Genomic DNA, 44792 nt, shown 5'->3' with positions numbered 1-44792 from the left:
CCGCCGCACCGCCGCCGCCACCGCCGCCGAGCACGCCCGCGCCGCGCTCGCCAAGGCCGACACCGCCGAGCGTGCGGCGATCGCCGGCCGCGACGCTGCGGAGAATGCCCGCGCCGTCGCCCGCGCCGATTCTGCCGCGATCGACAGCGAGGTTGCGGCGCTGACCCGCGCCACCGCGCGCAGCGGCCGCGACCGGCTGCTCGACCATGTCCACCCCGCCCCCGGCTATGAGCGCGCGCTTGCCGCCGCACTCGGCGACGATCTCGAAGCAGCGCTCGACGCCTGGCAGGGCGCCGCACCCGCCGCAGGCGATCCGCCGCCGCCGGCGGGTACCGCCAGCCTTGCCGATCATGTCGCGGCGCCAGCCAGCCTCGCCCGCCGCCTGCGGCAATCCTTTGTCGTCGACGAGGACGCCGGCCAGCCGCTCAGCGTTGGGCAGCGGCTCGTCACCCGCGCCGGGCTGCTGCGCCGCTGGGACGGGTTCGTCGCCACCGGCAGCGGCGCCGCCGCCGCGGAACGGCTCGAACGCCTCAACCGGCTGAAGGCGCTGCAGGCGGCGCGCCCTGCTGCCGCCGCCGCGGTCGAGACCGCTGACGCCGCCCGCACTGAGATCGACGCGCAGATCGCCGCCGCTCGCGCCGCCGCGCAGGCCACGCGCACCGGCCTGCAGCGCGCCGACCAGGACGGCCGCGACGCGCAGCGCAGCGAGGATCGCGCAATTGCCGCGCTCGAGCGCCTCGCCGGCCAGCGTGCCGATCTCGACGCCCGCGCCGCCCGGGTTGCTGCCGACATCGGGGATGCGGCCGCCGAGCTCGCCGCCGCGCGTGCCGCGCGCGACGCCCTCCCCGACAGTCGCGACAGCGCCGCCGCGGTCGCCCGCCTCGGCCATGATGCCGACCGGCGCCGCACCGCGGTAGCCCAGGCGCGCGGCGAGCGAGGCGCGCTCGACCGGGCGGTGCAGGCCAATCGCGAGCGGCTCGCTGCGGCGCAGGCGGACGGGCGCAGCTGGCGATCGCGCGCCGGCGAGGCCGCCAAGCGCATCGCCGACATGGACAAGCGCGACGCTGCACTCGCCGACGAGGCGGCGGCGATCGCCGACCGGCCAGCGGCGCTCGATACCACCATCGCCGCGCTGGAGAGCGAGCACGTCGCTGCCCGCACCGCCGCCGACACGCTTGCCGCCGCCGAACGCGATGCCGAGCTGGCGCTGCGCACCACCGAGGACGCGCATCGCCGCACCGGCGAGGCGCTCGCCCGGGCCCGCGAGACCCGCGCCGGCGCGGTCGCGCGACGCGAGAACCAGGAGCTGCGGCGGGTGGAGATGGGCCGCCTTGCCGGCGAGCGGTTCGAATGCCCGGCGCCAGTGCTGCCCGAGCGGCTCGGCTTTGCCAGCGACACCGTCCGCAGCCCCGCCGACGAAGCGGGCACGCACGAGCGGCTGGCGCTGGAGCGCGAGCGGATCGGCCCGGTCAACCTCGTCGCCGAACAGGAGCTGGCCGACCTCGAATCGGCCAGCCTCGGCAATGCTCATGAGCGCGACGAGCTCGGCCAGGCGGTCAACCGCCTGCGCGGTTCGATCGGGACGCTCAACCGCGAGGGCCGCCAGCGCCTGCTCGCCGCGTTCGAGGCGGTGGACGGCCATTTCCGTCGCCTGTTCACCACCTTATTCAACGGCGGCCAGGCGCATCTCGCGCTGATCGATTCGGACGATCCGCTCGAGGCGGGGCTCGAGATCATGGCCCAGCCGCCGGGCAAGCGGCTCCAGTCGCTCACCCTGCTGTCGGGCGGCGAGCAGGCGCTGACTGCGGTGGCGCTGATCTTCGCGCTGTTCCTGACCAATCCGGCGCCGATCTGCGTGCTCGACGAGGTCGATGCGCCGCTCGACGATGCCAATATCGAGCGGTTCTGCGACCTGCTCGACCGCATGGCGCGCGAGACCGACACCCGCTACCTCATCGTCACCCATAATGCGGTGACGATGAGCCGCATGCACCGGCTGTTCGGCGTGACGATGATCGAACAGGGCGTCAGCCGGCTGGTATCGGTCGATCTTGGCGGTGCGGAGAGCCTGATCGCCGCCGCGTGAGGCTAGGCGCGGTCTCCGGCTCCCGTGGCGGCCGGGCGGCGCACCCGCACCGCCTGCGGATCGGCGGCCAGCATCGATGCCACCACGTGCCGCTCGCTGTCAAAATGCGCGCGGAGCTTGGCCATGATCGCCACCGTTGCCGGCTTATATTCGTCCCAATGATCGGCGACCGGGGTGCCGCTCCACTTGCGGACATGCGCCTGGAACTGCGTGCCCATCGCCAGGCATGCGCGCTTCGCCTCGGCGGCGACCCTGGCCTGCTCGGCAGTGCCATGCGCGACCAGCGGATCGAACAATTCGTGATGCTTGAACAAGGTATAGGCGCCGATCGCGCGCGCCACTTCCCAGCGCAGCTTGGCCAGCGTCAGCGCGTCGCGCTGATGCGGATGGCGCAGACAGGCCTCGGCGCGCGCAAAGATCCCGCGCACCCCATTCTGATGCTCCACCAGCCGATCGAGCAGGGATCGCGCCTGCACGCCGTCAGACCGCGTGGACGGCCGGCGGTGTCACCGCGGCATCGCCCGCGCGCGGGATCAGCACCGCTTCCGCGGCGCGCAATTCATAGTCCATGTGCGTCGATACCTGCTCGATGAACGCCGCGACCGCCGGGCGATAGGCCGTCCAGCTTTCCTCCGCGCCCACCGCATTCCAGCGCGCGACATGCTGCCGCACCTCCTCGCCGAGGCTGATGCACTCGGCCTTCAACCGCCGGCCGATCCGCGCATTGTCGCTAGGGCCATCGGCGATCAGCCGGTCGAAGATCTCGTGATGCTTGAAATATTGATAGGCGGTCAGCATCCGGGCGAGATCGCCGCGCAGCCGCGCCAACGCACGGGGATCCTCGGGCTTCTCCTGCCCCAGCAGCCGCCGGGTAGCCTCGAAATTGGCCAGGATCGCCGCCTGATGCTCGCGCAGTCGCGCGATGGTTTTGTGTCCGTCCATGCCGTGAAGCGTACCGGCAACTCGTCACCAACATCTTACCAAAAATCGGGCTAAGCTCTTGAAACCTATCTATTGTATGCCGGATTCGTTGTAATCGAAACCGATCTGGTCGGGATCGTTGCACGGGTGGTGCTTGTATCCCCGTCTACGGGAACGTAGATGGAACAGATGGCCCAGCTCGATACCAAGCAGAAGCTCGAGATCCTGGCCGACGCGGCCAAATACGACGCCTCCTGCGCCTCGTCGGGCACCGCCAAGCGCAACAGCCGCGACGGCAAGGGGCTGGGCTCCACCGAGGGCATGGGCATCTGCCACGCCTATGCGCCGGACGGCCGCTGCATCAGCCTGCTCAAGATCCTGCTGACCAACAGCTGCATCTTCGACTGCCATTATTGCATCAACCGCAAGAGCAGCAACGTCCGCCGCGCGCGCTTCACCGCCGACGAGGTCGTCAAGCTGACGATCGCCTTCTACAAGCGCAACTACATCGAGGGGCTGTTCCTCTCGTCGGGGATCATCCGCTCGTCCAACTATACGATGGAGCAGATGGTGGAGGTGGCGCGTGCCTTGCGCGACGATCATCACTTCCGCGGCTACATCCACCTCAAGACCATCCCCGATGCCGATCCCGAGCTGGTTCACCAGGCGGGCCTGTATGCGGATCGCGTCTCGATCAACGTCGAGCTGCCGACGGTGAGCGGCCTCAAGCGGCTCGCGCCCGAGAAGGACGGGGTGCGGATCGAGACAGCGATGGCCGAGGTGAAGAGCTCGATTGCCGACGGCAAGGATGCGCAGAAGCATTACAAGTCGGCGCCGAAGTTCGCGCCGGCGGGGCAATCGACCCAGATGATCGTCGGCGCCGATGCCGCGACCGACGGTGATATCGTCACCCGCGCGTCGACGCTGTACGACCGCTTCGGGCTGCGCCGCGTCTATTATTCGGCGTTCAGCCCGATTCCCGATGCGAGCACGGTGCTGCCGCTCCAGCGCCCGCCGTTGATGCGCGAACACCGGCTCTACCAGTCCGACTGGTTGATGCGCTTCTACGATTTCCAGCCGCACGAGGTGGTCGCCGCCGCGGATGATGCCACCGGCATGCTGCCGCTCGACATCGATCCCAAGCTCGCCTGGGCGCTCAAGTTCCGCCAGCATTTCCCGGTCGACGTCAATCGGGCACCTCGCGAGCGGCTGCTGCGCGTGCCGGGCCTGGGCGTCAAATCGGTCGACCGGATCATCGCCAGCCGCCGCTGGCGCAAGCTTCGGCTCGACGATGTCGCGCGGCTGACGGTGTCGGTCACCAAGGTGCGGCCGTTCATTATTACCGAGGATTGGCGCCCCGTGATCCTGTCGGACAAGGCAGAGCTCAAATCGCTGGTCGCGCCCTTGTTGGCGCCCAAGAAGGAACAGCTGGAGCTGTTCGCGGCTTAACACCGCAATGCGCGTCGTTACCCTTGCCGAACCAGATGATTTTGATGCCTGGCGCGATGCAGCGCGCGGCCTGATCGCCGACGGCGTGCCGGCGGACCAGGTGGTCTGGCAGGTCGGCGACAAGGCCGCGGACCTGTTCGCGACCAACCCCGAACCGGCCACGCCGGCCGCCGCCGCTGCGCCCGGCTTCTCGGTGCCGCGCGCCTTCCTTGATCTTGCCCGCGATGTCATCCTCTCGGCCGAGCCCGAGCGCTTCGCCTTGCTCTACACCGTGCTGGCACGGCTGCGCCGCGAACCCAAGCTGGTCGAGGACCATGCCGATCCGCTGATCCGCCGGCTTGAGGTGATCGCCAAGCGGGTGCGCCAGGACATTCACAAGATGCGCGCCTTCCTGCGCTTTCGCGAGGTCGCCGACGACGACGGCACCAGCCGCTACGTCGCCTGGTTCGAGCCCGAGCATCATATCGTCCGCGCCAACGCGGCCTTTTTCGTCAACCGCTTCGCGAGCATGCGCTGGTCAATCCTGACGCCAGAGGTATCGCTGCACTGGGACGGCAAGGCGCTCGCCCAGGGCCCAGGCGCGACCAAGGCCGATGCACCCGACGGCGACCCCACCGAAGAGGTGTGGAAGACCTATTATGCGAGCATCTTCAATCCGGCGCGGGTCAAGATCGGCGCGATGCTGAAGGAGATGCCGCGCAAATATTGGAAGAACATGCCCGAGACCGCCTTGGTCGGACAGCTGATCGCAGGCGCGCAGGCGCGGGAGAGCGGAATGATCACCAAGGCACGCGCCGCACCCAATGACGGCGTCGGCGGCAATAGCAGACACGCCTGGGAGGCGCTGCGCGACGAGGCGATGAGCTGCACCCGCTGCCATCTCTACAAGCATGCGACGCAGACGGTGTTCGGCGAGGGACCGGTGGACGCGGCGATGATGTTCGTCGGCGAGCAGCCCGGCGACAATGAGGACCTCGCCGGCAAGCCGTTCATCGGCCCTGCAGGCCAAGTGTTTGACCGCGCGGTCGCGGCGGCCGACATCGATCGCTCGCGCGTCTACGTCACCAATGCGGTGAAGCATTTCAAGTTCGAGACCCGCGGCAAGCGCCGCATCCACGCCAAGCCCGGCGCCGGCGAGATCGAGGCGTGCCGCTGGTGGATCGAGCAGGAGCAGTTGCTGGTCAAGCCGCAGGTGACGGTGGCGCTCGGCGCAACCGCGGCGCGATCGTTGCTCGGTCGGGTGGTGACGATCAGCCGCGAACGCGGGCGGCCGGTGCCGCTGGCGGACGGCAGCAACGCGTGGATCACCGTGCATCCGAGCTACCTGCTGCGCCTGCCGGACCCGGCGCAGCGCGAGGACGAGTTCGCGAAGTTCGTGGAGGATCTGAAGCTCGCCAAGGCGGCGCTGGGCTAACCTCCTCCGTCATCCCTTGCGAACCGCTTGGATCTCATGCCGCAGGCGCGTCGCTTCATGACGACAAGACCTCAGCTTTCGCTGGGGTGACGCCATCGGTCAGAAGGTCAGCGGATCCGGCCCGATCCGCGCCTGGCGGTCCAGCCCGTCGATCGCGGCGAGTTCGTCTGCGCTGAGCTCCAGATCCAGCGCTGCGTAATTGTCGCTCATATGCTCGGGGTCGGCCGCCTTGGGGATCGGCGACAGGCCATGGGCGAGATGCCAGGCCAGCACGACCTGCGCGGCCGAGCGGCCGTGCGCCGCGGCGATGCGGCCGATCATATCGTCCTGGAGCAGCTCGCCGCCCTGGCCGAGCGGGCTCCAGCTCTGCGTCACGATGCCGTGCGCCTCATGATAGGCGCGCTCCTCGCGGCGCTGGTGGTGCGGGTGCAGCTCGATCTGGTTGACCGCCGGGGTCACGCCGGTCGCATCGATAATCGCGTCGAGATGCCCGGGCAGAAAGTTCGACACGCCGATCGAGCGCGCCTTGCCGGCGTCGCGCAGGCCGACCAGCGCCTTCCACGCGTCGACGAACAGCCCCTGCGCGGGCGACGGCCAGTGGATCAGGTACAGGTCCACCGCGTCGCGCCCGAGCAGCGCCAGGCTCTCGTCGAGCGCCGCGGCGGGATCGCCCTGGCGATCGTTCCACAATTTGGTGGTGACGAACGCGTCGCTCGCCTTGACGCCGTCGCCGACGCCGCGCTCATTATCGTAGATCGCGGCGGTGTCGATCAGCCGATAGCCAATGTCGAGCGCGCGCCGCACCACCATTGCCGCCTGCGGATCGGCGAGCTTGTAGGTGCCAAAGCCGAGCTGCGGAAGTCTGCGGCCGTCGTTGAGGGTGAGGTCTGTCATCCTACCCAAGCGCATGCGGCGCCCGCGCGGTTCCCCCTTCCCTTCCTGAAGACGATCGGCCAAGCCTCCGGCCCATGTTCGAAAAGATCCTGGGCGTCCTCGCCACCTTCACCATCTGGGTGATCTCCAGCGGCGGTTACGTCGGCATCGGCATCCTGATGGCGATCGAGAGCGCGTGCATTCCACTACCGTCCGAGATCATCATGCCGTTCGCCGGCTATCTGGTCTCGACCGGGCGGTTCGACCTGTATCTCGCCGCCACCGCCGGCGCGATCGGCTGCAACATCGGCTCGATCGTCGGCTATGAGATCGGCAAGCGCGGCGGCCGCCCGCTCGCCGAGCGCTGGGGCCGCTACCTGCTGATCGGCCCGGGCGAGCTCGACACCGCGGACCGGTTCTTCGCGCGCTGGGGCTCGATCGCGGTGCTGATCGGTCGGCTGCTGCCGGTGATCCGCTCGTTCATCGCCTTCCCCGCCGGCGTCGCGCGGATGCGGCTGGTGCCGTTCCACGCCTACACCTTCCTCGGCTCCTGGCCGTGGTGCTTCGGCCTCGCCTGGGTGGGCATGAAACTCGGCGACCAGTGGAACAGCGATCCCCGGATCAAGGCGGCGTTCCACCGCGCCGACCTGGCGATCGGCATCGTCGTGATCGCGCTGGTGGCCTTCTACATCTGGCATCGGGTGCGCGGGCTGAAGAAGCCGGCGGCCTGACCCAAGGCCCCTCCGTTCGCCCTGAGCTTGTCGAAGGACATGGGTCTCAACCGTGCTTCGACAGGCTCAGCACGAACGTGACAAGGGACTGGCCTGCGTCGCCGCGCGCACCAGCCAGCCGATCATCGCCGCCGCCAGCACCGCCCACAGCACGAAGCCATGCCATGGCGTCCATCCACCATATTCCGACGCGATCGTTCGCAGGTCGCCGACCGCGACATGCTGCTGATAGACGCCGCTCCACAGAGGGAAGCGGTACAGCGGCGGCACGAACACCTCCGCGGCGGCGACCATCGCGTTGATCGCGATCGACAGCGCCAGCAGCAGCAGCGCCGCACTCCGCGCGACGCGGCCGCCGACCGCCACCCAGGCCGGCGCCAGCCCGAGCGCGAGCAGCCCGCACAAGGGCATCGCCAGCCGCGGCCCGGTGGCGTTGCCGCCCTCCCAATAGACGTAAGCGGCGTTGACCAGCAGCACGACCAGCGTCACCCCGCCTGCGACCCAGGCGAGATCGCGGGTGCGCGGCCGATCCGCCCAGACCATCAGCCCGGGGATCGCCAGCAGCAACACCGGCGCCACCCAGAGCAGCCCGTGCTGTGTCCCGACGGTGATGCCGAGGAATGCCCCGAGCTGCGGCATGCCGAGCCCGAACAGGCCCTGGTGCATTCCCTCCCAGCCGACCACGCCCGAGTAAGCGACTCGGAACGGCGTCCCGAACGCGACGAGATTGTAGCCGAGCAGCGGCAGCAGGCCGAGCAGGCCCCCGGCGGGCACGGCGGCAATCAACCGCCACCGCGTCGCGGCGGCACGAGCGTGCCACAGCATCCACCCGGCGATCACCAGCCCCGCCAGCACCGCCTGATACTCGATCGTCACCGACCAGCCCAAGGCGACGCCAGCGACCACCGCCCACGGCAACGTGGCGCCCCGCACCGCCCGCCAGAACGTCGCCACCGCGATCACGTATAGCGCCGCCACCGGGGCGTGGCCCAGCAAGGTGGTGGACCAGCCCCAGGCCGGCGTGCCGAGCGCATAGCCGAGGGCGGCGAACAGTGCCGCGCCCGCGCTGCCCGTCAGCGCCAAGGCCAGATCGAACAACAGCACCGCAGCAATCCCCGTCAGCACCGCCGGCCCGCTCGCCACCGCCAGCCGGGTACGCAGCCGCAGGTAGCGAGTCATTTCCAGGCCGCCGAAGATCTTGGGCAGCGCCCCCGCCCGCTCGCCGGTGACGGCATCGGCCAGCGCCACTGCCGGCAGCGCCATCAGCGTCATGCCGGGCGCCTTGTCCGAATAAGCGTGGGCGCCGAACACCGCCTTGTCGATCGTCAGGTCGGCGAACTCGTCGATGGTGGCATCGCCATCCTCGACCAGGCTGATCGCGGCGAACAGCCGCACCGCATTGTTGGGATTCCATTCCCATGAGCCGAACCAGGCGCAATTGAACCAGACCAAGGCGAACAGCACGATCCGCATCCGCCGCAGCCCGCCCGGCGCGGGAATCACGGGACGCGGGCTTCGTCTGCCTTGCGCGCCTTGTTCTCGGCGCGGGCGGCGCTCGCCTGCTGGGCGAAGCAGCCGGTCTGGCCGCCGGCGCCGACCGTCGAGCAGCTGCCGATGCCATTGACGCCGACGCCGGTGTCGAGCGTGCCCTGCGCGCGTGCCGCCCAGCTCTCGTTCTGCGGCGTCACCTGGAACTCGCGCAGCTCCTTGGGCACGCGGAACTGCTCCTGCGCGTCGCGCCGCTCGCAGACCACGATCTCGCTGCCGTCATTGTTGGTCGGGCAGCGCTCGTTGCCGTAGAGCACCAGCACGCCGTTGATCGGTGCGCGCTTGGCGACTTCGCCGGGGCCGGCGTCCGCCTTGGGCTTGACCGCCCCGGGCAGCGCCGCCTGCTGGGCGACGGCAGGGCTGGCGAGCACCGCCAGCGCGATCAACAGCTTGACCATACGCTCTCCTCAGATCCTCTTGGCAGCCGCGATCGCGACCTTGCACCCCAGGCGGATGAGGCCGCTCAGCACCGGATAGCCGAACGTATCCTCGGCGCCATGGGCCAGCGCGTGATCGCGATGCTCGAGCTCCTCCGCCTGGAAATCGGCGATCGCGCCGGTCAGCTCGGGATCGCTGGTGCCGAGCGCGTCGAGCTGTTCCTGATAATGCTGGTCGATCTCGGTCTCGACCGCGGCGGTGCAGGCCATCGCCGCATTGGGCCCGATCGCCGCCGTCACCGCGCCGAGCGCGAAGCCTGCCACCGTCCAGAACGGCTGCAGCAGCGTCGGCCGCACCCGCCGCTCGGGGATCATCTTGTCGAAGAACGCCTGGTGGCGCTCCTCCTGGCTCGCCATGTGGTGGATCGCCCGTGCGGTGGGATGGCGATCGCCAAACACCGCGAGCTGCCCCGCATAGATCCGCGTCGCGCCATATTCGCCGGCCTGGTCGACGCGGATCATCGCCGCCGTCGGCTCGCGCCGGTCACCGGGCTTCCAGCTTCCCGTCATCGTGCTTTCCTCGTCAACGCCAGGATCACCAACGCGCCACCCAGCGACAGGATCGCGTTGAACCCCGCCAGCGAGATGCCGAACAGCGTCCATTGCGGCGTGTCGCAGCGGACGATCGGCGCGTGCATGATCGCGGCCAGCCGGTCGGCGCTGCTCAAGCCGCGCAGGTCCACCGTCTGGGTGCAGGCGGTGAATCCGTTCCACCAATGATATTCCACCCCGGCATGCGCGACGCCGATCGCGCCCGACAGCGCGATCAGCAGCGCCGCGACGATCACCAGCGTCTTGGCGAGCGCCGGCCGCGGCACGACGAACGCCAGGATCGCGACCACCACCGCGGCATAATGCGGCCAGCGCTGCCAATGGCACATCTCGCACGGGTAGAGATGGCCGATCAGCTGTGATCCCCAGGCGCCGGCGAGCAGCGCCAGCGGCAGCAGCAGCGCGATTGCCCGCGCCAGGCGTTGGCTCGCGGTCACTTGGACGGCACCGAGGGCTGCGTCCCTTGGGGCTTGGGCTTGGTCGCCGCGGCGACCTGGACCGGCCCGCCGAGCCGCGCCACCGTCTTCAGCGCATAATAGAGCTGGAAGTCGTCGATGCCCTGCTTCTTGAGCGCATCGGGCGTCTCGGTGAAGCGCGGATCGTCCTTGGTATCCTCCTCGAGGATGGCGTTATCGGCCTTCACCTCGTTGATCAGGTGGCGGCGCAGGTCCGCCTCGCGGAACACCGGGCGGGTCTTGAAATCGGGATCGCTGATCTGCGGCACCTTGATGTCGGGTTCGATCCCGCCCTCCTGCACGCTGCGCCCCGACGGCGTGTAATAGCGCGCGGTGGTCAGCCGCAGCGCGGTGCTTGGCCCGAGCTGGAGCAGCGTTTGCACCGATCCCTTGCCGAAGCTGCGCTCGCCCATGATCAGCGCGCGATGGTGATCCTGGAGCGCGCCGGCGACGATCTCCGAGGCGGAGGCGGTGCCCGGGTTGGTCAGCACCACCACCGGCAGGCCATGCGCGTCGTCGCCCGGCTTGGCATAATAGCGCTCGATGTCGCTCTTCTCGCGGCCGCGCTGCGAGACGATCTCGCCATGGTCGAGGAAGGCGTCGCTGACCGCGATCGCCTGGGTCAGCAGCCCGCCGCCATTGTCGCGCAGGTCGACCACATAGCCCAGCGGCCGGTGGCCCAGGCTCTTGTCGATCGCCATGATCGCGCCGCGGGTATCGGCGCCGGTGCTCTCGGAGAAGGTGTTGATGTTGATGTAGCCGACCTGGCCGCGCACTTCCCATTTCACCGGCTTCTGGATGATCACCTCGCGGGTCATCGTCACGTCGAGCGGCTTGTCGCGGCCGGGGCGGACCAGCGAAAGGCTGATCTTGGTGCCGGGCTTGCCGCGCATCATCCCGATCGATTCATCCAGCGTCTCGCCGTAGATCAGCTTGCCGTCGATATGGGTGATATAGTCGCCGGACTTGATCCCGGCGCGATAGGCGGGCGTATCCTCCTGCGGCGACACGACCTTGATCGCGCCATCCTCCATCTGCACCGTCAGGCCGAGGCCGCCGTAATTGCCTTCGGTCTGGATGCGAAGGTTGTCATAATCGAGCGCGTCGACATAGCTCGAGTGCGGATCGAGGCTGGCGAGCATCCCCGCGATCGCGCCCTTGATCAGCTTCTGGTCGTCGACCTTGTCGACATAATCGGCCTTGATCCGGTTGAACACGTCGAGGAACTGATCGAATTCGCGGTAGGTATCGGTATCGACCGCCGCCATCGCCTGGGTGGCGAGCGGGATGAGGGTCAACGAGCCGAGGATCGCAGTCGCGGTAAGCAGCGGACGGGCCATCGAAAATCCTGAAGGCGGAAATGCTGATCGAGTGTAGCGGGATTGCCGGGCAGGAGCAAAGCCAGATCAGAGCAGGACACGGCTGAACCGCGGCTGAGCGGCGGTCCCCTAGAGCAACGCGACGATATCCATCGGCCGCCCGCGGCGGCGGAGCTCCACCGTTACCGCCGCATCGTCGCCGACGCCGGCGCGGCCGAGCATCGCGCCTGCCGCCACCGCCTGCCCCGGTGTCACCGCCAGCCGGCCAAGGCCGGTGAGCAGCGAGGTCCAGCCATCGCCATGATCGATGATCACGATCATCCCGAAATTGCGGAACTGCCGCGCATAGCGCACCGTCCCGCCCGCCGGGGCCCGCACCGGCGCGCGCGGCTCGACCGCAAAGGTCAACCCGCGCGAGCGCACGCCCGCCGCCGACACCTCGTCGAGCCCGGTGACCAGCCGCCCGCCGACCGGCAGCCGGTACGCGCCGCTCGGCCGCGCCATCGCCGCTGCGGTCGCCACCGGTCGTGGCAACGGCCCGTCGAGCTGCGAGAGGTCCGCGGCGGTCGCCTGCGCGAGGTCGCGCGCCGAAAGCTGGTCGACCAGGTCGCGCGCCTGCTCGCCGAGCGCGAGCGCCCGATCGGATTCGCCGATCGCGTGGCGGCCGAGCGCCTGGCTGCGCTGGCGGTGCGCCGCCTCGAGCCGTGCGAGCGCCACCCGGTCGCTTTCGAGCTGCGCCCGGCTGTCGCGCAGCGCGCTCGCCGCCAGCGCGGCGCTGGCCTGGAGCCGCCGGGTCTGCTCGATCTCGGCGCGCACCGCCCCGGTCCGTGCCCGCACCACCGGCAGCGCGCCGCCGAGCACCGCACGGACATGGACCAGATCGTCGACCGACCCCGGCTGCGCGATCGCCACCACCGTCGGCCGCCGGGCGAGCGACTGCAGCGCCGCGAGCAGCCGTGCCACCGGAGTCTGTGCCTCGCCAAGCTGCGCGCGGCGGGCGGCAAGCAGTTGCGCGACGATCGCGCTGCGCGCGCGCGCCGCCGCGAGTTGCGCCTCCGCCGCGGTCACATTCGCCGACAGCGCGGCCTCGTCGGCCGCCGCCTTGTCGGCCGCGTCACGCTCGTTCGCCGCCTGGCGCACCAGACCCGCCGCGCGGGCCGACGCCGCCGTCGCCTCGCGCTTGGCGCTCGCCAGCCGCTGCTGCTGATCGGCGAGGCTCGGCACCGCGCCCGTCGCGCTGCCCGCCAGCATTATCGCGATGATCGGCGCCCATGCCCGCATGGCGTCACCCTTCGCGGTGATAGGGGTGATTGGCAAGGATGCTGGTGGCGCGGAACAGTTGCTCGGCGAGCATGACGCGGGCGAGCAGGTGCGGCCAGGTCGCGCGGCCGAACGAGACCAGCAGGTCCGCCTCGGCACGCTCGGCATCGCCAAAGCCGTCGGCGGCGCCGATCATGAACCGCGCCTCGCGCACCCCGTCGTCGCGCCAGCGCCCGAGCTTGTCGGCAAAGGCGACCGAGCCCAGCACCTCGCCTTTCTCGTCGAGCAGCACGCGGCGGGTGTGGGTATCGAGCGCGGGCAGCTTGCCGCCGGTATCGGGCAGCTCGGTCACCCGCGTCGGCCAGGCAATCCGCTTGAGATAGCGGTCGACCAGCTCGGCCTCGGGCGAGCGCCCGATCCGCCCGCGCGCGACGATATGGAGGAGGATGTCAGGCCTGCGGGATCGGTGCCGTCGACATGTTCGGGCCGGTTTCGCCGAACTGCCACATCCGCTCGAGATTGTAGAAGGAGCGCACCTCGGGGCGGAACAGGTGGATGATCACCTCATTGGCGTCGATCAGCACCCAGTCGGCGGTCGGCAGGCCCTCGATGCGGACGATGCGGCCGGTCTCGGCCTTGATCTTCTCGGCGAGCTTCTGCGCCATCGAGGCAACCTGGCGGGTCGACCGTCCCGATGCGATCACCATGTGATCGGCGATCGATGTCTTGCCGGCAAGCGGGATCGAGACGGTCTCGACCGCCTGGTCATCGTCCAGCAGGGCGAGGACGAGCCGCAGCAGTGCCTCGACCTCTTCAGGGTCGGTCGCACGAAGGGCAGGGGTGGAAGTCGCCAAGTTAGCTCCTGGGTTGCTGGGCCGGAAGGCGCCGGTGCCAGTCGGGATCGGCCGCTCGGGCCGCGGTTGCGGAAGTCGGATCGGGGCGAAAGCGCAGCAGCACGAGGGCCGGCAAACTCCACATCGTCCAGTTCTTCGCCTGGCTCGCAGGCCGTTCAAAGCGCCCGAGCCAGGCCATCGCGGGGCTCGCGAGGGCATCGTCGTCATACCCCGGGCGCGCAATAACCGCAATCGGCATCGTGCGGGCGATTGCGCGCCACTGCCGCCAGCGGTGGAACTGCGCCAGATTGTCCGCGCCCATCAGCCAGATGAACTGTTTTCTGGGATAGCGCCGGCGGATCTTGCGCAAGGTATCGAGCGTGTAGCGGGTGCCGAGCCGCGCCTCGAGATCGCTCGCCCGGATCGGCGCGCGCCGCGCCATCGCCCGCGCCGAGGCGAGCCGCGCGGCAAGCGGCGCCATATCGGGCGCATCGGCCTTGAGCGGGTTGCCAGGCGACACCAGCCACCATGCCTCGTCGAGATCGAGCGCGCGGATCGCGGCGAGCGTGATCGCGCGATGCCCGCGATGCGCGGGGTTGAACGAGCCGCCGAGCAGGCCGGTGCGGATCATTGCCAATCCTCGCGGCCATGAAAGACGCGCAAGATTTCTACGCCCGGCTCGTTGATCCGATAGACGAGCACATAGTCCGTGTGAGGGACCAGCCACTTGCGTTCGCCATCGTCCAGCGCCGGGCCGGCATGGGGATGCTCTGCCAAGAAGTTGCCAGCCCTGATCGCTGCGCGGCCGAGCGCGTCGGCAAAGTCCGGGGCGTTCTGCTCGTAGAAGGAGTCGATGCGGACCAGATCGGCCTGCGCCCGCCGCGTCCAGACGGCTCGGCTCATGCCTTGCGGCGGGCGGCGATGCGCTCCTCGAACCAGGCTTCCATCTCGTCCTGGCTGATCACGTCGCCACGGTCGGCAGCATCGACGCCCTCCTGGACGAAGGCGCGCCACGCCAGCCCGCGCTCGGCCTGCTTGCGGATCGCGTCGACGACGAATTGTTCACGCGTAATGCCCCGCGCAAGCGCCAATTCCTCGACCATAGCTGCAACGCTCGCGTCCAGGGACGCAGTAATCAAGGCGGGAGCATTCATATGGAGAACCTACGCCCGCTTCCGCGACGCTTCAACTCATCACCGCCGATGCCGCATCTGCGCGAGCTGCGGCGCGCGATAACCGCCCTGCAGCTCCATCATCCAGCCGGGATATTCCGCGGGGAGCGCGCTCGCCGCATCCAGCGCCGTCAGATCCTCCGCCGACAGCTCGACCGCCACCGCGCCGAGATTGTCACGCAGCTGCTCCTCGCGCTTGGCGCCGACGATGACGCTGGTGACCTGCGGCTGGTGCAGCAGCCAGGCGAGCGCGATCTGCGCCACGCTGACGCCCTTGGCCTCGGCGATCGGCCGCATCGCCGCGACCACCTTGTCGCCGCGCGCCTCGTCGACCGGCGGGAAGGCGCGGGTGTCGCGACGACCCCCTTCGCCATCGCCGCCCTGCCCCGGCTGATACTTGCCCGACAGATAGCCGCCGGCGAGCGGGCTCCAAACCATCAGCGACAGCTCTTCGGACTTGAGCATCGGCACGACCTCGCGCTCGAGCTCGCGGCCGGCAAGCGAATAATAGCTCTGCACCGACTGGAACCGCGCGAACCGCTTGAGCTCGGAGATGCCGAGCGCCTTGACGATCTGCCATGCCGCCCAGTTGGACACGCCGATGTAGCGGACATGACCGTGCGTCACGAGGATATCGAGCGCCGACAGCGTCTCCTCGATCGGCGTCGCGGGATCGAAGCCGTGGATCTGGTAGAGATCGATATAATCGGTCTGCAGCCGCTTGAGGCTCGCCTTGGCCTGGTCGAGCACATGGACGCGGCTGGTGCCGCGATCGTTGGGCCCCTCGCCCATCGGCCCCATCACCTTGGTCGCGAGCACCACGTCGCTGCGCTTGAGCCCGAGATTGTGGATCGCCTGACCGGTGATCTCCTCCGACAGTCCTTGCGAATAGACGTTGGCGGTGTCGATGAAGTTGACCCCGGCATCGAACGCCGCCTTGACCAGCGCGTCGGCGCCGTCCTGCTTCACCCCGCCCATATAGGCGAAGAAACCCTCGCCGCCGAAGGTCATGGTGCCGAGGCATAGCTCGGAGACGAACAGGCCGGTGCGGCCGAGCGGGTTGTAGCGCATGGGAGGTCCTTCGGATCGGCGCCGGCGAGCCGCCGGCATCAGCCCGCTAGAACGCGGTCAGGGGCGAATCTGTCCCGTGCCGCGACCGATCCATTTGTAGGTGGTCAGCCCCTCCAGCGCGACCGGCCCGCGCGCGTGCAGCCGCCCGGTGGCGATGCCGATCTCGGCGCCCAAGCCGAACTCGCCGCCATCGGCGAACTGGGTGGAAGCGTTCCACAGCACGATCGCGCTGTCGACCGCGGCGAGGAACCGCTCGGCGACGCCCTCATCCTCGGCGACGATCGCATCGGTGTGATGCGAACCGTGGCGGGCGATGTGCGCCATCGCCCCTTCCACGCCGTCGACGATCGCCACCGAGGCGATCGCCTCAAGATATTCGGTATCCCAGTCGGCCGCGTCGGCAACGCCGATCCCCGGTGCCAGCGCCACCGCCGCCGCGTCGCCGCGCACCGCGCAGCCGGTGTCGGCGAGCGCCGCGATCAGCGCGGTGCCGTCGCCAAAGCCGCGATCGATCAGCAGCGTCTCCATCGCGCCGCACACGCCAGTACGCCGCATCTTGGCGTTGACCGCGATGCTGCGTGCCATCGCCGGATCGGCGGAAGCGTCGACATAGACGTGGTTGATGCCGTCGAGATGCGCGAGCACCGGCACCCGCGCCTCCGCCTGCACCCGCGCGACCAGGCTCTTGCCGCCGCGCGGGATGACCAGATCGATCGCGCCCTCGGCAGCGAGCATCGCGCCTACCGCGGCGCGGTCGGTGGTCGGCACCAGCTGCACCGCATCGGCCGGCAGCCCCGCCTCGACCAGCCCGGCGACGAAGGCGGCATGGATCGCCCGGTTGCTGTGCACCGCCTCGGAACCGCCGCGCAGGATCGCGGCATTCCCGGCCATCGTGCACAGGGCCGCGGCATCGGCGGTGACGTTGGGGCGACTCTCGTAGATGATCCCAATCACCCCGATCGGCACGCGCACCCGGGCGAGCGCCAGCCCGTTCGGCCGGGTCGCGGCGTCGATCACCTGGCCGACCGGGTCGGCCAATCCGGCCACTGCCTCCACCCCGGCCGCCATGCCGGCGAGGCGGGGCGAGTCGAGCCGCAGCCGATCGAGCATCGCCGGCGACAGGCCTCCCGCCTCGCCCGCCGCCATGTCGCGCGCATTGGCGGCGAGGATCGCGGCCTCCGCGTTGCGCAACGACGCTGCCGCGGCACGCAGCCCGGCCGCCTTGGTCGCCGTCGGCATCGCGGCCAGCGTGCCGGCGGCGGCGCGGGCGCGGGCGCCCATGGCGGCGATCAAAGCGGCGGGGGAGTCAGTATCGGCCATGCCCGTATTCCTACCATCCCAAGCCCCCTCGCGCCACGCCTGCGAACTTGTTACGCTCCCGGCCATGTCGGGGGATATCGCCGCAGCAGCGGACATCATCACGGGCGCGCTTGCCGCCCGCAGCGTCGAGCCTGAGGCCGGCGGGCACCATGGTTCGGGGGAACATGGCGCCGCCTTGTGCCTCAATTGCGGCACCAGGCTGATCGGCGCGCATTGCCATGCCTGCGGCCAGAGCGGCCATGTCCACCGCACCGTCGGCGCGATCGGCCATGAGATCGCGCATGGCGTGTTCCACTTTGAGGGCAAGATCTGGCGCACGCTGCCGATGCTGATCCTCCATCCCGGCGCGCTCACCCGCCGCTACGTCGCCGGCGAGCGCGCCCGCTTCGTCTCGCCGCTCGCCTTGTTCCTGTTCACCGTCTTCCTGATGTTCGCGACGATCAGCGCGGTCGGTGGCGATTTCGCCGAGGCGGTGTCACCCGAGCATATGAGCAAGAGCCATATCGAGTTCGCACGCGCCGCCGAGAAGGCCCGGCAGAAGCTCGCCGAGCGCCAGCAGCGCCGCGCCGCACTGGTCGCCGCGGGCCAATCGACAACGGACATCGACAGCGACATCAAGGCGCTCGGCATCACCGCCAACGTGCTCGGCGCCCGGCAGAAGGACACGGATGCGGCGGGTGAGGATGCCAATAATTTCACCTTTTCCAACATGAAGACCGGCTGGCCCCGCCTCGATCATGGCATCGAGAAGGCCAACGCCAACCCGGGCCTGGCGATCTACAAGCTCCAGAGCAGCGCCTATAAATACAGCTGGCTGCTGATCCCGATCTCGACCCCGTTCGTGGCGATGCTGTTCCTGTGGCGGCGCCGGTTCGGGCTGTACGACCATGCCGTATTCGTCACCTACAGCCTTGCCTTCATGATGCTGATGGTGATCGCGCTGACCCTCGCTGGCGCTGCCGGCCTGCCCGCCGGCTGGATCACGCTCACCGTGTTCCTGCTGCCGCCGATCCACATGTTCGCGCAGCTGCGCGGTGCCTATTCGCTCGGCAAGGTGTCGGCGCTGTGGCGGCTGACGCTGCTGCTGTTCTTCGCCTGGTTCGCGCTGGCGACCTTCCTCACCCTGCTGCTGCTGCACGGGCTGGCGGACTGACGGAGAAAACCGATCCTTGCCCCAATCCCGTCATGCTGAACTTGGTTCAGCATCCATGGCCAAACCGTACCGCGCGCGGTGAGCGTCGGGTGGTGGATCCTGAAACGAGTTCAGGATGACGAAGGGGGCGTGTGTCCAGCGTCACTCGACAACCGGCGCGCGCTCCTCACCGGCACGGGTAGTTCTTCGCCAGCACCTTGGCATAGCCGTCCTTGAGCGGCAGCTTTCGGTCCGCCGCCGGGAGCGCGTCTAGCCCGCCGAGCATCTCCATGATCCCGACCTTCTCGCCCTCGGGGACGCAGGCATACGGCTTCTTGCCCGCGGCCACCCGGGCGGCGCTCTCGGCGCGAAGCTGCTTGGTCGCGGCCGAGGCCTCCGCCTTCAGCGCAGGATAATCGGGCGAGGTCAGCGCCGCGAACGGGTTGGCGCGCAGCGGCGCCGCCTTGGCGAGGAAGCTGCCGACGCTCATCGCGGCCTCGGCAGGCGCCACGGCGACCAGCGCCACGGCAAGGGCGGCAACGGGAACGAACAGCGGCTTGAACGACATCGGCGACACTCCGGAAGGAATGCCGCCGATTAGGATCGTCTTGCTGTCCGGCGGCTGAACCGCCGTGCCGCCTCGCGCGCGTCAGGCGCCGAGCGGGGTCGGTGCGCCAAACGGGCCGTTGGGCCGGCGCGTCTTGGGGATCGAGGTACCTGCGCGCGGCACCGTCGGCTTGGGACCGATATCGATCCGGCCGATGTCCTCGCCCGCGATCAGCTTCTTGATCTCGTCGCCCGACAGCGTCTCATATTCGAGCAACGCGCCGGCGAGCAGGTGAAGCTGATCGAGGTGGTCGCTCAGCACCGTCTTGGCGCGGGTCAGGCCGCCCTCGACGATCGCCTTGATCTCGTCGTCGATCAGCTGCGCGGTCGAGTTCGACATCCGCACCGGCTGAGACGACGAATAGCCGAGGAACGACTCGCCTTCAGGCTGGGCATATTCGACCGGGCCGACCTTGTCCGACATGCCCCATTTGGTGACCATGTCGCGGGCGAGGCCGGTGGCATACTGGATGTCGCCGGACGCGCCGGACGAGACCTTGTCATAGCCGAAGATCACTTCCTCGGCGACGCGACCGCCCATCGCCACCGCGAGGTTCGCGTACATCTTGTCGCGGTGATAGCTGTACGAATCGCGCTCCGGCAGGCGCATCACCATGCCCAGCGCCCGGCCGCGCGGGATGATCGTCGCCTTGTGGATCGGGTCCGACGCCGGCTCGTGGAGCGCGACGATGGCATGACCGGCCTCGTGATAGGCGGTCATCCGCTTCTCGTCCTCGGTCATCACCATGCTGCGCCGCTCGGCGCCCATCATGACCTTGTCCTTGGCCTCCTCGAACTCGGCCATCGCGACCAGCCGCTTGCCCTTGCGCGCGCCGGTCAGCGCGGCTTCGTTGACGAGGTTGGCGAGATCGGCGCCCGAGAAGCCCGGGGTGCCGCGCGCGATCACGCGGGCGTCGACGTCCGGCGCCAGCGGCACCTTCTTCATATGCACTTCGAGGATCTTGATCCGGCCCTCGATGTCCGGCCGCGGCACCACCACCTGGCGATCAAACCGGCCCGGGCGCAGCAGCGCGGGATCGAGCACGTCGGGGCGGTTGGTCGCCGCGACGATGATGATGCCCTCATTGGCCTCGAAGCCGTCCATCTCGACCAGCAGCTGGTTGAGCGTCTGCTCGCGCTCGTCATTGCCGTTGCCGAGGCCCGCACCGCGATGACGGCCGACCGCATCGATTTCATCGATGAAGACGATGCACGGCGCGCTTTTCTTGGCCTGTTCGAACATGTCGCGGACGCGACTCGCGCCGACACCGACGAACATCTCGACGAAATCGGAGCCCGAGATGGTGAAGAACGGCACGCCTGCCTCGCCGGCGATGGCGCGGGCGAGCAGCGTCTTGCCGGTGCCGGGCGAACCGACCAGCAGCGCGCCCTTGGGGATCTTGCCGCCGAGACGCGCGAACTTGGTCGGGTCCTTGAGGAAGTCGACGATCTCGGTCAGCTCGGCGCGCGCCTCGTCGATGCCGGCGACATCGTCGAAGGTGACCTTGCCTTCCTTCTGCGTCAGCATCCGGGCGCGGCTCTTGCCGAAGCCCATCGCGCCGCCGCCGGTGTTCTTCTGCATCTGCTTGAGCACGAAGAAGGCGATGCCGAGGAACAGCAGGAACGGCAGCGACTGATAGAGCAGCAGCATCCACATCGAGGTGCCCTCGTCGGGCTTGGCCGCGATCACCACGTTCTTCTCGCGCAGGTGCGGCACGAGGCTGGGATCCTGGATTGGATAGGTGCGGAACTTCTCGCCGTTGGAGTAGGTCCCCGAGATCACGTCGCGGCTGATGTTGACGTCCTTCACCGTGCCTTCGTCGACCTTGTCGAGGAAGGTGGAGTAAGCGACGGTGGTGCCGGTGCCGCCGCTCGGGCGATCGAACATCGTCACGAACAGCGCGAGCGCGAGCAGGATGCCGACCCAGATGAGCAGGCTCTTCATCCAGGGGTTCCCGCCGCCGTTGTTCTCGGGCTGCTTGTCGTTGTCGTTCATGGGGTACCTTTCGCCTGCCAATGTAGGCGCCCACAGGTTAATGGCAATGGAACAGAGTTGATCCTCGCGCCGATCCGGGGACGATCAGTGCGCGCGGCGCGGCGGCGCGGGGCGGAAGCGCCATTCGCCCTGCTGCGGCAGCACCACCACGCCGCTCTGGGTCGCGCGCTTGCCGCCGCCGAGCGCATCGAGCAACGCCTCGATGTTGGCCGAGTCGTTCCATTTCGGCGCATCGATCCCGGCCGCGGCGATGACCACGCCGATCGCCCGGCGGGCGAGCCGCCGCTGCAATTCGCGCGGCAGCCCCTCCATCTGCACGCGCACCAGCGGGCCATGGACCACCGCACGCTCGGCCCACAGCCAGTCGACGATCGCGCGCACGTCGCCATCCGCCTCGGCCAGCGCCGCCGCCGAGCGCGCGAGCTGCGCCGAGCCGAGCCACTCGTGCTCGTCGAGCAGGCGGCGGAACCGGGTGCGGTCATGCGCCGGATCGTGGTTGGAGGGATCATCGATGAAATGGACATCCTGGCGGCGGACGATCGCGCGGAGCTCGGCGCGGCGCCATTCGAGCAGCGGCCGCACCACGATCACCTCCTCGATCACCGCGCGCAGCCGGACGCCGGCGAGGCCCGACAGCCCCGAGCCGCGCGCCGCGCGCATCAGGAAGGTCTCGGCCTGGTCGTCGACGTGATGCGCGGTGGCGATCGCCTCGGCGTCGATCGCCTTGGCATGGGCGGCGAGCAGGCCATAGCGCGCCCAGCGCGCCGCCGCCTGGATGCTCGCGCCCTCGATCCGTGCCGCCGGCGCCAGCGTCACGTGCGGCACGCCGAGGGTGGCGCAATGCGCCGCGACCATCGCCGCCTCGTCCGCCGCCTCGGGCCGCAGCTGGTGATCCACCGAGGCCGCGGCGATGCGCCCAGGCATCGCGGCCTGCGCCAGCGTCAGCATCGCCATGCTGTCCGGCCCGCCGGAGACGGCGAGCAGCACCGGCCGCCGGGGCTCGTGCCCCAGCGCGCGGATCAGATCGGTGTGAAAGCGCTCGGCTTCGGCGACGAGCGGTTCACTGGCATTTGGCGGTGGTACGGCCCTTCTCGACATCGGCCTTCATCTGCGAGGAAATCTTGGTGGCATAGACGTCGGTGAGCTCGCCATAGACCTTGCACGCATCGGCCGGCTTGTTGAGCTTCACCAGCGCCTGGGCGAGGTAATAGAGGCTGTCCGGCGCGCGTTCGCCGTCGGGCATCTTCTTGTAATTGTCGTAGAAGGCCATGGAGGCAAGGCTCGGCTTGCCCTCGTCCAGATAGGCGCGGCCGAGCAGGTTCTGCGCATAGGAAGCGCGACGGTGCTTGGGATAGGTGGCGACCACCTTCTTGAGCTGCGCCTCGGCCTCGGGGTAGCGCTTGGCCGTCCACAACCGGAAGCCGTAGAGATATTCGTCCTCGGGCGTGTCGCCGCTCGACGGCTTGTCGACCCCGGTCGCCGCAGGCGCGGTCGACACCGCGGCCGCGGGCTTGGTCGCCTCGGGCCGCGTCGTCGGCCGCGTTACCGTGCCTGACGGGCGCGGCGCCTCGTCGTCGCCACCACCGCCCATCGCCGGGCCATCACCCATCGAGCCACCACCGGCGACCGCCGGCGCGGCGGTCATCGCCGACAGCCGGGAATCGGTGCTGCGCTTATAGGCGTCGAACTGGTCCTGCAGCTTGCGGATCGAATTGCCGTTCTGCTCCACCTGGTTGGTCATGCTCGCGAGCTGCTGCTCGAGCGCCGAGACCCGGCTGGTGAGATCGGCGACCGCGCTGGTCGCGGGCGAGCCGCCGGCCTCCTGCGGCACGTCCTGCCGGGTGATTTCCGGCTGCAGATACTGGCCGGCACCACCCGGGAACACCTTGCGCTGCACCGCGCGCATCTCGCTTTCGAGCTTGCCGACGCGACCCTCGACATTGCTCTGCGCGAGCGCCGCGGCGGGGATCAGCGCGGTCGCCGCCGCCAACATGGCCAAAAATGTCTTCATGCTACTCACACCCCCCGGTGCACCGATGGTTAACACCGCCTCTTACCTGCATCGCCCATGCTGTCGCCAGCCTTAAGGCGTGGAGGAATTAGCGATGTCGCCCGATCCGGTCGACGGTTCGGCCGTGTCGGCCTGCGCGGTCGTCGATGCCGGTCGCGCGGTTCGGCGACGATTGCCGCCGGTCGTCGCGCCGGCTGCCGCCGACGGACTCGGCGTTGCCGCAGCCGGCTCCGGCGTGCCGGCGATCCGCGCCGCCACCGCCGCCGCGCTCACCCGCACGTCCTTGATCGGCCGCTCGCCGGTGCCGAGCGCCGGGGCCGCCGACCCGTTGAGCGTCACCGTCAATTTGTCCGGGCGGCCGACGTTGATCATCGGGTCCTTGGCGTCGGCAGGCACGTCGTAGCGCTCGCCCGCCTTCATCGTACCCTGGCGCAGCACCTTGTTGTCGGCGTCGTAGACCCGCAGCCACACCTCGTCGTTCGCGGTCAGCGTCACCTGTCCGCCGGTCGGCACCGCCGGCTTGGCGGCCGGCACCGGGGCGGATGCCACCACCGGGGCGGGTGCCCCGACCGTCTCGGTCGCCGCGACCTGCTGGCTCGTGCCGCCGCGCAGCAGGTTGGTGCCATACCACAACCCGACCAGCACCAGCACCGCGACCGCGATGCCGAGCGCGACGATCGTCACGCCGCGGCTCGGCACCCGCGCCGGATCGGCGGTCTCATACGGCACATATTCGGGCGTGCGCGGCCCGAGCCGATCGAGTTCGCGGCGCACGTCCTGCGCCACCGCCACCTCGTCGGCGCCGACGGCGCGCGCATAAGCCTTGGAAAACCCAACCGCATAGGTCGGCGACGGCAGCGATGTGTAATCCCCACTCTCCAGCGCCTCCAGGTGGCGCTGGGGCACGCGCGTGCGCGCGGAAATCTCCGTCAAGCTCAGCCCGCGCGCCTCCCGCGCCGCACGCAGCCTGTCGCCGGCCTTGGCCGCGGCAGGGGTGAGGGAAGGCTGGCCGGGATCGACCTCGTCCATTCGTATCTCCAAGGGAGGGTTGACGGCTGTCGGGCCAACATCTCTCAGAGGCCCGGAAGCGTGTCAACGCACCGCGCCCGCTTGAGCCCCGGTTCCGCGACCGATTACGCCAGATCGACGCCCGCCTGCGTCGCCCAGTCGGTCAGCGCGCCGCGCATGTCGCGCACCGGATGGCGCAGCAGCTCGGTCATGAACACGCTCAAGGCCGCGCGGTCGAGCGAGCGGACCATCGCCTTGATCGGCCCCACCGCCGCCGGAGTGATCGACAAGCGGTCCACCCCGAGCCCGATCAGCGCCATCGCCTCGAGCGGCCGCCCGCCCATTTCGCCGCACACCGCCACCGCGACGCCGGCGTCGCGGCACGGCCCGAGCACGCGGACGAGAAAACGAAGGATCGACGGGCTCAGCCAGTCGTAGCGCTCGGCGAGCTTGGGGCTGGCGCGATCGGCGGCGAACAGGAATTGGGTGAGATCGTTGGTGCCGACCGACAGGAACTGGAGGTTGGGCAGCAGCAGATCGAGCTGTTCGGCGAGTGCCGGCACCTCGAGCATCGCGCCATAGCGCACCTCGAGCGGCAGCCGCTTACCGCGCGCGTGCATCCAGTCGCGCTGCGCCTCGAACAAGGCCTTGGCCTCGTCGAACTCCCAGGCCTCGCTGACCATCGGGAACATGACGTTGATCGTCCGCCCCGCCCCCGCCTCGAGCAGCGCGCGCGCCTGCGCCTTCATCAGCCCGGTGCGTTCCATCGCTAGCCTGAGCGCCCGCCAGCCCATCGCCGGATTTTCCTCGTCCGAGGTGTCGTGGGTGAGATAGGGCAAGGCCTTGTCGCCGCCGATATCGACGGTGCGGAACACCACCGGCCGGTCGCCGGCGGCATCCAGCACCTCGCGGTACAGGCGCTGCTGGCGCTCGCGCTGCGGCAGCGTCGCCGAGACCAGGAACTGGAACTCGGTGCGGAACAGCCCGATGCCGTCGGCGCCGGTGAGGTCGAGCGCGGCGACATCGTCGCGCAGGCCGGCGTTGATCATCACCGTGACGCGATGCCCGTCCTTGGTCTCCGGCGGCACGTCGCGCAGCGCGGCAAAGGCGGCGCGGCGCTTCTGGCGCAGCGCCAGCTTGGCCTCGAACGCTTCCTCCATCCCGCCCGACGGCCGCACGAAGACGTTGCCCGCGACCGAATCGAGCAGCAGCAGATCGCCCTCGGCGATCAGCCGGCGGACGTCGCGGACCCGCCCCAGCACCGGGATGCCCATCGCCCGAGCAACGATGGTGACATGCGCGGTCAGCGATCCCTCTTCGAGGATCACGCCCTTCAGCCGGCGCTTGTCATATTCGAGCAGCTCGGCCGGCCCGAGGTTGCGCGCGATCAGGATCGTGTCCTGGCGCAGGCCCATCTGCGCCGCAGTGCCCATCTGGCCCGAGACGATCCTGAGCAGCCGGTTGGCGAGATCCTCCAGGTCGTGCATCCGGTCGGCAAGCAACGGATCGTCGATTTGGCGCATGCGCTGGCGCGTGCGTTGCTGGACGCGCTCGATCGCGGCTTCCGCGGTCAGCCCAGAGTCGATCGCCTCGTTGATCCGCCGCGACCAGCCCTCGTCATAGGCGAACATCTTGTAGGTCTGCAGCACCTCCTCATGCTCGCCGCCGCCGCCGAACTCGGCCTCGCGGGTCATCCGCTCGATCTGCTCGCGCATCTTGTCGAACGCGGCATAGACGCGGTGGCGCTCGGCGTCGGTATCCTCGGCGACGGTATGCTCGATGTGGATCCGCGGCTGGTGGAACACGGCGAAGCCTGATCCCATGCCCTCGACCAGCTTCAGCCCCGGTAGCCGCGTCGCCGCGGTGGTCTGCGGGCGCAGCGCGGTCGCCCCCGCCTCGTCGATCAGCCCGGCGTTGACGATCAGCTCGGAGAGCACCATCGCCACCGTCTGTAGCGCCTCGATCTCGACGTCCTGATATTTGCGCGGCTCGCTGTGCTGCACCGCGAGCACGCCGACGGCGCGTTCGCGGCGGATGATCGGCACGCCGGCGAAGCTGTGGTAGCGATCCTCGCCGGTCTCGGGCTTGTAGGCGAAATCGGGGTGGCTCGCCGCCTCGTCGAGGTTGAGCACCTCGACGTCCTCGGCGATCGTTCCCACCAGCCCCTCGCCGAGCGCCAGCTTGGTGACATGGACCGCCGCCTGATCGAGCCCGCGGGTCGCGAACAGCTCGAGCGCGCCCTCGCGCAGCAGGTAGATCGAGCAGACTTCGCTATCCATCGCCTCGGCGATGATCGCGACGACGGCGTTGAGCTTGGCCTGGGCGGGGTTGCGCCCGGCCATGACGTCATGAAGACGGGTAAGGATTTCGCGGGCGGAGGCGACGGCCGAGGTGGGCATGATCATCGGCTAACAGATGAAAGCCCCGGGTGCCACGCAACATTGCATCCGGTTCGCCGCATCTTTTCTTCGCGACGTTGCTTGAAGGATTGGTCCAGCAACAGACGCGCCCTCGCCGTCACCCCAACGAAAGAGCGTCGGATCGGATCGTGCGCCGGATGATTCTTGAACAAGCGAGAGCGTGTCCGACCCGGCGCGGTCGCTAGCTGTCGAACAACCCGTCCTGGCTGCCCGCCGGCGGGTTGAGCCCGAGATGCTTCCAGCCGCCGGCGTTGAGCACGCGGCCGCGCGCGGTGCGCGCCACCAGCCCGAGCTGGATCAGATAGGGCTCGATCACCTCCTCGATGGTGTCGCGCGGCTCGGAGAGGCCGGCGGCGAGCGTCTCCACCCCCACCGGCCCGCCGCGATAGATGTCGGCGATCATGTGCAGGTAGCGCCGGTCCATCGCATCGAGGCCGAGGCCGTCCACCTCCAGCCGGTTGAGCGCGCTGTCCGCCGCGCGCGCGTCGACCGTCGCGGCGCCCGCGACATTGGCGAAGTCGCGCACCCGGCGCAGCAGCCGGCCGGCGATGCGCGGCGTGCCGCGCGCGCGACGCGCGATCTCGGCGGCGCCGTCGGGGGCGATGCCGAGATCGAGCAGCCCGGCGGCGCGGGTCACCACCCGGGTCAGTTCCTCCACCGTGTAGAATTGCAGCCGCACCGGGATGCCGAAGCGATCGCGCAGCGGCGTCGTCAGCAGTCCCTGGCGGGTGGTCGCGCCGACCAGGGTGAAGCGCGGCAGGTCGATCCGCACGCTGCGCGCCGACGGCCCCTCGCCGATCATCAGATCGAGCGCGCGATCCTCCATCGCAGGGTAGAGCACCTCCTCCACTGCCGGCTGGAGGCGATGGATCTCGTCGATGAACAAGACGTCGCCGTCCTCGAGATTGGTGAGCAGCGCGGCGAGATCGCCCGACTTGGCGATCACCGGCCCGGAAGTGGCGCGGAAGCCCACCCCCATCTCGCGCGCGATGATCTGCGCCAGCGTGGTCTTGCCGAGCCCCGGCGGCCCGAAGAATAGCACATGGTCGAGCGCGTCGCCGCGCCCGCGCGCCGCCTCGATGAACACCCGCAGGTTTTCCCGCGCCGCTTTCTGCCCGACGAACTCGTCGAGGCTGCGCGGGCGCAACGCCGCATCGACATCCTCGGGGCGGCGCGCAGGGGTGAGCAGGCGATCGGTATCGGTCACGCGTCGTTCCCTAGGCGTTCCCGGCGGCGAGGTCGAGCCACCGACCGGCGACCGGCGAGCTTACAGTTCGTCATCCCAGCGAAAGCTGGGATCTTCTCGAGGAAAGCGCAGTCCGCTCCCCAGCAAGATCCCAGCATTCGCTGGGATGTCGGCCGGCGGGCGTAATGGCACGACAAAATCCATGCTACACCCCGATGATGACCGCCAAGCCCGACCTGTTCCTCGCCTCCCCGGCGCCCGCCACCCTCCGCGCCGCGCTCGCCGAACGCTTCACCCTCCACGATCACATGGCCCCCACCACCACCCGCGCGATCGTCGGCGGCGGCACCATGAGCGTCGATGCGGCGCTGATCGCGCGCCTGCCCGCGCTCGAGATCGTCGCGGTCAACGGCGTCGGCCATGACGGCATCGATCTCGCCGCCGCCCGCGCCCGCGGCGTCCGCGTCACCATCACCGCCGACGTGCTCACCGACGATGTCGCCGATCTGGCGATCGCGCTGATGCTCGCCGTCCAGCGCCGGCTCGCCGCCAACGATCGCGCGGTGCGGGCCGGCGGCTGGGCTGTGCCGCTCGCGCGCCGGGCGAGCGGCCGCCGCATCGGCCTGTTCGGGCTGGGTGCGATCGGTCAGGCGATCGCCGCGCGCGCCGCGCCGTTCGCCGGCGACCTGCTCTACACCGCGCGCACCGCCAAGCCGGTGCCGTGGCGCTTCGTGCCCGACATCCGCGCGCTCGCCGAGCAGAGCGACGTGCTGATCCTCGCCGCGCCCGGCGGCGCCGACACCGCGCGGATCGTCGATGCCGCGGTGCTCGCCGCGCTCGGCCCTCAAGGCGTGCTGGTCAACATCGCCCGCGGCAGCCTGGTGGACCAGGACGCGCTGGTCGCCGCGCTCGCGGCGGGCACGATCGCCGGCGCCGGGCTCGACGTCTTTGCCGACGAACCCGCGGTGCCGGACGCGCTCAAGGCGATGGACCAGGTCGTGCTGTCGCCCCACCAGGGCAGCGCCACCGAGGAAACCCGCGCCGCAATGGCCGCGCTGGTGCTCGCCAACCTCGATGCGCACTTTGCCGGCCAGCCGCTGCCGAGCGCGATCGCCTAGCGCCGTCCCCTAGACCGCGACGATCATTTCGCCGCTTTGCGCAGCGCCAGCCGGACCAGCGCGTCGAGCGTCGCGCCGGCGCCAAGTTCCTCCTCGGCGGCGCCGACCGCGCTCGCCGCTTCCGCCGGGCGGAAACCGAGGTTGAGCAGCGCCGATACCGCATCGGCCCCCGCCCCGACCGGCATCGCCTGCGCCGCCGCCCCCGGCCCGAGCGCCACCGTCCCCACCCGGTCCTTGAGCTCGCGGACGATCCGCTCGGCCAGCTTGGGGCCGACGCCGTTGGCGCGCGCGATCATCGTCTTGTCCTGCGCCGCGATCGCCCGGCTGATCTCGGCGGTGTCGAGCGCCGACAGGATCGCCAGTGCCACCCGCGCGCCGACGCCCTGGACACCGGTAAGCAGCCGGAACCAGTCGCGCTCGTCGATCCTCGCGAAGCCGACCAGCCGGATCGAATCCTCGGCGACCAGCATTTCGGTGAACAGGGTCGCCGCTTCCCCCACCGGCCCGATCGCCGACAGCGTCCGCGCCGATGCGCCGACCAGATAGCCGACCCCGCCGACGTCGATCACGGCATGGTCGAGGCCGGTCGCCTCCAGGCGTCCCTTCAGATGTGCGATCATGAGCGTCGCGGTAGAACAAAGCCGCGCCCGCGTCATCATGCGCGGCCAGCGGCGGATCACCACCAATTCATGGTTCGCGTGGCGGCAAATTAGTTGATGTCAAGATCCTAGCCTGCCGGCGGGCAGTCTTCGTCCCGGCCGCAGCCAGTTACGATACCGTGGAAGTCGCAAGGCACGGTCGCGCGCAAGTTAACGATGACCGGCCATCGCTCGCCCACCGACGATAAGGGGCGATCACCGCGCGATGACCACGAATTTCTATGCCGGTGCGCTGACACATCGATCGCCCGTCGGGCGCGATGTTCCACGCGATCCCGCGCAACGCTTGGAACGACGGCGCCTGTTGTCGTGGCTGTTGCTGTGGATCGTCGTCGCCAACACCGGCTACGCGCTGCTCTGGCTGGTCGGCAGCCCGCCACGGCCCATGGTGATCATCGTCACCAGCCTCGCCGGCCTGCTCGTCCGGGCGATGCCGGTCACCGTCAAGCGCGCGGCGTTCGTCTGCACGACGCTGTATTCGGTCACCGTCTTCATCTCGCAGCTGTTCAACATCGCGCCCACCCGCATCATCGGCTCGATGGCGATCCTGCCCGAGACCACCTTCACCACCTCGCCCGACTATCGGGTGGCCGGCGCCGGCGTGCTGGTCACCATCGCCGTGGCGATGGGCGTGGCGACACGCGACATGGCCTTTCGCCGTGGCTCGTCGCTGCTGATCGCGATTGCGGCGAGCCTCGCCTGGTCCGGGATGGATCTCGCGGTCAGCCGCTGGAACGGCGGGATCTATGCCACCACGCTGCCGCCCGGCCCGTTCCAGTCGGCGGTCAGCCTCAGCGGGTTCGCCGCCAATGCCAGCGGCGACCGCCATCTCGTGCTGATCGATGTCGAGGCGATGGGCCTGCCCCGCGACCCGGCGCTGCTCAAGCGCCTGTTTGCCCGGCTCCAGACCAGCGCGCTGCGCCGGCATGTCTCCATCACCCAGGGCAGCACGTTCTTCTTCGGCCCGACCGTCAATTCCGAGATCCGCGAGCTGTGCGGCCGGTGGGATGACAATCAGTCGCTGCTCGTCGCCACCGACGCGCAATGCCTGCCGATGCGTCTGCGCCGCCGCGGCTATGACACCACCGCGCTCCACGGCTTCAGCGCGGCGATGTACGATCGCGCGCGCTGGTATCCGCACGCCGGGTTCCAGCGGATGCGGTTCCGCGATTCGCTGATCACCCCCGGGCAGCCGCGCTGTCCGGGCGTGTTCCCCGGCGCCTGCGATCGCGCCGTGCCCGCGATCATCGCCCGCCAGCTCAAGGCGGCGCGGACGCCGCAGTTCATCCACTGGATGACGCTCAACTCGCATTATCCGGTGCCGGTGCTGGCGGCGTTGCACACCGATCATTGCGAGGCGTTCGAACCCGCCCTCGCCGCGCGCGCGCCGATGGCGTGCCGCATGTTCCGGATCTGGGACGATCTGTTCGCAAGCCTTGCTCATGAGATGCTCGCGCCCGACTGGCCGCCCACGGACGTGCTGATCGTCGGCGACCATCGGCCGCCGTTCTACGATCGCCGCCAGCGTGCGCTGTTCGCGCCCGACCAGGTCCCCTGGATCCTGCTGCGCGCCCATGCAGGGATGCCGCAGCATCCGCTGTCCACTCCGCCGGCACCACTCATGATCACGCCGGCCTTGCCGAGGGGGTGATCACGCCGCGTCGTGCAATCGCTCGCCACAGCTGGCTTCGATGTCACGGGCAAGCGCCTCGAGCGGCCAGTCGAGCCACGCCGCCGCCTCCTCGCGATTGGCGAACATGCTGAAATTGACGCCGCAGAGCAGGCGCCGCGCCTGCAGCCGCAGCAGCGCGCCCGGCACCGCCAGCGCGTAGCGCTCGATCTTGGCGTCCTTGATGATCTGCGCGGTCTCGGCGTTGACCTCGGAGACGCGCGAACATTGCAGATGATGCTCGGTGAGATCCGCCAGCATCCGCACCGGCCCGCAACGGCGGCCGCAATGGGTGAGCACGGCAGCCACCTCGCCCTTGAACCGGAGCGCCTCGGCGACATCCCACGTCCCGCGGCCGACGATCAATACGCGCGCATCGGCAGGGAAGGCTTTGACCATGAACATGAAGCGTCAGTCGGGCTGACACGCTTAACAATTGTTTTTTAACCCGAAACAGGCGCGATCAGGCTAGGTTGCAATCACTTTGGCAGCGGATCAGGCGCCGCCGATGCGCCGCGCCTGCGCTCGCGCGCTGGCGAGGTGATGGGCGTGGGTGATCGCCACCGCAAGCGCATCGGCGGCATCGGGCCCGGCGAGCTTGGCGCCGGGAAGCAGCACCGCCATCATCGCCTGGATCTGCCGTTTCTCGGCGCCGCCGGTGCCGACCACCGCCTTTTTGACGGTGGAGGGATGATATTCACCGATCAGCAGCCCGGCGGTAGCGGCGGCGAGCAGCACCACGCCGCGCGCCTGGCCGAGCTTGAGCGTCGATTGCGCATTGGTGTTGCCCAGCACCTCCTCGGCGGCAGCGCTGTCCGGCCGCTCGGCGCGGATCACCTCGCCCAGCGCCTCGAACAGGTTCGACAGCCGCCGCGGCAAGGGCATCGACGGATCGGTCTTGATCTGGCCGTTGGCGACATGGCTCAGCCGGTTGCCGTCGGCCCGGATGACGCCCCAGCCGGTGGTGCCGAGCCCCGGGTCGAGGCCGAGGATGATCACGTCACGCGAAGGCGCGAAGGCGCGAAGAGGGTGCGCGCAGAGGCGCGGAGCATGCAGACAATCGCCCGTGGCAACCGCCGCGCCTTCGCGCAGACCGCTCTGCCAGCATCCATGCGGATCTTTCCAATCGCGGGCGCAAGAGGACGAACGCCTCCGCGTCCTCCGCGCCTCTGCGCCAACCTTCTTCGCGGCGTCGCGCCGTCGCGCGGGCGAAAATCACCCCAGCTTCTCCATCACCTCGTCGGAGACCTCGTAATTGCCCCACACCGTCTGGACGTCGTCGTCGTCGTCCAGCGTGTCGATCAGCTTGAACAGGGTCGCCGCATCGGCCTCGTCCACCGCGACCATGGTCTGCGGCCGCCAGGCGAGCTTGGCGCCCTCGGGTTCGCCGAGCACCGATTCCAGCGCCTTGGTGACACCGTGCAGATCGCCGACCGCGGTCCAGATCTCGTGGCCGTCCTCGGACGAGGTGACGTCCTCGGCGCCCGCCTCCAGCGCCGCCTCGAACACCGTCTCGGCATCGCCGGCGCTCGCCGGATAGTTGATCAGCCCGACCCGGTCGAACGCATGGCTCACCGAGCCGCCGGCGCCGAGATTGCCGCCATTCTTGGCGACCGCGGTGCGCACGTTGGTCGCGGTGCGGTTGCGGTTGTCGGTCAGCGCCTCGATGATCAGCGACACCCCGCCCGGGCCGAAGCCCTCGTAGCGGATTTCCTCGTAATTCTCGGTGTCGCCCTTGGCAGCCTTGTCGATCGAACGCTGGATGTTGTCCTTGGGCACCGACTGCGCCTTGGCGGCGTTGATCGCGGCGCGCAGCCGCGGATTCATGTCAGGATCGGGGAGACCCATCTTCGCCGCCACGGTGATTTCGCGGCTGAGCTTGGAAAACATGCTCGAGCGCTTCTTATCCTGCGCGCCCTTGCGGTGCATGATGTTCTTGAACTTGGAATGGCCTGCCATGACTGCCTCTGTGCGATACTAGGGAAGCCCTTAGGCCGCGCCGCCGGTTTTCGCCAGACCGAGCCCGACGGCCGCAGACAAGCCTTGCCCCCACCCCCGGCAATCGGCCATTGCACGCGACAATGACCGTCAGCGTAGACATGGGCAGCGACGAGCGTGGCGCGCCCGTGACCATGGACCTCGAAGAACTGCTCGCCACCCGCCTGCTCGTCCAGGGCAATTCGGGCTCGGGAAAGTCGCACCTGCTGCGCCGCCTGCTCGAGCGCTCGGCCGGGCAGGTCCAGCAGGTGGTGATCGATCCCGAGGGCGATTTCGTCACGCTGGGGCCGGCCTATGGCCATGTCGTGATCGAGGCCGCTGATTATGCCGAGCGCGAGATCGCGCGCATCGCGGCGCGGCTGCGCGAGCATCGCGCCTCGGTGGTGCTCAGCCTCGAAGGCCTCGAGGCCGAGGGCCAGATGCGCTGCGCCGCGGCCTTCCTCTCGGCGCTGTTCGACGCCCCGCGCGAACATTGGTATCCGGCGCTCGTCGTGGTCGACGAGGCGCAGCTGTTCGCCCCCACCACCGGCGGCGAGGTGGCGGAAGACGTCCGCCGCGCCTCGCTGTCGGCGATGACCAACCTCATGTGCCGCGGCCGCAAGCGTGGGCTCGCCGGGGTGATCGCTACCCAGCGGCTCGCCAAGCTCGCCAAGAACGTCGCCGCCGAGGCGTCCAACTTCCTGATGGGTCGTACGTTTCTGGACATCGACATGGCCCGCGCCGCCGACCTGCTCGGCATGGAGCGCCGCCAGGCCGAGCAGATCCGCGATCTCGCTCGTGGCACTTTCCTGGCGCTCGGCCCTGCAGTGTCGCGGCGGCCGATCACGGTGAAGATCGGCCAGGTCGATACTTCGGCGCGCAGCGGCAGCCCCAAGCTCACGCCGCTGCCCTCGTCGCCCGCGGAAAATCTCCAGGAGCTGATCTTCGCGCCGCCGCCCGAAACCGCGCCGCAGCTGCCGATGGCGTTCGATTCGCGCCCGCGCCGCGTGCCCGCCGAGGAGCTGATCGACACCATCGAGCGCCCCGCCCCGCCGGCGACGCTCGCGCCGCTCCCCGACAAGTCGGACGACGAGGTGGAGACGATCTATGCGGGGGTGCTCGAGGCAATCGTCGCCGATGCCGATTCGGCGCTGCGCCCGCCGTCGGTGCTGTTCCAGGATTTCCAGGTCCGCTGCCGCATGGCCGGCCTCGCCCGGCCGCCGCTCGACCTGCCCGGCTTCACCCGCCGGCTGTCGGCGGCGCGCGCCGGCATCTTCGACGTCACCGATGAGCAATGGGCCGGCGCGATGGAACTGGCGGCGACGCTGCCCGACGACATGATCGGCCCGTTCCTGCTGGTCGCGCGCGCCGCCAAGGACGGCGAGCCGTGCCCCTCGGACGAATCGCTTGCGACCACCTACGGCACCAGCTCGCTGGGCCGCGTCCGCCGGCTCGTCACCTATATCGAGAGTCGCGAGTTGTTCGTCTGCCGCACCGATCTGTCGGGCAAGCGCTCGATCACCATCCCGCGGCTGGGCTGGAGCACCGCGGCGGCGGAGGCGGCCTAGGCCGCTCCTCCATCCTCGTCACCTGAACTCGTTTCAGGATCCATGGCCTGCACGGCCCGCCGGCTCACGATTGGCGTCGGTCATGGATGCTGAAACAAGTTCAGCATGACGGGAAACGTCACCTGCCCCGGGCGAGCTATGACGCTCCCGCCGCCCAGGCTCAAACGCGCAGCGACCACCCCGCACGAGGCGAAAGGCGGCCGCCGCACGGGATCAGATCATCCCCAGCGCCTGCATGTACACTTCGAGGATGGCTTCCTCCTCCTGATACTCTTCCTTCTTCTTCTTGCGGATCGAGAGGATCTTGCGGATCGCCTTGGGGTCGTAGCCGCGGCCCTTGGCCTCGGCCATCACGTCCTTGATGTCGTCGGTGATGCCCTTCTTTTCCTCTTCGAGCCGCTCGGCGCGCTCGATCAGCAGCCGCAGCTCATCCGCCGCGACGTGCCCGCCACCCATGCCTTCTTGCCGGTCGTCTGCCATGTGTTTCCCGCCACCGCGCAAACCTCGCGCGGCCCCTTATGTGATGATGTGAACACCGGCCGGACGCGTCGCCCGACACCGGTAGGAGGGCGCGTCTAGGGCGTTAACCGCGTTGGCTCAACCCCGCGCGGGATCGGTCATCGATGGCGGATCGCTTGCCGGGAAACTCTCGTCGAGCGCCTCGTCGAGTGCGTCGTCCGCATCGCTCGCGGGCGCGTTTCTTGTCATGCTTTCCTCCATCCGCGCGATCTGCTCGGGTGTCGCTTGCGCCTGATAGCGCGCCTTCCACTCGGCCTGGGGCATGCCGTAGATCGTCTCGCGCGCCTCGGCCTTGTCGAGGTGCCCGGCTTCCTCGATCCAGTCGGCAAGGCAGTTGCGGCAGAAGCCGGATAGGCCCATCAGATCGATGTTCTGCGCGTCGGTGCGATGGCGCAGGTGGCGTACCAGCCGGCGGAACGCCGCTGCCGCCACCGCATCATCGAGCTGGTCGAGTTTGTCGGTCATGTCGTTTCCCAAGGTTGATCCTCAACCGATAGCGGCTAGAGGGGCAGCCGGCCATTCCCCAGGAGCCTCGTTCATGACCACTGCCATCGCGCCCCGCCCCCGAAAAGTGCGCGTGCTCGCGACGCTCGGCCCGGCGAGCAATTCCCCTGAGATGATCGCCACCCTGTTCCAGGCAGGGGCCGACGCCTTCCGCGTCAACATGAGTCACGGCGATCAGCAGTCGAAGATCGCGGTGATCCAGGCGATCCGCGCGCTCGAGGAGAAGTTCGAGCGCCCCACCACCATCCTTGCCGATCTGCAGGGCCCCAAGCTGCGCGTCGGCAAGTTCAAGGACGGCAAGGTCGTCCTCCCCCATGGCGGCACTTTCGTGCTCGACCGTGATCCCACGCCGGGCGACGCCACCCGCGTCGAGCTGCCGCACCGCGAGATATTCGAGGCGATCGAGCCCGGCGCGCGGCTGCTGCTCGATGACGGCAAGCTCGTGCTGCGCGTCACCGATCATGGCCCCGACCGGATCGAGTGCAACATCGAGGTCGGCGGCCCGCTGTCGAACAACAAGGGCCTCAACGTCCCCGATGTGGTGCTGCCGATGGCCGCGCTTACCGAGAAGGACCGCAGCGATCTCTCCTGGGCGATCGAGCAGGGCGTCGACTGGATCGCCTTGTCGTTCGTCCAGCGCCCCGAGGATCTTGCCGAAGCGCGCAAGCTGATCGGCGGCAAGGCCGCCTTGCTCGCCAAGATCGAGAAGCCCGCCGCGATCGACCGGCTCGAGGAGATCGTCGAGATGTGCGACGGCGTGATGGTCGCGCGCGGCGATCTCGGCGTCGAGATGCCGCCGCAGATGGTGCCGCCGCTGCAGAAGCGGATCGTCGAGACCTCGCGCCGCCTCGGCCGCCCGGTGGTGGTGGCGACGCAGATGCTCGAATCGATGATCACCAGCCCGTCGCCGACCCGTGCCGAGGTGTCGGACGTCGCCACCGCGATCTACGACGGCGCCGATGCGATCATGCTTTCGGCGGAAAGCGCCGCGGGCGACTGGCCGGTCGAGGCGGTGTCGATGATGAACGCGATCGGCGTCTCGGTGGAGGGCGATCCGATGCACGGCGATCGCATCCACTTCACCGTCACCCGCCCCGATCCCACCACCGCCGACGCGATCGCCGAGGCGGCCAAGTCGATCGCCAGGACGACCTCGGCGACCGCGATCATCTGCTTCACCACCTCAGGGTCCACCGCGCGCCGGGTGGCGCGCGAGCGGCCGCCGGTACCGATCCTGGTGCTCACCCCCAGCAAGGACACCGCGCGCCGGCTCGGCCTGCTGTGGGGCACCCATGCGGTGTTCACCCGCGACGTCGAATCGTTCGAGGACATGGTCGGCAAGGCCAAGCGCATGGCGCTGCGCACCGGCATCGCCAAGGCCGGCGACCGGGTGATCGTGATGGCCGGCGTGCCGTTCCGCACCCCCGGTTCCACCAATGTCCTCCACGTCGTGCGCATCATCGGCGACGAGCTGAAGGACTATAGCTGACGCGCGAATGACGCTGATTTCACTGGCTCCCGGCCGGCGTTCGCCGCAGAGCGCCGGCCATGGAACTCGAAGTCAGCGCCGAGGCCAAGGACAAGCGCCTCAACCGCAGCATCGCCATCACCGTCGTCGTGCTGTCGGTGTTCATGGGCCTGTCTAACATCAAGGACGGCAACATCGTCCAGGCGATGCAGCAGGCGCAGTCCGATTCGGTCGACCAGTGGAACGAATATCAGGCGACGCGGACCAAGATCCGCATCACCGAGGTCGCGCGCACCCAGCTCGCCGCGACCGCCCGCGGCGAGGCGGCCGCCCCGGCGCTTGCCGGCTTTGCTGCCGACATCGCCCGCTACAAGAGCGAGGCGCCCGGCTTCGCTGCCCAGGCCAAGGCGTCGAGTGCGCTCTACGATGCGCTCAACATCCATGACGACCAATTCGACGCCAGCGACGCGCTGATCTCCACCGCGGTATCGCTGGCGGCGGTGGCGGCGCTGGTGGAGAGCGGCTGGCTGCTCGCGGCGGCCTGGGCGTTCGGCGGCTTCGGGCTGTTCTTCGGCATCTGCGGCTTCGCCGGTTGGGGCTTCCACCCCGACGTGCTCAGCAATTTCCTCGGCTGAGCGCCGCCGCGACGGCAGCAGCGCCGCCGGCGCTAGGCGAGCAGCCCCAGCTCGGTCAGCGCGGCGCGCAGCGTCGGCTCGTCGGTGAAGTGCAGCGCGATCAGCCCCACCGCCCGGGCGCCGGCGATGTTTGCTTCATTGTCGTCGATGAACACCGTGTCGGCCGCCTCGAGCCCGAACCGCTCCAGCGCCAGCCGGTAGATTGCCGCATCGGGCTTCACCAGTTTCTCGGCCCCGGACACCACCACGTCGCGGAAGCGATCGAACATCGCCGCCTCGCGGGCGCGGAACGGCGGCCAGAATTCATGGCTGAAGTTGGTGATCGCGAACAGCGGCACGCCCGCCGCGTCGAGCTCGCCGACCAGCGCGTCCATGCCCGCGATCGGCGCGCCGATGCTCTCCAGGAACCGTGGCCCCCAGGCGCGGATCAGCGTCTCGTGCTGCGGGTGCAGCGCGATCAGCTCCGCCGAGGTATCGGCGAAGTCGCGGCCCGCATCATGCTGGAAGTGCCACTCATGGGTAACGACGTCGCGCAGGAACGCGTCAAGCGCCCGATCGTCGTCGATCAGGCGCCTGTAGAGGATCCGCGGATCCCAATCGTACAAGACCCGGCCGACATCGAAGATGACGGCCGTGGGCTTAGCCAAAATGGCTCAGCCCTGGCGCGCCTTGAAGCGGCGGTTGGTCTTGTTGATCACGTACGTGCGGCCGCGGCGGCGGATCACGCGGTTGTCCCGGTGGCGATCCTTGAGCGACTTCAGGGAATTGCGGATCTTCATGATCGATTCGCTTCTTTGCAAAATGATGGTGTTCGGAAAGCGCGATCGCCTAGTGATCGGCCCTGCAATAGTCAAGCAACGCTCGCCGCGTTAGAGCGTTTCCCTATCGCAACGATGACTCGTCCCACGCTTACAAGGGTACCGCCGCCATGACCATCCGCCCGCTCCTCGCCCTGGGCGCCGCCGCCGCGCTGCTCGCCGGCTGCACCACCACCGCCTCGCTGCCGCCGGCCGAGGTGATCCGCTACCATCTCGGCGAGCCGATCGCGCGCGGCACCGTCAGCGTCCAGCCGCTCACCGGCGGCGCGCCCGCCAGCCTCGAATTCAAGACCTATGCCGCCGCGGTCGAGGGCGAACTGTACCGCAACGGCTATGCCGCGGTCCCGCAGGGCGCGCAGCCCGAGTTCATCGCCACCGTCGCCTTCACCCGCACCGAACAGGCCGGCCCGCCGCGCCAGTCGCCGTTCAGCGTCGGCCTCGGTGCCGGCGGGTTCAGCGGCGGTGGCGGGCGCCGGGGTGGCAGCGGCATCGGGCTTGGCGGCGGCGTCGGCTTCCCGATCGGCAAGAGCCGCAGCACCACCGTGCTGGTCGCCGAGCTCGCGGTGACGATCAAGCGCCGGGTCGATCAGTCGCCGGTCTGGGAAGGCCATGCCCAGGGCATCAGCGACATCAAGGCCGCCGACGAACAGGCCGGCCGCCTCGCCCGCGCGCTGTTCACGGGGTTCCCCGGCCAGTCGGGCCGCACTATCTCGGTACGCTGACCAGCTCCCCGAAAGCGAGAACCATGACCATCGCCATCAACGCCGCGTTCGACGGCGGCAACATCCGCGTGGTCGCCATCGACGGCGACCGCGTCGACCTGGAGATCGTCGCCGATCACCAGTCGGACTTTTTCCAATGGTTCTCGTTCCGGGTCGCCGGCGCGCGCGGCCGGCGCCTGCAGTTCCGCATCGTCAACGCCGGCAAGTCGGCCTATCCGTTCGGCTGGCCGGGCTACCAGACCCGCGCCAGCACCGATCGCCTCGCCTGGCGGATGATCGATACCCGCTACGAGAATGGCGTGCTCTCGTTCGATTACCAGCTCGATGGCGAGCTCGCCTGGTTCGCCTATTTCGCGCCCTACACGATGGAGATGCACGAGGCGCTGGTCGCGCGCACCGCGCTCAAGCCCGGCGTCACCCATCGCCAGCTCGGCACCAGCCTTGATGGCCAGCCGGTCGACTATTTCCGTATCGGCAGCGGCGCCAAGCCGGTGTGGCTCTACGCGCGTCAGCATCCCGGCGAATCGATGACCGAATATTGGATGGAGGGCGCGCTCGGCTGGCTGACCAGCCCCGCCGCCGCCGAGCTGCTCGCCAAGGCGACGGTTCATGTCGTCCCCAACATGAACCCCGACGGCACCCGCCGCGGCCATCTGCGCACCAATGCCGCGGGGGTGAACCTCAACCGCGAATGGCACGCGCCGAGCCTCGAGCGCAGCCCCGAGGTGCTCTGCGTCCGCGACGCGATGGACGAGACCGGCGTCGCCTTTGCGATCGACGTCCATGGCGACGAGGCGATCCCCGCCAATTTCATCGCCGGCTTCGAGGGCATCCCCAACTGGACGGAAGAGCATGGCGCCAAATTCTACGAGTTCGGCCGCCGCCTTGCCGCCCACACGCCCGATTTTCAGACCGAACGTGGCTATCCCAAAGCGGGCGCCGGCCAGGCCAACCTGTCCATGTCGACCAACCAGCTCGCCCAGCGCTTCGGCGCGGTGTCGGTGACGCTGGAGATGCCGTTCAAGGACCACGACACCAACCCCGACCCCGAGTTCGGCTGGTCGGGCGAGCGCTCGGGGCAGCTGGCCGTCTCCTGCCTGGAGACGCTCGCTGCCATGATCGACGAGATCTGAGCGTGGAGCTGCGCGAGGGCGGGCTCGATCACCCCGCAGTGATCGAGCTGCTGCGCTTCCACGTCCGCGAGGCCAATGCCAACACCCCGGTCGCCAACGCCCATGCGCTCGACATCGATGCCCTGCGCCACCTCGCGATTCGCTTCTGGTCGGCATGGGACGGTGACACCTTGCTCGGCATGGCCGCGCTGAAGGAACTGGAGCCGGGTCATGGCGAGGTGAAATCGATGCGTGTCCACCCCGATCACCTGCGCCGCGGCGTCGCCAGCGCGCTGCTCGGCCACATCGTGGCCACCGCCCGCGCCCGCGGCTATGCCCGGCTCAGCCTTGAGACCGGCACGGCGCCGGCGTTCGCGCCCGCCAATGCGCTCTACGAGCGCGCCGGCTTTGTCGACGGGCCGGTGTTCGGCGGCTATCCGGCGAGCGAACACAACCGTTTCATGACTCTCGTCCTTCAAGAGCAGCCGGCTTGATCGACCGGATCGGCGGGCAACGGCGTGGCGTCATACGCCCTCTCTCCCCGTTCGTGCTGAGCCTGTCGAAGCACGATGAGACTCATTGCCCTTCGACCGGCTCAGGGCGAACGGGGCAAGAAGAACTCGCATCGACCCCCGCGTCACCGCCGGCTATCTGCGCATCGAACTTTTAGGAGCCCGCCCCATGCCCACCCTCGTCCTGATCCGCCACGGCCAGTCGTCCTGGAACCTGGAAAACCGCTTCACCGGCTGGTGGGATGTCGACGTCACCGAGCAGGGCGCCGCCGAGGCGCGCGCCGCGGGCGAGCTGATGGCCGCCAAGGGCCTCGACTTCGACATGACCTTCACCTCGCTGCAGACCCGCGCGATCAAGACGCTCGATTTGGCGCTCGAGGCGATGGGCCGGCTGTGGCTGCCGGTGGAGAAGGACTGGCGCCTCAACGAGCGTCATTACGGCGGCCTCACCGGGCTCAACAAGGCCGAGACCGCAGCCAAGCATGGCGACGAGCAGGTCCACATCTGGCGCCGCAGCTTCGACGTGCCCCCGCCCGTACTCGAAGCCGGCAGCGAATACGACCTCTCCAAGGACCGCCGCTACGCCGGCATCGCCGTGCCCCAGACCGAGAGCCTCAAGGACACGATCGCCCGCGTCCTGCCCTATTGGGAGCAGCGCATCGCCCCCGCGCTCAAGGATGGCCAGCGCGTGCTGATCTCAGCGCACGGCAATTCGCTGCGCGCGCTGGTCAAGCATCTCTCCAACATTCCCGACGACGAGATCACCGGCCTCGAGATTCCCACCGGCCAGCCGATCGTCTACCAGCTCGACGACCAGCTCGCCGCGACCGATCGCTACTACCTCAATGAGCGCTGAGCCTTTGCGCTATCCGGGGCGCAGCTTCGCCGCCTTCCTGTTCGACATGGACGGCACGCTGATCGACAGCATCGCCTCCGCGATCCGCGCCTGGCGCGGCTGGGCGGAGGGCCATGGGCTCGATCCCGAGACGGTGCTCGCGCAGATGCACGGGGTGCGCGCGGTGGAGACGATCCGCCGCTTCGGCCCTGCCGGCATCGACGCCCAGGTCGAAGCCGATCAGCTGACGCAGGCGGAAATGGACGATGTCGACGGCATCGTGCCGATCAGCGGCGCCGCCGACTTCCTGGCGGCGCTGCCGGTCGGCAGCTGGGCGATCGTCACCTCGGCGCCGCGCCGCCTCGCGCTGCGCCGGCTCGAGATCGCCGGCCTGCCACCCCCACCGGTGCTGATCACCGCCGACGATGTCGAGCACGGCAAGCCCGCGCCCGACTGCTTTCTCGCCGCGGCCCGCGCGCTTGCGGTCGATCCGCACGACTGCCTGGTGTGGGAAGACGCCCCCGCCGGCATCGCCGCCGCCGAAGCCGCGGGCGCTGCGGTGATGGTGATCAGCGCTACCCACACTCATCCCTATGCGGGCAGCCATCCCACCACCGAAGGCTATGACAAGCTGACGGTCACGGTGGATGCGAAGGGCCGCCTTCACCTCGGCTAAGAGGTCCCCCGTCATCCCGGGCTGGACCCGGGATGACCAAGAGCGGCAAAAGCGGTGCCTCGCCGCCTTGCCCTCTCTGGCCCCTCACGCTACGCAGCCCGCTCTTTTCGCAAGCGGAGGTTGGCGGGTGGCAGACCCCTTGGTCGGCATCATCATGGGTTCGACCTCCGACTGGGAGACGATGCACCACGCCGCCGAGACGCTCGACGCGCTCGGCGTCGCACATGAGACCCGCGTCGTCTCCGCGCACCGCACCCCGCAGCGGCTTTACGATTACGCCACCGGCGCCGCGGATCGCGGCCTTAAGGTGATCATTGCCGGTGCCGGCGGCGCGGCGCACCTGCCCGGCATGGCGGCGTCGATGACCCACCTCCCCGTGCTCGGCGTACCGGTCGAATCCAAGGCACTGAAAGGCATGGATAGCCTGCTGTCGATCGTGCAGATGCCCGGCGGCATTCCGGTCGGCACGCTCGCGATCGGCAAGCCCGGCGCGATCAACGCCGGCCTCCTCGCCGCCGCGATCCTCGCCACCGCCGACGAGGCACTCTCCACCCGTCTTCAGGCTTGGCGTGCCGCGCAGACCAACGCCGTCGCCACCGACCCCGCGTGATGCTGCAGCCCGGCGCGACCATCGGCATCCTCGGCGGCGGCCAGCTCGGGCGGATGCTCGCGGTCGGCGCGGCACAACTCGGCTACCGCACCCACATCTTCGCCCCCGACGCCGAGAGTGTCGCCGCGCAGACCGCCTCGGCGATCACCCGCGCCGGCTATGACGACGAAGACGCGCTCGCCGCCTTTGCTGCGGCCTGCGACGTCGTCACCTATGAATTCGAGAATATCGCGCTCGCGCCCGTCGAATGGCTGGCGAGCCGCGTCCCCGTCTTTCCCAATCCGCGTGCGCTCGCCGTCGCGCAGGAGCGGATCGCCGAGAAGCGCTTCGTCGAGCAGGTCGGCGGTGCGCCGGCCTGCTGGGCCGCGGTCGACAGCCGCGCCGGCCTCGACGCGGCGATCGCCCATGTCGGCACCCCCGCGGTGCTCAAGACCACCCGCTTCGGCTATGACGGCAAGGGCCAGGCGCGGCTCCACGTGCCCGCCGATGCCGACGCCGCCTGGGCGGCGATCGGCGGCCCCGCCGTGCTCGAGGCGTTCGTCCCGTTCGACCATGAATTCTCGATCCTGATCGCGCGCGGCGAGGATGGCGCCACCGTCCGCTACGATCCGCCGCACAACGTCCACCGCGACGCGATCCTGCGCACCTCCACCGTCCCCGCGCCGCCCGAGATCCTCGCCCAGGCCGCCGAGGCGACCGCGCTCGCCTGCCGCATCGCCGCCGAGCTCGATTATGTCGGCGTGCTCGCCTGCGAGTTCTTCGTCGGCGGCGACGGCCCGGTGTTCAACGAGATGGCGCCGCGCGTCCACAATTCGGGCCACTGGACCATCGAGGGCGCCGAGACCTCGCAGTTCGAGAACCACATCCGCGCGATCTGCGGCCTGCCGCTCGGCGCGACCAGCCGCACCGGTGCGCAGGTCGAGCTCGAGAATCTGATCGGCGACGACCCCTGGATTGCCGCCCTCGCCGAGCCCGGCGCCCACCTCCACCTCTACGGCAAGGCCGCCGCCCGTCCCGGCCGCAAGATGGGCCACATCACCCGCGTCACTCGTTGACCGCGAGCCGGCGCGGGTCGAACAGCACCGGGATGCGCACCGGCAGGTCGAGCATCGCGGTGTCGCGGGTCACCGGCTTGATCCTGAACTGTCGCGACATCGCCAGTGCGGCGGCGCCGAAGCCGTAGCGACGCGGCGTTTCGATCGCGATCCAGCAATGCTTGGGCGGCCCCGGCCGCGGCACCTTGCATTCGAGCACCACCAGCCCCGCCACGTGACTGGCCTTGGCCGCTGGCGGCCAGAACACCCCCATCTCCTGATCGCTCGGCTTCACGATCCACGCCGCCGCACCATAGACCGGACCACGCCCGCCGCTGCCGTCGCCACCGCCCGTGCCATCGCCCGCACCGCGGCCACTGCCCTGGCCGTCGCGCGCGGCTAGGCCCTGCGCCGGACCGATCGCCGGCGCGGGCGGCGCCGCGATCGGCGATGACAGCGCCAGCGCCGGCGCGGCGATGGTCGGCGTGCTGTCCATGATCGGTGGCGGCGGCGCGGTCGCGCGCGGCGGCGACCCTCCCGCCGGGCGCGCCGCCAC

49 protein-coding genes are annotated in these 44792 nt (G+C 69.4%); 17 read left to right on the top strand and 32 right to left on the bottom strand.

What is annotated here, in order from left to right:
* Positions 1-2086 (top strand): coiled-coil domain-containing protein (locus AC07M8_RS18800; RefSeq protein ID WP_495175751.1); only part of this gene is annotated, 2086 nt, incomplete at its 5' end.
* A 2-nt stretch (positions 2087-2088) separates the two neighbouring features.
* Here the strand turns inward: AC07M8_RS18800 and AC07M8_RS18795 are convergent.
* Both AC07M8_RS18795 and AC07M8_RS18790 read right to left on the bottom strand, forming a co-directional pair.
* Positions 2089-2562, bottom strand: coding sequence for a hypothetical protein (locus tag AC07M8_RS18795; protein WP_495175750.1), 474 nt, complete (start codon positions 2560-2562; stop codon positions 2089-2091).
* Between the two features lie 4 nt (positions 2563-2566).
* On the bottom strand, positions 2567-3028 hold the full coding sequence (locus AC07M8_RS18790) for a hypothetical protein (protein WP_495175749.1): 462 nt from the start codon (positions 3026-3028) through the stop codon (positions 2567-2569).
* A gap of 168 nt (positions 3029-3196) precedes the next feature.
* On the opposite strand from AC07M8_RS18790, the gene AC07M8_RS18785 reads away from it, so the two are divergent.
* Positions 3197-4456, top strand: coding sequence for a putative DNA modification/repair radical SAM protein (locus AC07M8_RS18785; protein WP_495175748.1), 1260 nt, complete (start codon positions 3197-3199; stop codon positions 4454-4456).
* Between the two features lie 7 nt (positions 4457-4463).
* Positions 4464-5870 (top strand): UdgX family uracil-DNA binding protein, encoded by a 1407-nt coding sequence (locus AC07M8_RS18780; protein WP_495175747.1) that lies wholly within the window; start codon positions 4464-4466, stop codon positions 5868-5870.
* A 99-nt stretch (positions 5871-5969) separates the two neighbouring features.
* Here AC07M8_RS18780 and AC07M8_RS18775 read toward each other — a convergent pair whose 3' ends face one another.
* Positions 5970-6764: an aldo/keto reductase gene (locus AC07M8_RS18775; RefSeq protein WP_495175746.1), complete on the bottom strand. Its 795-nt coding sequence runs from the start codon at positions 6762-6764 to the stop codon at positions 5970-5972.
* Positions 6765-6838: 74 nt separating this feature from the next.
* Between AC07M8_RS18775 and AC07M8_RS18770 the strand changes: the two genes are divergently transcribed.
* Positions 6839-7474 (top strand): DedA family protein, encoded by a 636-nt coding sequence (locus tag AC07M8_RS18770; protein WP_495175745.1) that lies wholly within the window; start codon positions 6839-6841, stop codon positions 7472-7474.
* Between the two features lie 66 nt (positions 7475-7540).
* Here AC07M8_RS18770 and AC07M8_RS18765 read toward each other — a convergent pair whose 3' ends face one another.
* The 13 genes from AC07M8_RS18765 to AC07M8_RS18705 form a co-directional block, all read right to left on the bottom strand.
* Positions 7541-8977: a hypothetical protein gene (locus AC07M8_RS18765; RefSeq protein WP_495175744.1), complete on the bottom strand. Its 1437-nt coding sequence runs from the start codon at positions 8975-8977 to the stop codon at positions 7541-7543.
* The gene (locus AC07M8_RS18760) at positions 8974-9420 is read right to left on the bottom strand and encodes a hypothetical protein (protein WP_495175743.1); all 447 of its coding nucleotides are present in this window, start codon (positions 9418-9420) and stop codon (positions 8974-8976) included. Before AC07M8_RS18760 ends, AC07M8_RS18765 begins: the two co-directional genes overlap by 4 nt.
* A 9-nt stretch (positions 9421-9429) precedes the next feature.
* Entirely contained in the window at positions 9430-9969 is a 540-nt protein-coding gene (locus tag AC07M8_RS18755; protein WP_495175742.1) for a demethoxyubiquinone hydroxylase family protein, read from the bottom strand.
* Positions 9966-10448 (bottom strand): disulfide bond formation protein B, encoded by a 483-nt coding sequence (locus AC07M8_RS18750; protein ID WP_495175741.1) that lies wholly within the window; start codon positions 10446-10448, stop codon positions 9966-9968. The genes AC07M8_RS18755 and AC07M8_RS18750 overlap by 4 nt, the downstream gene beginning before the upstream one ends.
* On the bottom strand, positions 10445-11806 hold the full coding sequence (locus AC07M8_RS18745; protein ID WP_495175740.1) for a S41 family peptidase: 1362 nt from the start codon (positions 11804-11806) through the stop codon (positions 10445-10447). The genes AC07M8_RS18750 and AC07M8_RS18745 overlap by 4 nt, the downstream gene beginning before the upstream one ends.
* 108 nt (positions 11807-11914) lie before the next feature.
* The gene (locus tag AC07M8_RS18740; protein WP_495175739.1) at positions 11915-13066 is read right to left on the bottom strand and encodes a murein hydrolase activator EnvC family protein; all 1152 of its coding nucleotides are present in this window, start codon (positions 13064-13066) and stop codon (positions 11915-11917) included.
* A 4-nt stretch (positions 13067-13070) separates the two neighbouring features.
* Positions 13071-13493 carry a 23S rRNA (pseudouridine(1915)-N(3))-methyltransferase RlmH gene (locus tag AC07M8_RS18735; RefSeq protein WP_495175754.1) on the bottom strand — a complete coding sequence of 141 codons (423 nt, stop codon included), beginning with the start codon at positions 13491-13493 and terminating at the stop codon, positions 13071-13073.
* Position 13494: 1 nt separating this feature from the next.
* Complete coding sequence (gene rsfS / locus AC07M8_RS18730) at positions 13495-13899, bottom strand: ribosome silencing factor (RefSeq protein ID WP_495175738.1); 405 nt, start codon at positions 13897-13899, stop codon at positions 13495-13497.
* A 1-nt stretch (position 13900) separates the two neighbouring features.
* Entirely contained in the window at positions 13901-14509 is a 609-nt protein-coding gene (locus tag AC07M8_RS18725; protein ID WP_495175737.1) for a nicotinate-nucleotide adenylyltransferase, read from the bottom strand.
* Complete coding sequence (locus AC07M8_RS18720; RefSeq protein ID WP_495175736.1) at positions 14506-14781, bottom strand: type II toxin-antitoxin system RelE/ParE family toxin; 276 nt, start codon at positions 14779-14781, stop codon at positions 14506-14508. Before AC07M8_RS18720 ends, AC07M8_RS18725 begins: the two co-directional genes overlap by 4 nt.
* Entirely contained in the window at positions 14778-15032 is a 255-nt protein-coding gene (locus AC07M8_RS18715) for a CopG family ribbon-helix-helix protein (protein WP_495175735.1), read from the bottom strand. The genes AC07M8_RS18720 and AC07M8_RS18715 overlap by 4 nt, the downstream gene beginning before the upstream one ends.
* A gap of 39 nt (positions 15033-15071) precedes the next feature.
* The gene (locus AC07M8_RS18710) at positions 15072-16121 is read right to left on the bottom strand and encodes an aldo/keto reductase (protein ID WP_495175734.1); all 1050 of its coding nucleotides are present in this window, start codon (positions 16119-16121) and stop codon (positions 15072-15074) included.
* A gap of 57 nt (positions 16122-16178) precedes the next feature.
* Positions 16179-17441, bottom strand: coding sequence for a glutamate-5-semialdehyde dehydrogenase (locus AC07M8_RS18705; RefSeq protein WP_495175733.1), 1263 nt, complete (start codon positions 17439-17441; stop codon positions 16179-16181).
* A gap of 64 nt (positions 17442-17505) precedes the next feature.
* Here AC07M8_RS18705 and AC07M8_RS18700 point away from each other — a divergent pair, with 64 nt between their 5' ends.
* Positions 17506-18594, top strand: a complete 1089-nt coding sequence (locus tag AC07M8_RS18700) for a DUF3667 domain-containing protein (protein WP_495175732.1) — start codon at positions 17506-17508, stop codon at positions 18592-18594.
* A 166-nt stretch (positions 18595-18760) separates the two neighbouring features.
* Here the strand turns inward: AC07M8_RS18700 and AC07M8_RS18695 are convergent, their stop codons facing one another.
* From AC07M8_RS18695 to ruvB, 7 genes are all read right to left on the bottom strand, one after another.
* The gene (locus AC07M8_RS18695) at positions 18761-19141 is read right to left on the bottom strand and encodes a hypothetical protein (RefSeq protein ID WP_495175731.1); all 381 of its coding nucleotides are present in this window, start codon (positions 19139-19141) and stop codon (positions 18761-18763) included.
* A gap of 81 nt (positions 19142-19222) precedes the next feature.
* The gene (gene ftsH, locus AC07M8_RS18690) at positions 19223-21175 is read right to left on the bottom strand and encodes an ATP-dependent zinc metalloprotease FtsH (RefSeq protein ID WP_495175730.1); all 1953 of its coding nucleotides are present in this window, start codon (positions 21173-21175) and stop codon (positions 19223-19225) included.
* A gap of 84 nt (positions 21176-21259) precedes the next feature.
* A complete protein-coding gene (tilS, locus tag AC07M8_RS18685; protein WP_495175729.1) occupies positions 21260-22273 on the bottom strand; it encodes a tRNA lysidine(34) synthetase TilS in 1014 nt (337 codons plus the stop codon).
* Complete coding sequence (locus AC07M8_RS18680; protein WP_495175728.1) at positions 22236-23186, bottom strand: tetratricopeptide repeat protein; 951 nt, start codon at positions 23184-23186, stop codon at positions 22236-22238. Before AC07M8_RS18680 ends, tilS begins: the two co-directional genes overlap by 38 nt.
* 72 nt (positions 23187-23258) lie before the next feature.
* Entirely contained in the window at positions 23259-24215 is a 957-nt protein-coding gene (locus AC07M8_RS18675; protein WP_495175727.1) for a helix-turn-helix domain-containing protein, read from the bottom strand.
* Positions 24216-24319: 104 nt separating this feature from the next.
* Positions 24320-26593 (bottom strand): phosphoenolpyruvate--protein phosphotransferase, encoded by a 2274-nt coding sequence (ptsP, locus tag AC07M8_RS18670; protein WP_495175726.1) that lies wholly within the window; start codon positions 26591-26593, stop codon positions 24320-24322.
* Between the two features lie 202 nt (positions 26594-26795).
* A complete protein-coding gene (gene ruvB, locus AC07M8_RS18665) occupies positions 26796-27821 on the bottom strand; it encodes a Holliday junction branch migration DNA helicase RuvB (RefSeq protein ID WP_495175725.1) in 1026 nt (341 codons plus the stop codon).
* 197 nt (positions 27822-28018) lie between these two features.
* Between ruvB and AC07M8_RS18660 the strand changes: the two genes are divergently transcribed.
* Positions 28019-28918 carry a 2-hydroxyacid dehydrogenase gene (locus tag AC07M8_RS18660; RefSeq protein WP_495175724.1) on the top strand — a complete coding sequence of 300 codons (900 nt, stop codon included), beginning with the start codon at positions 28019-28021 and terminating at the stop codon, positions 28916-28918.
* Between the two features lie 23 nt (positions 28919-28941).
* On the opposite strand, the gene ruvA is transcribed toward AC07M8_RS18660, so the two are convergent.
* The gene (gene ruvA / locus AC07M8_RS18655; RefSeq protein WP_495175723.1) at positions 28942-29538 is read right to left on the bottom strand and encodes a Holliday junction branch migration protein RuvA; all 597 of its coding nucleotides are present in this window, start codon (positions 29536-29538) and stop codon (positions 28942-28944) included.
* A 343-nt stretch (positions 29539-29881) separates the two neighbouring features.
* On the opposite strand from ruvA, the gene AC07M8_RS18650 reads away from it, so the two are divergent.
* On the top strand, positions 29882-31228 hold the full coding sequence (locus AC07M8_RS18650) for a sulfatase-like hydrolase/transferase (RefSeq protein ID WP_495175722.1): 1347 nt from the start codon (positions 29882-29884) through the stop codon (positions 31226-31228).
* Here the strand turns inward: AC07M8_RS18650 and AC07M8_RS18645 are convergent, their stop codons facing one another.
* The 3 genes from AC07M8_RS18645 to AC07M8_RS18635 all read right to left on the bottom strand — a co-directional run bounded on the left by AC07M8_RS18645 (position 31229) and on the right by AC07M8_RS18635 (position 33205).
* A complete protein-coding gene (locus AC07M8_RS18645) occupies positions 31229-31645 on the bottom strand; it encodes a hypothetical protein (protein ID WP_495175721.1) in 417 nt (138 codons plus the stop codon).
* A 96-nt stretch (positions 31646-31741) separates the two neighbouring features.
* Positions 31742-32245: a crossover junction endodeoxyribonuclease RuvC gene (ruvC, locus tag AC07M8_RS18640; RefSeq protein WP_267397595.1), complete on the bottom strand. Its 504-nt coding sequence runs from the start codon at positions 32243-32245 to the stop codon at positions 31742-31744.
* A gap of 216 nt (positions 32246-32461) precedes the next feature.
* Positions 32462-33205 carry a YebC/PmpR family DNA-binding transcriptional regulator gene (locus AC07M8_RS18635; RefSeq protein WP_267397588.1) on the bottom strand — a complete coding sequence of 248 codons (744 nt, stop codon included), beginning with the start codon at positions 33203-33205 and terminating at the stop codon, positions 32462-32464.
* A gap of 122 nt (positions 33206-33327) precedes the next feature.
* Between AC07M8_RS18635 and AC07M8_RS18630 the strand changes: the two genes are divergently transcribed.
* Complete coding sequence (locus AC07M8_RS18630) at positions 33328-34791, top strand: ATP-binding protein (RefSeq protein ID WP_495175720.1); 1464 nt, start codon at positions 33328-33330, stop codon at positions 34789-34791.
* A 213-nt stretch (positions 34792-35004) separates the two neighbouring features.
* On the opposite strand, the gene AC07M8_RS18625 is transcribed toward AC07M8_RS18630, so the two are convergent.
* Both AC07M8_RS18625 and AC07M8_RS18620 read right to left on the bottom strand, forming a co-directional pair.
* Positions 35005-35271, bottom strand: a complete 267-nt coding sequence (locus AC07M8_RS18625; protein ID WP_495175719.1) for a DUF2312 domain-containing protein — start codon at positions 35269-35271, stop codon at positions 35005-35007.
* Between the two features lie 117 nt (positions 35272-35388).
* Positions 35389-35775: a DUF1244 domain-containing protein gene (locus AC07M8_RS18620; protein WP_495175718.1), complete on the bottom strand. Its 387-nt coding sequence runs from the start codon at positions 35773-35775 to the stop codon at positions 35389-35391.
* A gap of 73 nt (positions 35776-35848) precedes the next feature.
* Here AC07M8_RS18620 and pyk point away from each other — a divergent pair, with 73 nt between their 5' ends.
* Complete coding sequence (pyk, locus tag AC07M8_RS18615) at positions 35849-37303, top strand: pyruvate kinase (protein ID WP_495175717.1); 1455 nt, start codon at positions 35849-35851, stop codon at positions 37301-37303.
* Positions 37304-37362: 59 nt separating this feature from the next.
* Positions 37363-37917: a DUF4337 family protein gene (locus tag AC07M8_RS18610; protein ID WP_495175716.1), complete on the top strand. Its 555-nt coding sequence runs from the start codon at positions 37363-37365 to the stop codon at positions 37915-37917.
* A gap of 32 nt (positions 37918-37949) precedes the next feature.
* Here the strand turns inward: AC07M8_RS18610 and AC07M8_RS18605 are convergent, their stop codons facing one another.
* On the bottom strand, positions 37950-38564 hold the full coding sequence (locus AC07M8_RS18605) for an HAD family hydrolase (protein WP_267397575.1): 615 nt from the start codon (positions 38562-38564) through the stop codon (positions 37950-37952).
* A 6-nt stretch (positions 38565-38570) separates the two neighbouring features.
* A complete protein-coding gene (ykgO, locus tag AC07M8_RS18600) occupies positions 38571-38696 on the bottom strand; it encodes a type B 50S ribosomal protein L36 (protein WP_003046794.1) in 126 nt (41 codons plus the stop codon).
* Positions 38697-38845: 149 nt separating this feature from the next.
* Here ykgO and AC07M8_RS18595 point away from each other — a divergent pair, with 149 nt between their 5' ends.
* The 7 genes from AC07M8_RS18595 to AC07M8_RS18565 all read left to right on the top strand — a co-directional run bounded on the left by AC07M8_RS18595 (position 38846) and on the right by AC07M8_RS18565 (position 44257).
* Positions 38846-39457 carry a DUF4136 domain-containing protein gene (locus AC07M8_RS18595; protein ID WP_495175715.1) on the top strand — a complete coding sequence of 204 codons (612 nt, stop codon included), beginning with the start codon at positions 38846-38848 and terminating at the stop codon, positions 39455-39457.
* 23 nt (positions 39458-39480) lie between these two features.
* A complete protein-coding gene (locus AC07M8_RS18590) occupies positions 39481-40590 on the top strand; it encodes a M14 family metallopeptidase (protein WP_495175714.1) in 1110 nt (369 codons plus the stop codon).
* A gap of 2 nt (positions 40591-40592) precedes the next feature.
* Positions 40593-41063 (top strand): GNAT family N-acetyltransferase, encoded by a 471-nt coding sequence (locus AC07M8_RS18585; RefSeq protein WP_495175713.1) that lies wholly within the window; start codon positions 40593-40595, stop codon positions 41061-41063.
* Between the two features lie 187 nt (positions 41064-41250).
* Positions 41251-41937 (top strand): 2,3-diphosphoglycerate-dependent phosphoglycerate mutase, encoded by a 687-nt coding sequence (gene gpmA, locus AC07M8_RS18580; RefSeq protein WP_495175712.1) that lies wholly within the window; start codon positions 41251-41253, stop codon positions 41935-41937.
* Positions 41927-42592, top strand: a complete 666-nt coding sequence (locus tag AC07M8_RS18575; RefSeq protein ID WP_495175711.1) for an HAD-IA family hydrolase — start codon at positions 41927-41929, stop codon at positions 42590-42592. The genes gpmA and AC07M8_RS18575 overlap by 11 nt, the downstream gene beginning before the upstream one ends.
* Positions 42593-42746: 154 nt before the next feature.
* Positions 42747-43202 (top strand): 5-(carboxyamino)imidazole ribonucleotide mutase, encoded by a 456-nt coding sequence (gene purE / locus AC07M8_RS18570; protein WP_495175753.1) that lies wholly within the window; start codon positions 42747-42749, stop codon positions 43200-43202.
* Positions 43202-44257 (top strand): 5-(carboxyamino)imidazole ribonucleotide synthase, encoded by a 1056-nt coding sequence (locus tag AC07M8_RS18565; protein WP_495175752.1) that lies wholly within the window; start codon positions 43202-43204, stop codon positions 44255-44257. Before purE ends, AC07M8_RS18565 begins: the two co-directional genes overlap by 1 nt.
* On the opposite strand, the gene AC07M8_RS18560 is transcribed toward AC07M8_RS18565, so the two are convergent.
* A partial coding sequence (locus AC07M8_RS18560) for a TonB family protein (protein WP_495175710.1) occupies positions 44247-44792 on the bottom strand: 546 nt, incomplete at its 5' end. The genes AC07M8_RS18565 and AC07M8_RS18560 overlap by 11 nt on opposite strands.

It is taken from the genome of Sphingomonas sp. GW821-FHT09E03, assembly GCF_059416225.1.
Note: the sequence above shows the minus strand (reverse complement) of the source record. Positions and strands in the feature narration are given on the sequence as shown.

Coding starts and splice junctions, on each gene's coding strand:
- ruvA (WP_495175723.1), bottom strand. CDS start 29,538: ATGATCGCACATCTGAAGGGACGCCTGGAGGCGACCGGCCTCGACCAT.
- AC07M8_RS18755 (WP_495175742.1), bottom strand. CDS start 9,969: ATGACGGGAAGCTGGAAGCCCGGTGACCGGCGCGAGCCGACGGCGGCG.
- AC07M8_RS18590 (WP_495175714.1), top strand. CDS start 39,481: ATGACCATCGCCATCAACGCCGCGTTCGACGGCGGCAACATCCGCGTG.
- AC07M8_RS18635 (WP_267397588.1), bottom strand. CDS start 33,205: ATGGCAGGCCATTCCAAGTTCAAGAACATCATGCACCGCAAGGGCGCG.
- AC07M8_RS18785 (WP_495175748.1), top strand. CDS start 3,197: ATGGCCCAGCTCGATACCAAGCAGAAGCTCGAGATCCTGGCCGACGCG.
- AC07M8_RS18695 (WP_495175731.1), bottom strand. CDS start 19,141: ATGTCGTTCAAGCCGCTGTTCGTTCCCGTTGCCGCCCTTGCCGTGGCG.
- AC07M8_RS18705 (WP_495175733.1), bottom strand. CDS start 17,441: ATGGCCGATACTGACTCCCCCGCCGCTTTGATCGCCGCCATGGGCGCC.
- AC07M8_RS18630 (WP_495175720.1), top strand. CDS start 33,328: ATGACCGTCAGCGTAGACATGGGCAGCGACGAGCGTGGCGCGCCCGTG.
- AC07M8_RS18625 (WP_495175719.1), bottom strand. CDS start 35,271: ATGGCAGACGACCGGCAAGAAGGCATGGGTGGCGGGCACGTCGCGGCG.
- ykgO (WP_003046794.1), bottom strand. CDS start 38,696: ATGAAGATCCGCAATTCCCTGAAGTCGCTCAAGGATCGCCACCGGGAC.
- tilS (WP_495175729.1), bottom strand. CDS start 22,273: ATGTCGAGAAGGGCCGTACCACCGCCAAATGCCAGTGAACCGCTCGTC.
- AC07M8_RS18725 (WP_495175737.1), bottom strand. CDS start 14,509: ATGATCCGCACCGGCCTGCTCGGCGGCTCGTTCAACCCCGCGCATCGC.
- AC07M8_RS18575 (WP_495175711.1), top strand. CDS start 41,927: ATGAGCGCTGAGCCTTTGCGCTATCCGGGGCGCAGCTTCGCCGCCTTC.
- gpmA (WP_495175712.1), top strand. CDS start 41,251: ATGCCCACCCTCGTCCTGATCCGCCACGGCCAGTCGTCCTGGAACCTG.
- AC07M8_RS18780 (WP_495175747.1), top strand. CDS start 4,464: ATGCGCGTCGTTACCCTTGCCGAACCAGATGATTTTGATGCCTGGCGC.
- AC07M8_RS18660 (WP_495175724.1), top strand. CDS start 28,019: ATGACCGCCAAGCCCGACCTGTTCCTCGCCTCCCCGGCGCCCGCCACC.
- ptsP (WP_495175726.1), bottom strand. CDS start 26,593: ATGCCCACCTCGGCCGTCGCCTCCGCCCGCGAAATCCTTACCCGTCTT.
- AC07M8_RS18720 (WP_495175736.1), bottom strand. CDS start 14,781: ATGAGCCGAGCCGTCTGGACGCGGCGGGCGCAGGCCGATCTGGTCCGC.
- AC07M8_RS18620 (WP_495175718.1), bottom strand. CDS start 35,775: ATGACCGACAAACTCGACCAGCTCGATGATGCGGTGGCGGCAGCGGCG.
- AC07M8_RS18675 (WP_495175727.1), bottom strand. CDS start 24,215: ATGGACGAGGTCGATCCCGGCCAGCCTTCCCTCACCCCTGCCGCGGCC.
- AC07M8_RS18760 (WP_495175743.1), bottom strand. CDS start 9,420: ATGGTCAAGCTGTTGATCGCGCTGGCGGTGCTCGCCAGCCCTGCCGTC.
- AC07M8_RS18645 (WP_495175721.1), bottom strand. CDS start 31,645: ATGGTCAAAGCCTTCCCTGCCGATGCGCGCGTATTGATCGTCGGCCGC.
- pyk (WP_495175717.1), top strand. CDS start 35,849: ATGACCACTGCCATCGCGCCCCGCCCCCGAAAAGTGCGCGTGCTCGCG.
- AC07M8_RS18610 (WP_495175716.1), top strand. CDS start 37,363: ATGGAACTCGAAGTCAGCGCCGAGGCCAAGGACAAGCGCCTCAACCGC.
- AC07M8_RS18710 (WP_495175734.1), bottom strand. CDS start 16,121: ATGCGCTACAACCCGCTCGGCCGCACCGGCCTGTTCGTCTCCGAGCTA.
- AC07M8_RS18595 (WP_495175715.1), top strand. CDS start 38,846: ATGACCATCCGCCCGCTCCTCGCCCTGGGCGCCGCCGCCGCGCTGCTC.
- ftsH (WP_495175730.1), bottom strand. CDS start 21,175: ATGAACGACAACGACAAGCAGCCCGAGAACAACGGCGGCGGGAACCCC.
- AC07M8_RS18680 (WP_495175728.1), bottom strand. CDS start 23,186: ATGAAGACATTTTTGGCCATGTTGGCGGCGGCGACCGCGCTGATCCCC.
- AC07M8_RS18700 (WP_495175732.1), top strand. CDS start 17,506: ATGTCGGGGGATATCGCCGCAGCAGCGGACATCATCACGGGCGCGCTT.
- AC07M8_RS18565 (WP_495175752.1), top strand. CDS start 43,202: ATGCTGCAGCCCGGCGCGACCATCGGCATCCTCGGCGGCGGCCAGCTC.
- AC07M8_RS18775 (WP_495175746.1), bottom strand. CDS start 6,764: ATGACAGACCTCACCCTCAACGACGGCCGCAGACTTCCGCAGCTCGGC.
- purE (WP_495175753.1), top strand. CDS start 42,747: ATGGGTTCGACCTCCGACTGGGAGACGATGCACCACGCCGCCGAGACG.
- AC07M8_RS18715 (WP_495175735.1), bottom strand. CDS start 15,032: ATGAATGCTCCCGCCTTGATTACTGCGTCCCTGGACGCGAGCGTTGCA.
- AC07M8_RS18790 (WP_495175749.1), bottom strand. CDS start 3,028: ATGGACGGACACAAAACCATCGCGCGACTGCGCGAGCATCAGGCGGCG.
- AC07M8_RS18770 (WP_495175745.1), top strand. CDS start 6,839: ATGTTCGAAAAGATCCTGGGCGTCCTCGCCACCTTCACCATCTGGGTG.
- AC07M8_RS18745 (WP_495175740.1), bottom strand. CDS start 11,806: ATGGCCCGTCCGCTGCTTACCGCGACTGCGATCCTCGGCTCGTTGACC.
- AC07M8_RS18740 (WP_495175739.1), bottom strand. CDS start 13,066: ATGCGGGCATGGGCGCCGATCATCGCGATAATGCTGGCGGGCAGCGCG.